48 protein-coding genes and 1 riboswitch (1 of these 49 running past the window's edge) are annotated in these 57,671 nt (G+C 65.0%); of the genes, 17 read left to right on the top strand and 31 right to left on the bottom strand.

Translation table 11 applies throughout. From position 1 onward, the window contains the following. Positions 1 to 197: 197 nt before the first annotated feature. Positions 198 to 437, top strand: coding sequence for a DUF1127 domain-containing protein (locus KVT37_RS24945; RefSeq protein ID WP_254634241.1), 240 nt, complete (start codon positions 198 to 200; stop codon positions 435 to 437). A gap of 78 nt (positions 438 to 515) precedes the next feature. Here KVT37_RS24945 and KVT37_RS24950 read toward each other — a convergent pair whose 3' ends face one another. The 3 genes from KVT37_RS24950 to KVT37_RS24960 all read right to left on the bottom strand — a co-directional run bounded on the left by KVT37_RS24950 (position 516) and on the right by KVT37_RS24960 (position 4,182). Next, on the bottom strand, positions 516 to 1,568 hold the full coding sequence (locus tag KVT37_RS24950; RefSeq protein WP_217577673.1) for a substrate-binding domain-containing protein: 1,053 nt from the start codon (positions 1,566 to 1,568) through the stop codon (positions 516 to 518). A gap of 39 nt (positions 1,569 to 1,607) precedes the next feature. Beyond that, positions 1,608 to 2,600, bottom strand: coding sequence for an ABC transporter permease (locus KVT37_RS24955; protein ID WP_217577674.1), 993 nt, complete (start codon positions 2,598 to 2,600; stop codon positions 1,608 to 1,610). A gap of 70 nt (positions 2,601 to 2,670) precedes the next feature. Further along, on the bottom strand, positions 2,671 to 4,182 hold the full coding sequence (locus KVT37_RS24960; RefSeq protein WP_217577675.1) for a sugar ABC transporter ATP-binding protein: 1,512 nt from the start codon (positions 4,180 to 4,182) through the stop codon (positions 2,671 to 2,673). A gap of 137 nt (positions 4,183 to 4,319) precedes the next feature. Here KVT37_RS24960 and mtnK point away from each other — a divergent pair, with 137 nt between their 5' ends. The 3 genes from mtnK (at position 4,320) to KVT37_RS24975 (ending at position 7,700) form a co-directional block, all read left to right on the top strand. Beyond that, complete coding sequence (mtnK, locus tag KVT37_RS24965; protein WP_217577676.1) at positions 4,320 to 5,588, top strand: S-methyl-5-thioribose kinase; 1,269 nt, start codon at positions 4,320 to 4,322, stop codon at positions 5,586 to 5,588. Next, positions 5,585 to 6,679 (top strand): S-methyl-5-thioribose-1-phosphate isomerase, encoded by a 1,095-nt coding sequence (mtnA, locus tag KVT37_RS24970; protein WP_217577677.1) that lies wholly within the window; start codon positions 5,585 to 5,587, stop codon positions 6,677 to 6,679. Before mtnK ends, mtnA begins: the two co-directional genes overlap by 4 nt. 329 nt (positions 6,680 to 7,008) lie before the next feature. Continuing rightward, positions 7,009 to 7,153: riboswitch (FMN riboswitch) on the top strand. Between the two features lie 79 nt (positions 7,154 to 7,232). Next, positions 7,233 to 7,700: a 6,7-dimethyl-8-ribityllumazine synthase gene (locus KVT37_RS24975; protein ID WP_217577678.1), complete on the top strand. Its 468-nt coding sequence runs from the start codon at positions 7,233 to 7,235 to the stop codon at positions 7,698 to 7,700. Positions 7,701 to 7,745: 45 nt separating this feature from the next. Here KVT37_RS24975 and KVT37_RS24980 read toward each other — a convergent pair whose 3' ends face one another. Then, the gene (locus KVT37_RS24980; protein ID WP_217577679.1) at positions 7,746 to 9,557 is read right to left on the bottom strand and encodes an autotransporter domain-containing protein; all 1,812 of its coding nucleotides are present in this window, start codon (positions 9,555 to 9,557) and stop codon (positions 7,746 to 7,748) included. A 46-nt stretch (positions 9,558 to 9,603) separates the two neighbouring features. Here KVT37_RS24980 and KVT37_RS24985 point away from each other — a divergent pair, with 46 nt between their 5' ends. The 3 genes from KVT37_RS24985 (at position 9,604) to fba (ending at position 11,870) form a co-directional block, all read left to right on the top strand. Further along, on the top strand, positions 9,604 to 9,855 hold the full coding sequence (locus KVT37_RS24985; protein ID WP_217577680.1) for a hypothetical protein: 252 nt from the start codon (positions 9,604 to 9,606) through the stop codon (positions 9,853 to 9,855). Positions 9,856 to 9,916: 61 nt separating this feature from the next. Beyond that, on the top strand, positions 9,917 to 10,651 hold the full coding sequence (locus KVT37_RS24990; protein ID WP_254634242.1) for a FadR/GntR family transcriptional regulator: 735 nt from the start codon (positions 9,917 to 9,919) through the stop codon (positions 10,649 to 10,651). Between the two features lie 154 nt (positions 10,652 to 10,805). Beyond that, on the top strand, positions 10,806 to 11,870 hold the full coding sequence (gene fba, locus KVT37_RS24995; RefSeq protein WP_140816912.1) for a class II fructose-bisphosphate aldolase: 1,065 nt from the start codon (positions 10,806 to 10,808) through the stop codon (positions 11,868 to 11,870). Between the two features lie 42 nt (positions 11,871 to 11,912). Here fba and KVT37_RS25000 read toward each other — a convergent pair whose 3' ends face one another. The 14 genes from KVT37_RS25000 to KVT37_RS25065 all read right to left on the bottom strand — a co-directional run bounded on the left by KVT37_RS25000 (position 11,913) and on the right by KVT37_RS25065 (position 29,913). Beyond that, positions 11,913 to 13,148 (bottom strand): VWA domain-containing protein, encoded by a 1,236-nt coding sequence (locus KVT37_RS25000; protein ID WP_217577682.1) that lies wholly within the window; start codon positions 13,146 to 13,148, stop codon positions 11,913 to 11,915. After that, the gene (locus tag KVT37_RS25005; RefSeq protein WP_217577683.1) at positions 13,141 to 15,399 is read right to left on the bottom strand and encodes a DUF5682 family protein; all 2,259 of its coding nucleotides are present in this window, start codon (positions 15,397 to 15,399) and stop codon (positions 13,141 to 13,143) included. Before KVT37_RS25005 ends, KVT37_RS25000 begins: the two co-directional genes overlap by 8 nt. Before the next feature lie 3 nt (positions 15,400 to 15,402). After that, positions 15,403 to 16,482, bottom strand: coding sequence for an AAA family ATPase (locus KVT37_RS25010; RefSeq protein ID WP_217577684.1), 1,080 nt, complete (start codon positions 16,480 to 16,482; stop codon positions 15,403 to 15,405). Positions 16,483 to 16,501: 19 nt separating this feature from the next. Further along, entirely contained in the window at positions 16,502 to 17,938 is a 1,437-nt protein-coding gene (locus KVT37_RS25015) for a DUF5691 domain-containing protein (RefSeq protein WP_217577685.1), read from the bottom strand. Next, positions 17,935 to 19,335, bottom strand: coding sequence for an SWIM zinc finger family protein (locus tag KVT37_RS25020; protein ID WP_217577686.1), 1,401 nt, complete (start codon positions 19,333 to 19,335; stop codon positions 17,935 to 17,937). Before KVT37_RS25020 ends, KVT37_RS25015 begins: the two co-directional genes overlap by 4 nt. A gap of 154 nt (positions 19,336 to 19,489) precedes the next feature. Then, the gene (locus KVT37_RS25025) at positions 19,490 to 20,203 is read right to left on the bottom strand and encodes an ABC transporter ATP-binding protein (protein ID WP_217577687.1); all 714 of its coding nucleotides are present in this window, start codon (positions 20,201 to 20,203) and stop codon (positions 19,490 to 19,492) included. Continuing rightward, positions 20,200 to 21,918, bottom strand: a complete 1,719-nt coding sequence (locus KVT37_RS25030) for an ATP-binding cassette domain-containing protein (RefSeq protein WP_217577688.1) — start codon at positions 21,916 to 21,918, stop codon at positions 20,200 to 20,202. Before KVT37_RS25030 ends, KVT37_RS25025 begins: the two co-directional genes overlap by 4 nt. Further along, positions 21,905 to 22,774 carry a branched-chain amino acid ABC transporter permease gene (locus KVT37_RS25035; protein WP_217577689.1) on the bottom strand — a complete coding sequence of 290 codons (870 nt, stop codon included), beginning with the start codon at positions 22,772 to 22,774 and terminating at the stop codon, positions 21,905 to 21,907. The genes KVT37_RS25030 and KVT37_RS25035 overlap by 14 nt, the downstream gene beginning before the upstream one ends. A 145-nt stretch (positions 22,775 to 22,919) precedes the next feature. Further along, complete coding sequence (locus tag KVT37_RS25040) at positions 22,920 to 24,104, bottom strand: ABC transporter substrate-binding protein (RefSeq protein ID WP_217577690.1); 1,185 nt, start codon at positions 24,102 to 24,104, stop codon at positions 22,920 to 22,922. Between the two features lie 36 nt (positions 24,105 to 24,140). After that, a complete protein-coding gene (locus KVT37_RS25045) occupies positions 24,141 to 25,229 on the bottom strand; it encodes a GTP-binding protein (RefSeq protein ID WP_217577691.1) in 1,089 nt (362 codons plus the stop codon). Next, positions 25,216 to 26,880 carry an amidohydrolase gene (locus tag KVT37_RS25050; protein WP_217577692.1) on the bottom strand — a complete coding sequence of 555 codons (1,665 nt, stop codon included), beginning with the start codon at positions 26,878 to 26,880 and terminating at the stop codon, positions 25,216 to 25,218. The genes KVT37_RS25045 and KVT37_RS25050 overlap by 14 nt, the downstream gene beginning before the upstream one ends. Positions 26,881 to 26,947: 67 nt before the next feature. Beyond that, positions 26,948 to 27,721: an SDR family NAD(P)-dependent oxidoreductase gene (locus KVT37_RS25055; RefSeq protein ID WP_217577693.1), complete on the bottom strand. Its 774-nt coding sequence runs from the start codon at positions 27,719 to 27,721 to the stop codon at positions 26,948 to 26,950. After that, positions 27,718 to 28,515, bottom strand: coding sequence for an SDR family oxidoreductase (locus tag KVT37_RS25060; protein WP_217577694.1), 798 nt, complete (start codon positions 28,513 to 28,515; stop codon positions 27,718 to 27,720). Before KVT37_RS25060 ends, KVT37_RS25055 begins: the two co-directional genes overlap by 4 nt. A gap of 3 nt (positions 28,516 to 28,518) precedes the next feature. Beyond that, the gene (locus KVT37_RS25065; RefSeq protein ID WP_217577695.1) at positions 28,519 to 29,913 is read right to left on the bottom strand and encodes a transaminase; all 1,395 of its coding nucleotides are present in this window, start codon (positions 29,911 to 29,913) and stop codon (positions 28,519 to 28,521) included. Positions 29,914 to 30,071: 158 nt separating this feature from the next. Between KVT37_RS25065 and KVT37_RS25070 the strand changes: the two genes are divergently transcribed. From KVT37_RS25070 to KVT37_RS25080, 3 genes are all read left to right on the top strand, one after another. Then, positions 30,072 to 30,818 carry an IclR family transcriptional regulator gene (locus KVT37_RS25070; protein WP_217577696.1) on the top strand — a complete coding sequence of 249 codons (747 nt, stop codon included), beginning with the start codon at positions 30,072 to 30,074 and terminating at the stop codon, positions 30,816 to 30,818. Between the two features lie 426 nt (positions 30,819 to 31,244). Continuing rightward, entirely contained in the window at positions 31,245 to 34,649 is a 3,405-nt protein-coding gene (locus tag KVT37_RS25075; protein ID WP_217577697.1) for an acyl-[ACP]--phospholipid O-acyltransferase, read from the top strand. A 166-nt stretch (positions 34,650 to 34,815) separates the two neighbouring features. Continuing rightward, complete coding sequence (locus KVT37_RS25080; protein ID WP_217577698.1) at positions 34,816 to 35,763, top strand: helix-turn-helix domain-containing protein; 948 nt, start codon at positions 34,816 to 34,818, stop codon at positions 35,761 to 35,763. A gap of 96 nt (positions 35,764 to 35,859) precedes the next feature. On the opposite strand, the gene KVT37_RS25085 is transcribed toward KVT37_RS25080, so the two are convergent. After that, complete coding sequence (locus KVT37_RS25085; protein WP_217577699.1) at positions 35,860 to 36,585, bottom strand: SDR family oxidoreductase; 726 nt, start codon at positions 36,583 to 36,585, stop codon at positions 35,860 to 35,862. 150 nt (positions 36,586 to 36,735) lie between these two features. Here KVT37_RS25085 and KVT37_RS25090 point away from each other — a divergent pair, with 150 nt between their 5' ends. Continuing rightward, positions 36,736 to 37,632, top strand: coding sequence for an AraC family transcriptional regulator (locus KVT37_RS25090; RefSeq protein WP_217577700.1), 897 nt, complete (start codon positions 36,736 to 36,738; stop codon positions 37,630 to 37,632). Positions 37,633 to 37,653: 21 nt separating this feature from the next. Here KVT37_RS25090 and KVT37_RS25095 read toward each other — a convergent pair whose 3' ends face one another. Next, on the bottom strand, positions 37,654 to 39,627 hold the full coding sequence (locus KVT37_RS25095; RefSeq protein WP_217577771.1) for a bifunctional diguanylate cyclase/phosphodiesterase: 1,974 nt from the start codon (positions 39,625 to 39,627) through the stop codon (positions 37,654 to 37,656). 315 nt (positions 39,628 to 39,942) lie between these two features. On the opposite strand from KVT37_RS25095, the gene KVT37_RS25100 reads away from it, so the two are divergent. From KVT37_RS25100 to tssC, 5 genes are all read left to right on the top strand, one after another. After that, a complete protein-coding gene (locus KVT37_RS25100; protein ID WP_217577701.1) occupies positions 39,943 to 40,977 on the top strand; it encodes a class I SAM-dependent methyltransferase in 1,035 nt (344 codons plus the stop codon). A gap of 579 nt (positions 40,978 to 41,556) precedes the next feature. Further along, positions 41,557 to 42,825 (top strand): toll/interleukin-1 receptor domain-containing protein, encoded by a 1,269-nt coding sequence (locus KVT37_RS25105; RefSeq protein ID WP_217577702.1) that lies wholly within the window; start codon positions 41,557 to 41,559, stop codon positions 42,823 to 42,825. Between the two features lie 5 nt (positions 42,826 to 42,830). Beyond that, positions 42,831 to 43,760, top strand: coding sequence for a MoxR family ATPase (locus tag KVT37_RS25110; RefSeq protein WP_217577703.1), 930 nt, complete (start codon positions 42,831 to 42,833; stop codon positions 43,758 to 43,760). A gap of 4 nt (positions 43,761 to 43,764) precedes the next feature. Beyond that, complete coding sequence (locus KVT37_RS25115; protein WP_217577704.1) at positions 43,765 to 44,781, top strand: hypothetical protein; 1,017 nt, start codon at positions 43,765 to 43,767, stop codon at positions 44,779 to 44,781. A gap of 2 nt (positions 44,782 to 44,783) precedes the next feature. Beyond that, the gene (gene tssC / locus KVT37_RS25120; RefSeq protein ID WP_217577705.1) at positions 44,784 to 47,615 is read left to right on the top strand and encodes a type VI secretion system contractile sheath large subunit; all 2,832 of its coding nucleotides are present in this window, start codon (positions 44,784 to 44,786) and stop codon (positions 47,613 to 47,615) included. A 94-nt stretch (positions 47,616 to 47,709) separates the two neighbouring features. On the opposite strand, the gene KVT37_RS25125 is transcribed toward tssC, so the two are convergent. Continuing rightward, positions 47,710 to 48,696, bottom strand: coding sequence for a zinc-dependent alcohol dehydrogenase family protein (locus KVT37_RS25125; protein ID WP_217577706.1), 987 nt, complete (start codon positions 48,694 to 48,696; stop codon positions 47,710 to 47,712). Between the two features lie 102 nt (positions 48,697 to 48,798). Here KVT37_RS25125 and KVT37_RS25130 point away from each other — a divergent pair, with 102 nt between their 5' ends. Continuing rightward, a complete protein-coding gene (locus tag KVT37_RS25130; protein WP_217577707.1) occupies positions 48,799 to 49,701 on the top strand; it encodes a LysR family transcriptional regulator in 903 nt (300 codons plus the stop codon). 10 nt (positions 49,702 to 49,711) lie between these two features. Here the strand turns inward: KVT37_RS25130 and KVT37_RS25135 are convergent, their stop codons facing one another. The 10 genes from KVT37_RS25135 to KVT37_RS25180 form a co-directional block, all read right to left on the bottom strand. After that, a complete protein-coding gene (locus tag KVT37_RS25135) occupies positions 49,712 to 50,671 on the bottom strand; it encodes a branched-chain amino acid ABC transporter permease (protein ID WP_217577708.1) in 960 nt (319 codons plus the stop codon). A 17-nt stretch (positions 50,672 to 50,688) separates the two neighbouring features. After that, on the bottom strand, positions 50,689 to 51,582 hold the full coding sequence (locus KVT37_RS25140; protein WP_217577709.1) for a branched-chain amino acid ABC transporter permease: 894 nt from the start codon (positions 51,580 to 51,582) through the stop codon (positions 50,689 to 50,691). 3 nt (positions 51,583 to 51,585) lie between these two features. After that, the gene (locus KVT37_RS25145) at positions 51,586 to 52,296 is read right to left on the bottom strand and encodes an ABC transporter ATP-binding protein (protein WP_368860637.1); all 711 of its coding nucleotides are present in this window, start codon (positions 52,294 to 52,296) and stop codon (positions 51,586 to 51,588) included. Further along, positions 52,289 to 53,026, bottom strand: coding sequence for an ABC transporter ATP-binding protein (locus KVT37_RS25150; protein WP_217577711.1), 738 nt, complete (start codon positions 53,024 to 53,026; stop codon positions 52,289 to 52,291). The genes KVT37_RS25145 and KVT37_RS25150 overlap by 8 nt, the downstream gene beginning before the upstream one ends. Positions 53,027 to 53,172: 146 nt before the next feature. Next, complete coding sequence (locus KVT37_RS25155; RefSeq protein ID WP_217577712.1) at positions 53,173 to 54,381, bottom strand: amino acid ABC transporter substrate-binding protein; 1,209 nt, start codon at positions 54,379 to 54,381, stop codon at positions 53,173 to 53,175. A 70-nt stretch (positions 54,382 to 54,451) separates the two neighbouring features. Then, positions 54,452 to 54,844, bottom strand: a complete 393-nt coding sequence (locus KVT37_RS25160; protein ID WP_217577713.1) for a nuclear transport factor 2 family protein — start codon at positions 54,842 to 54,844, stop codon at positions 54,452 to 54,454. Positions 54,845 to 54,861: 17 nt separating this feature from the next. Continuing rightward, positions 54,862 to 55,656, bottom strand: a complete 795-nt coding sequence (locus KVT37_RS25165; protein WP_217577714.1) for a MoaF C-terminal domain-containing protein — start codon at positions 55,654 to 55,656, stop codon at positions 54,862 to 54,864. A 13-nt stretch (positions 55,657 to 55,669) separates the two neighbouring features. After that, positions 55,670 to 56,458 carry an SDR family NAD(P)-dependent oxidoreductase gene (locus KVT37_RS25170; RefSeq protein ID WP_217577715.1) on the bottom strand — a complete coding sequence of 263 codons (789 nt, stop codon included), beginning with the start codon at positions 56,456 to 56,458 and terminating at the stop codon, positions 55,670 to 55,672. 183 nt (positions 56,459 to 56,641) lie between these two features. Further along, positions 56,642 to 57,229: a YceI family protein gene (locus KVT37_RS25175; RefSeq protein WP_308642759.1), complete on the bottom strand. Its 588-nt coding sequence runs from the start codon at positions 57,227 to 57,229 to the stop codon at positions 56,642 to 56,644. A 37-nt stretch (positions 57,230 to 57,266) separates the two neighbouring features. Next, on the bottom strand, positions 57,267 to 57,671 hold the 3' end of the coding sequence (locus KVT37_RS25180; protein ID WP_217577716.1) for a hypothetical protein. 489 nt of this gene lie beyond the right edge of the window; 405 of the gene's 894 nt are visible here — the last part of the coding sequence; its start codon lies off the right edge, out of view; it ends in the stop codon at positions 57,267 to 57,269.

Below are 57,671 nucleotides of genomic sequence, written 5' to 3' on the forward strand. Positions count from 1 at the left end.
ACCTCCAAAAGTCAGCCTTGAATCTGATTTGCCTCGCGATGGGAATCCCAAGCCGTTAAATTGTCACTACAGCCTAGCCGATTTGGAAGTTTTGAGAACTATTTGGGAGGGCTTAATTACGCCGCCGGCCGCCTGCGGCACACTGCAATCTCAATCAGGTCGAGGGTTTCGGAACCCTCATTTCGATGGAGGTTGCCATGAACAACAGCTTTGCGCCTTCCACGTGTCTGGCGGTGGCACCGGCAATGCACACGGGCCGCCGGCGCTACAGCCTGGCGGCCTTGCGCAGCCTCATCGCGGAGCACCGCAAGCAGACCTATTTCCGCTTCGAGCTCAAGCGCATGGCGAGGGACAATCCGCATCTGATCGACGATATCGGGCTGACAAGGAAAGAGGTCGAGGCGGAGATCGCCAAACTGCCCTTCTGGCAGCGATGACGCCGCAACCGATAGGCTGGAAAAGACAGGGAGCGGCCCATTGGACCGCTCCCTCTTCATTCGCGACTGTCCGGAACCTCACTTGGCGTTGGGGTTCGGCATCCAGGCGGGCATCGCGACATCGGCATGGGCGAATTGCGGCAGCTTGGCCGACAGGTCTTCCATGTTCTTGATGTCCTTGTCGATCAGCTCCTTCTGGGTGATCAGCGTCGGCGGCACGATGACGTTGTGGCCCGGGTCCTCGCCGGCAAGCAGCTGCGCCAATGCGCGCACCGAGACCTGGCCGACGACGGCCGGGTTGGTGGCGGCGGTCGCCGCCCAGGCGCTGTCCGGCTCGCGCATGGCGGCGATATCCGAGGTCGAGATGTCGGCCGAATAGATCTTGATGCCCTTGTTCAGGCCCGCTTCGTCGACGGCGATCTTCACGCCCTTGGCGAATTCGTCATAGGGCGCGAACATCACCTTGATGTCGGGATGCGCCTGCAGCACCGAGCGCGCCTGGTTGGCGACGGAGTTGGCGATCGGGTTGTCGAGCGTGCCGAACATGGCGACCTCGCTGATGCCCGAATATTTCTTCTTCACGTCGACCCAGGTCTCGTTGCGGCGGTCGAGCGGAGCGATGCCGGCGACATAGACGTAGCCGGCCTTCCAGCTCTCGCCATTGTCCTTGACCGCCTGCTCGAGCGCGAGCTTGGCGAGGTCTTTGTCCGACTGTTCGATCTGCGGGATCTTCGGGTTCTCGACATTGACGTCGAAGGCGACGACCTTGATGCCGGCATCGACGGCGCGCTGGGCGGCGTCCTTCATCGATTCGGTCAGGCCGTGCTGGATGATGATCCCCTGCACGCCGAGCGCGATGGCCTGGTCGACCATGTCGGCCTGGAGCGCCGCATCCTGGCGGCTGTCCAGCACGCGCAGGTCGACGCCGAGCGCCTTGGCCTGCGCCTCGACGCCGGACAGATAGGCCTGGAAGAAGTCACCGGTCGACAGATAGCGCACCAGCGCGATCTTGACGCCGGGCTTGTCGAACGGCGCCGGCTTGTCTGCCGCCAATGCCGTGCCCTGCATCAGCAGCGCCGCGCCGGCGAGGCCGAGCGCCGCCTTCCCCAAAAGTCTTCTTGTGATGCTCACTTCGTTTTCCTCCGTTTTGTCTCAATACCCCGGTCGAAACTATCTCTTGCCCCTGCCGGAAAGGGCGAAGGTGAAGACAAGGGCGACGACAAGCACCGCGCCCTTGACGAAATCCTGCGTGTAGTAAGGAGCGTTCATCATCGTCAGGCCCTGCAGCAGGACGCCGACGAACACCGCGCCGACGGCCGTACCGAAGGCGTTGGGCTTGGCAGCGCCGAGCACCGCGTAGCCGATGAGCGCCGCCGCCACCGCGTCGAGCAGCAGATTATTACCCGAGGCGATGTCGCCGCGTCCAAGCCGGGCGGCGAGCAAAATCCCGCCGATCGAGGCAAAAACTCCCGAAATGACATAGGCCCAGATTTTGTATGCCTTGACAGGCGCGCCGGCGAGTTCGGCGGCCCGCTCGTTGGAGCCGACGGCATACATCATGCGGCCGAAGCGGGTGTATTCGAGGAAGAACCAGATCAGCACCGCAAGCACCACCAGCACCACCACCGAGACCGGGATCAGGTTCGGGATGAAGAAGTCGATGCGATGGCGGCCGAGCGCCAGGAAAGCCTCGGAGAACTTGCCGTTGGCGACCGAGCTGTCGGGCATGGTCATGCCGGTGGCGATCGAGCGCCCTTCCGTCGGGATGCGCTGCAGGCCGAGCAGCAGGAACATCATGCCAAGCGTCGCCAGCAGGTCGGGCACGCGCATATAGACGATCAGCCAGCCATTGATCAGGCCGACGATGACGCCGATGGCAAGGCAGCCGATGACCGCGACGATGGCGTTCTGCTCCAGCACCACCATGGCGTAGGAGGCCGCCATCATGGCGCTGGTCGCGACCGAGCCGATCGACAGATCGAAGCCGCCGACGACCAGCGTCGCGGTGACGCCGAGCGCCAACACGCCGGTGATCGCCACCGACTGGAAGATGAAGACCGCGCTTTGCGGCGAAACGAAACCGTCGGCAGCGCTCGCGAAATAGGCGATCAGCCCGACCAGCAGGACGATGAAGCCGTAGCGGATGGCGTAGTCGCGCATCATTCAGCGCCCCGCCGCGCGGCATTCAAACTCAAACGCATTCCCAGTTCCACTCCCTGCACTTTTCAAAACCTCATGCCGCGCTATGAAGCGGTCCGCCGGCCACTTCCGCCAGCAGCCGGTCGAGGTCGATATCGGCGTTCCTGTGCTCGCCGACGATCGTGTGTTCCGACATCACCAGGATGCGGTCGGCGGTCTCCAGCGCCTCGTCGATCTCGGTGACGAAAATCAGCGTGGCGCGGCCGTCGGCGCTTGCCCTCAGCTTAGCGGCGATGTCGCGCCGGGCCGAAATGTCGACACCCTGGAACGGCTCGTCGAGGATGAAGAGGCGCGAGGCCTGCGACATCCAGCGCGCCACCATCACCTTCTGCTGGTTGCCGCCTGACAGGGCCGACAATTCGTCCTTCTCCGAACGGCAGACGATGCCGAGCTCGTCGATCTGCCGGCGTGCGACAGCGCGCTCGGCGCGTTTCTTCATGACGCCGAGGCCCGACATGCGCTTGAGGAACGGCAGGCTGATGTTGCGCTCGATGTTGAAGTCGCCGACGATGCCGCTTGCCGCGCGATCCTTGGCGACGAGGAAGACGCCGGCGGCGATCGCCTCGCGCGCCGATCCCGGCGCGTAGGGCTTGCCGTCCATATGCATGGCGCCGGCGAGCGGCCTACGCACGCCGAACAGCGTCTCGGCAAGTGCGGTCTTGCCGACGCCGACCAGGCCGGTGATCGCCACCACCTCGCCGGTGCCGAGCGTCATCGACATCGGTTTTGCGCCATGCGCGATCTGCAAGCTTTCCGCCGTGAAGACGGCGCGGGCCGAGCTTCTGGCGACGACCCTGTCGAGGTGGATCTTGCGGCCGAGCATGGCGTTGACGGCGCCCTCGTAATCAAGCGGTTTTTGATCGAAGGCGCCGGAGATGACCCCGTCACGCATCGACACGATGCGGTCGGCGAGCCGCCTGATGTCGGACATGCGATGCGAGATATAGAGGATGGCGACGCCATGACCGCGCAGCCGGTCGATCAGCGAAAACAGCCGGTCGGCCTCGGCGCTCGATAGCGACGAGGTCGGTTCGTCGAGGATCAGCACTTTGGGCTCGTGCGCCATGGCGCGGGCGATGGCCACCATCTGCCGGTCGGCCAATGACAGATCGCTGACGCGCGCCTTGAGGTCGATGGCCAGCCCCATGCGATCGGCGACGGCCTTGGCTTCGGCACGGACATTGGCAGGCTTGAAGAGCAGGGATGCGCCCTTGCCGCTCAACCGGTCGAGCGTCAGATTGGTGGCGACGTCGAGATCGGCGACCACGCCGTCATTGATGTTCTGATGCACGGTGACGACACCGGCGCGGATGGCTTCGGCGGGGGTCTGCGGGTCGAAGGCCTTGCCGGCGAGCTGCATGGAGCCGGCGCCGTGCGAATAGACGCCGCTGACGATCTTGACCAGGGTGGATTTGCCGGCGCCGTTGGCGCCCATCAGCACCGTGACCTCGCCCGAATGCAGTTCGAGCGAGATGCCGCCAAGCACCTCGTTCTGGCCGAAGGATTTCCTCAGGCCCTCCACACGGAACACGGCATCTGCGCCCATTCGTTCCTCCCTGATCCGTGACGCTATGGGCTCATTCGGCAATTGTCAACACGATTGACATTTGCCAGAGCGCTTCCTAGCTTGGCCTCGCCGCCGTGGCTCCGCTATCGTCGGAAACCACGCGCAGGAGGGAGAGAATGACCGGAAAGTTCGAAGCATTGTCGGTGGAGACGCTGCCGACGCGCCTTGGCGAGACCGCGGCGCTGACCGAGCGCATCGGCAAGGATGCCAGCCGCTGGAAGGTACGCGAGGTCGGCGACGGCAATCTGAACCTCGTCTTCATCGTCGAGGGCGACCAGGGCGCGGCGGTGGTGAAGCAAGCGCTGCCCTATGTGCGGCTGGTCGGCGACAGCTGGCCGCTGCCCCTGAAACGCTCGTTCTTCGAATATCATGCGCTGACCAGGCAGGAGCGCCGAGCGCCCGGGTCGGTGCCGGCGATCTACCATTTCGACGAGACCCAGGCGCTGATCGTCATGGAGTATCTGGCGCCGCCGCACGTCATTCTCAGGCGCGCGCTGATCGACGGCCGCGAATTGCCGAACATCGCGCGCGACATCGGCCTGTTCATGGCCCGCACGCTGTTCCGCGGTTCCGACCTGTCGATGGCGGCCAAGGATCGCAAGGCGGACCTGGCGCTGTTCGCCGACAATGTCGAGCTCTGCGACATCACCGAGAACCTGGTGTTCTCCGATCCCTATTTCGACGCCAAGATGAACCGGCACACCAGCCCGCAATTGGACGGCCTGGTGGCCGAACTGCGCGCCGACCGCGACCTCAAGGTCGAGGCGCAGCGGCTGAAGCATCTGTTCGCCGCCAATGCCGAGACGCTGCTGCATGGCGACCTGCATTCCGGCTCGATCATGGTGACCGACACAGAGACACGGATGATCGATCCGGAGTTCGCCTTCTACGGCCCGATCGCCTTCGACGTCGGCATGCTGCTCGCCAATTTCTGGATGGCCTTCTTCTCGCAGCGCGGCCATGAGGAAAAAGGCAGCCGGGATTCGATGCGCGCCTACCTGCTCGGTGTCACGGCCGAGACCTGGGCGACCTTCCGCGCCGAGTTCTCGCATCTGTGGCGCACCGAGCGCACTGGCATGCTCTACCAGCGGAGCCTGTTCGAGGATCAGGGCGATCTGCTCGGCTCCGAACAGGCGCTCGATCACATGCTTGATTCCATCTGGGCCGACCTGCTCGGCTTTGCCGGCATCGAGGTGCACCGGCGCATCCTGGGCCTCGCCCACAACGCCGATTTCGAGACCATTGCCGATCAAGACCTGCGCGCCACATGTGAGGCCAAGGCTTTGCGCTTCGGCCGCCACATCGCCGTCAACCGGCGCCAGATCCACAGCATCGACGAGGTCAACAAGCTGGCCGCGCTGATCGAACAGGAGAAGAGCCTTTGAACGTCGGCGAACGCCACTACCGGACCATCTGGCTCAGCGACGACAAGCGCTCGGTCGAGATCATCGACCAGCGCTGGCTGCCGCATGAGTTCCGCGTCGAGACGATCGGAACCGTCGCCGGCATCGCCACCGCGATCCGCGACATGTGGGTGCGCGGCGCGCCGCTGATCGGCGTCACCGCGGCTTATGGCGTCGCCATCCAGATGAAGGACGATCCGTCGGACGAGGCACTCGATACGGTGTGGGAAACGCTCAACAGGACGCGGCCGACCGCGATCAACCTGCGCTGGGCGCTGGACGAGATGCGGCGCTTTCTCAAGCCGCTGGCACCGAAGGAGCGCGCGGAGGCTGCCTACAGGCGGGCCGCCGAGATCGCCAACGAGGATGTGGGGCTGAACCGCGCCATCGGCGAGAACGGGCTTGAGATCATCAAGAAAATCGCGGCCAAGAAGCGGCCGGGCGAGACCGTCAACATCCTGACCCATTGCAATGCCGGCTGGCTGGCGACCGTCGACTACGGCACCGCCACCGCGCCGATCTATCTGGCGGCCGAAGCCGGCATCCCCGTGCATGTCTATGTCGACGAGACCAGGCCGCGCAATCAGGGCGCCCAGCTGACCGCCTGGGAGATGGCCGGCCACGGCGTGCCGCATACACTGATCGTCGACAATGCCGGCGGCCATCTGATGCAGCATGGCGAGATCGACATGGTCATCGTCGGCACCGACCGCACCACCGCCAACGGCGACGTCTGCAACAAGATCGGCACCTATCTGAAAGCGCTCGCCGCCGCTGACAACGACGTGCCCTTCTATGTAGCTCTCCCCTCGCCCACCATCGACTGGACGGTTGCCGACGGGCTGGCAGAAATCCCCATCGAGGAGCGTTCGGGCGACGAGGTGTCCTTGGTGTGGGGCAAGACGGCAGACGGCAAGATCGCGCAGGTGCGGGTTTCGCCGGACGCCACGCCGGCGGCCAATCCGGCCTTCGACGTGACGCCGGCAAGGCTGGTGACGGGACTGATCACCGAGCGCGGCGTGGCGAAGGCCTCGCGCGAGGGGCTGAAGGCGCTGTTTCCGGAACGTGGTTAGCGATCTCCCGCTCGTGGGGGAGATGGCCGGCAGGCCAGAGGGGGGCGCTGTCCCGCCGGCATAGAAACGCTTGGGTTCCTCGCCCCGCCATAGGCGGGGAGAGGTGTCCGCGAAGCGGACGGAGAGGGGGCCTTCGTAGGGCGCTCCCCTCTCCGTCTCGGCTTCGCCGAGCCACCTCTCCCCACATTCGTGGGGCGAGGAACCTTAATCCTGCAGCGCCGCGATCCTTTGCGCCTCCCTCTGCCCTGCCGGGGCATATCCCCCACGAGGGGGGAGATTGGCTAATCGCCGATTGACAGCGCCACCCTGCTCTCCCATAAAACGCGCGTTAATGTTCTCAGGGCGGGGTGAAAGTCCCCACCGGCGGTAAGGGCCTCGGCTCAAGCCCGCGAGCGCTTCCCGGCGACGGGAGGGTCAGCAGATCCGGTGCAATTCCGGGGCCGACGGTTACAGTCCGGATGGAAGAGAACGATCGCTAGAAGACGGTCCGCTCGCGCGGGCCGCATTTTGCGTCGTGCGTCCTGATTCTGGTTCGAAACGGAAGGAAGGACCCATGAATCAGCATTCCCCTAAAGACTATGAGACTCGCCGCGTTGCCGTCATTCGCGCGCGCTGGCACGCCGATATCGTCGACCAGTGCGTGACGGCGTTCGAGGCGGAGCTTGCCGCCCCCGGCGGCTTTGCCGTCGACATCTTCGACGTGCCGGGAGCCTATGAGATCCCGCTGCACGCCAAGACGCTCGCCGAGACCGGCCGCTATGCCGCGATCCTCGGCACCGCCTTCGTCGTCAATGGCGGCATCTATCGCCACGACTTCGTGGCGAGCGCGGTCATCGACGGCATGATGAACGTGCAGCTTGCGACCGGCGTGCCGGTGCTGTCCGCGGTCCTGACGCCGCACAATTTTCACGGCAGCGCCGAGCATCACCGCTTCTTCCACGAGCATTTCACCGTGAAGGGTAAGGAGGCGGCGAAGGCCTGCGTCGATATCCTCGCCGCGCGCGCACGGATCGCCGCCTGAGACAGAGGAAGCCGGGCAGGACTCCAGCCCGGCTTCCTGCCTGGCTTACAGCTTCAGGTCGAAGTTGATCTTGAAGGTGTGTGCCTGCGCGTCCTTGGCGATCTGGCCGGAATAAGAGGCGCCGAGGGTTGCCGTGGGCGACAGGAGAACATCGAACCCGGCTTCCACCGCCAGCGCGTCCCTCGCAATCGGCACGCCGGCGCTGGCGAAGGACGCTCCGGTGTTGAAGGTGAGCGTCGTCGCCGGTTGGACGTCGCCATAGGCGTGCTGCCAGCCCAGCATGCCATGCAAGGCCGTCATGCCCGTTCCGAGCCGTGTCGAGGCGCGCAGGCCCAGCGTCGAGAAGGTGTTTTCGGTCGACGCGCCCTGACTGGTCAAGGCCGACGTGGTGCCGCCGGTCTCAGCAAAGCCGTCCGTGTCGAGATGGACATAGGCCAGATTGGCGAAGGGTTCGAACGCGCCCAGGCTCGTGTCGAACTTGTAGGCGAGCTCGCTGAAAGCCTGCGCCGTCTCGGCCTTGTAACTCGCCGACAACGACTCGCTGAAGGCCGGGAAGACGACATTGCGCCGGACATCGATGTCGTGCCAGCCATAGATGGCGCCGGCCCGGAAACCGAGATCTCCCCATTGCGTGCCGGCATAGAGGCCGAGATCGTAATTGTCGCTGGAGCCTGAGGACGCGCGATCGGTGACGTCGAAATTGGTGCGGCTGTAGCCGGCAAGCACGCCAAGCCGCCAGCTTGCGACCGGAATGTCGGCGCCGCTGACGAAACCGGCGGTGGTGCGGTCGAAGCCGGCGGCATCGCCCGAGCCGCTCGCATTGCCAGTCATGGCGAGCGCCTCGCTCCAGATCACTATACCATCGGCCGTGGCGGGGGCCGCATGCAGGCCCGTGGCGTCGATGGCCGCGGTGGTCAAGGACACGTCGTCCGCATCGAACGCCGAACGGAGTCGGCGGTTTGCCGAATCCCGGGCGAAACGGCTGTCGTCGACAAGCGCGCCCATGATGTCGGCATGGACCTCGCCCGACAGCGCGTTTCCGTAGGGGCGCAGATAGCGGTAGAAGCCGACGGCCTCCTCGTTCGGATTCCCCTCCAGCGCTTCCCGGTTGAGGATGTACATCGACCAGCCGTCCTTGGTCATGTTGAAGGACAGACCTTCGATCTCCTGCTCGCGGCCGATCTTCAGGTTGCCCAGATTCTCGACTTCACCGGTCTTGAGGTTCGCCCGGTAGATGATCTTGTCGTCATTGTCGGTGGAAAAATACATCCAGCCGTCCAGCAGCTTGCCGCCCTGCGCCTGGTCGATGGTGTGCGACAGCGGGATGTATTCCTTGAAACTCCAGTCGGCGAGGTTGTAGACCGCGATTTCGGTCGCGTTCTCATAGGCCATGCCATAGCCGAGGCCATTCTTGGCATCGACGGCCACCCAGCTGGCGATGTCGTGGGTGCCGTGCGGCGGATTGAGCGCAAAGGCCTGGCCGGTGAAGCTCAAATCGCTCGCACGATAGACCGCGAACACCGGATTCTCATACTTGCCGCCGGTGACCGGATCGCGATTGCTGGAATCGAGCGAGATGTAGAGATAGCCGTCCGCGTAATCGATATCGCCGATATGGTTGAGCCCGATATCGGAATATTGCGACGGCAGCTTGAGGACATCCGGGATCGCCGGAGAGACATGCAGGCTGGGGTTATAGTTCTTGTCGGTGCGCTCCAGCACATTGGTGCCGGAGAAATACCAGTTCGTTCCGTCTGTCGTAACACCCTGCTGCTTGGAGACGATCGCGTCGCCCGTGAAGGTCGTCTTCTCGACCATGATCCACGGTTCCACGGCAAAGGCCGGCGCCGACGCCATTGCGAGAGCTCCGGACACCAAGAGGCAGGAGGCCGTGACTTTGGGGATGCAAGCCATCGCCGTTCGCTTCGCGGCGGCCTGGCTGGCGCAGTTAATCATCAAGGAAGACATTCTGTCGCGTTCCTGTTGTATGGCTCGTCGACAAAATTGCGCGCACGACATCGAGCGACGACGGGAGGCGCCGCCGGCGATGTCAGAAGCCCAGATTTTTGTGGTTCTTCAGGTGCGGTTGCGCGGAATTTTGTCGATCGGCTCTGGCTGCTTGTTCAACGGTGTGCTTACTAGGGAGCGCACGTGACAATCGTATGAATAATGGGAATAGTATGAAGATTAATCCCAGCCGCCCCCGGATGCTCCGGATGGCGCCGTTCATGGCCGGCTCGTCGCATACCGGCTTGCATGGCAGGCTTCTCAACGAGATCGGCCAAAGCATCGTCAGCGGCGAATTCACGCCCGGCGACCAGCTGCCGAACGGCGATGACTGGAGCGCCTCCTACGGCGCCAGCCGCACCGGCCTGCGCGAAGTCATCAAGGTTCTCGCCGGCAAGGGCATGGTGGAGATGCGCCCGCGAACCGGAACGCGGGTGCGCCCGCGCCGGGACTGGAATTTCCTTGATCCGGACGTGCTGATGTGGCGGTTCGGACCGCGAGCGACGGTCGAGGATGCGCGCTCGCTATTCGAGCTGCGCCGCGCGATCGAGCCCATGGCCGGGGCGTTGGCGGCCGAACGCGCCGCGCCTGAGCAGATAGCGGAGCTGTGGGCAATTCTGGACGAGATGGAAAATGCCGGCGACGACGGGGAACGCTTCGCTGTCCCCGACCTCGCCTTCCATCAGTCCATCCTCCACATGTCCGGGAACGAGCTGATCGGCTCGCTGGCGGCGCTGATCGAGACGGCGCTGGTGATCAGTTTCCGGCTTTCGGACGACAATCCGGCTGGACAGAGCCATTCCTTGAGGCTGCATCGGGAGATCGCCGAGAACATCGAGAAGCGCGATCCGGCAGCCACCAGCAAGGCCCTGATCGTTCTGCTGGACGGAGCCGAGGAGGATGTGCGGCTTTCGCTCGCAGCCAGGCAGGGCAGCCGGAAATAGCGCCAACGCGCCTCCTACAGGCTGTAACAAGAATTGCGCCGGACAGGTCTGCGGACTGTTGCGATCCGGCCGGATTCCGGCCAGAAGCAACGGGGCCGCCCGACCGAGCGGCCTTTTCAAACACGGGCTCGAACCAGATACGGGAGACTACTCGTTGGCTCGCATCACACTGAGACAATTGCTCGACCACGCCGCCGAACATGGCTATGGCGTGCCTGCCTTCAACATGAACAATATGGAACAGGGCCTCGCCATCATGGAGGCTGCCGAGGAGACCAAGTCGCCGGTCATCCTGCAGGCCAGCCGCGGCGCCCGAGCCTATGCCAATGACGTGGTGCTGGCCAAGCTGATCGACGCGCTGGTCGAGATCCATCCCGACATCCCGGTCTGCATGCATCTCGACCACGGCAACAACGAAGCGACCTGCGTCACCGCGATCCAGTACGGCTTCACCTCGGTGATGATGGACGGCTCGCTCAAGGAGGACGGCAAGTCGCCGGCCGACTACGCCTATAATTCCGGCATCACGCGGCGCGTCGTCGACATGGCGCATTGGGGCGGCGTGTCGGTGGAAGGCGAGATCGGCGTGCTCGGTTCGCTGGAGAGCGGCGGCGGCGAGCAGGAAGACGGCCACGGCGTCGAAGGCGCGATCAGCCACGACCAGCTTTTGACCGATCCCGAACAGGCTGTGCAGTTCGTCAAGGACACGCATGTCGACGCGCTGGCGGTTGCCATGGGCACCAGCCACGGCGCCTATAAATTCTCGCGCAAGCCTGACGGCGCGGTGCTGGCGATGAACGTCATCGAGGAGATCCACCGCCGCTTGCCCAATATGCATCTGGTCATGCATGGCTCGTCCTCGGTGCCGGAGGACCTGCAGGAGATCATCAACAAATATGGCGGCCAGATGAAGCCGACCTGGGGCGTGCCGGTGGAAGAGATCCAGCGCGGCATCAAGCATGGCGTGCGCAAGATCAATATCGACACCGACAACCGCATGGCGCTGACCGGCGCGATCCGCAAGGTGCTGACCGAGAACCCGTCGGAGTTCGATCCGCGCAAATACCTGACGCCGGCGATGGCGGCGATGCGGAAGCTCTGCAAACAGCGCTTCGAGGAGTTCGGCACCGCCGGCAACGCCCAGAAGATCAAGCCGCTGCCGGTCTCGGAAATGGCCAAGCGCTACAAGTCGGGCAGCCTCGACCCGAAATTCGGCTGAGCCATCCATTCGCGCGACTTGTCGCGGAAACGCCGCCGAAAGCTATTCGGCGGCGTTCGGCGTTTCAGCGTCGGCGCGGATGAGCTTGATGTCGGCGCCTGCCGCCCAGGCGCCTATGTCCTCGCGGCGCAGCGCCGCCGCCATCATGTCCGGAAAATGGTCCGGCGTGCAGGCAAAGACCGGAATGCCCAATGCGGCGACCGACCCGGCCATCGACGGATCGTAGCCCGGACGGCCCTGGTCGGTGAGCGCCAGGAGCACGATCACGTTGACGCCCGACCGCACGAGCGTGGCCAGCCTTTGCAGCAGCTCCTTGCCGTTGCCGCCTTCGTAGAGGTCGGTGATCAGCACGAAATGCGCCTTGGTCGGCCGCTCGATGCGCTCGGCGCAATAGGCGACCGCCTGGTTGATGTCGGTGCCACCGCCGAGTTGCACGCCGAACAGCACTTCGACCGGATCGCTGAGCTCTTCCGTCAGGTCGACGATGGCGGTGTCGAAGCAAACTAGTTTTGTCCGCACCACAGGCAGCGAGGCCATCACCGCGGCGAAGATCGAAGCGTAGATGACCGAGCTTGCCATCGAGCCGGACTGGTCGACGCAGAGCGTCACCTCGTCGAGGTCGACAAGCCGGCGCTGGCGGCGCATGAAGCCGACCAGCTTTTCCGGCACGACGGTCTTGTGGTCCGGCTGGTAGTGGCGAAGGTTCGCCGTGATGGTGCGCGGCCAGTCGATGTCGCGCTGGCGCGGCCGGTTGGTGCGCCGCGACTTATCGAGCGCGCCGCGGATCGCCTCGGCGGTCTTCTGCTCCAGGCGCTGCATCAGCTTGGCGACGATCTCGGCAATGATCGAGCGGGCGATGTCCTTGGTCTTGTCCGGCATCGCCGAACGCAGCGAGATCAGGTCGGCCACGAGATTGACGTCGGCCTCGATCGCCTTGAGGAATTCCGGCTCCATCAGCATCTGCTTCAGGTTCAGTCGCTCGAAGGCGTCCTTCTGCACGACCTGGACGACCTGCTCGGGGAAGAAGGAGCGGATGTCGCCCATCCATTGCGCGACGCGCGGCGCCGAACGGCCAAGCCCGCCACGCCGCTTGCGCGGGTCGCCGGCGGTGTCGCCGCTGCCGTCGCCATAGAGCGCGTCGAGCGCCGCCGACAGTTTTCGGTCCTCGGCCGACAGCGCCGACGATGTCTCGTCATCGGCGCCGATCGCCAGACGCCAGCGGCGCTCGCGATTATCGGTGGTCGGATCGAGGTCCGGATCGGTCACGTCGTCAGTCATGGTTGGCCTCTCCCGCGAGCAACTTGCCGAGGAGGCCAAAATGCCTGCGCCATGCCGCGCCGCCATCCGGCGCCGGCGTGAGCCCGGCGGGTAGTCTGGCTCCTTTGCCAAGCACGGCCTCGATCAGGCGGCGGCGCTCCATGCTGTCGAGGTTGGAGAAGACGCGGCGCAGCAGCGGCAGATGCGCCACGAATGCCTCCTCGTCGAGCGAGGCCAGCCAGGCATCGACGGCGCCGCGCAAACCCTCGTCATAGATCAGCCGCTGGCCGGCGCCGCTGAAGAAACCTTCGAAGAAGGCAGCGGCATCGAGAACGGGCGTTCCAGGCGACAGGCGCTTTGCCAGAAGGTCGGCGGTCTCATCCGCCGAGAGCCGGCCTGCTTCGTAAAGAAGATGCGCTGCGCAGCCGGCGACGAGCGCCGTGGAACGCGACGAATCCAGCACGGCCGCCAACCCGTTGCGCCATGCCTCCAGAACATGCTCGTCGGCTTCCACCAGCTTGATCGCCGCGTCGGCCTTGCGCAGTGCTGTCATCAGTGCCGCGGCGGCCTGGGCGTCGAGGTCGCGCGCGGCGTAAGGCAGCGCGATAGAGCCTTCGATGATCAGCCGTTCCAGCAGGCCGGCAAGCCGCTCGGTTTCGGTTTTGCGGGCTTCGCCGTAGCGGATGATGTCGGCCAGCGGCGGCACCGAGGCCAGCAGTTCCAGGCACTCGCTGCTGTGCGCCGCCTTTTCCTCGAGTGCCGCAAGGCCGGCCGCGGATGCCTCGCTCAATGCCGCGGTGATCGCGCTCTGGACCAGCGCGGCAAGCGCATCGAGTGTAGCCGCAGCGCCGATCATCTGGATCAGCCGGCCATTGGCGGCCTTCTCGATGGTCGGCCCATAAACCAGGTTCTCCACAAGGCGGACGGCATATTCCGGCTGCCAGGCCAGCATCCAGCGCTCGCGGAACGTGCCGCGGCTGCGCCCGACATCGGTCAGCCTGCCCCAGTTCACGCCGAGCACATTCAGCCGGTGCAGCAATGTCGAGCGGAAGAGCCCGCTCTCGCTGCGCAGGTCGACGGAAAGTTCCCGCTCGAGCGCTTCCGGCTTCAGCCGCGCGGCCTTCTGGTTGCGCTGCAAATCGTCGATCAGCGGCGCGAGCGGCGTGTCAGGTGGAATCTCGCCGACATCTGCGCCGAGCAGCAGCTCGGCCTCGACCATCTTCCACAGCAAGGCCTCGCCGTTGAAAAGCGCCGAGATCGAGGCATCGCGCAATTCCTCGAAGCCCGGCTTCGGCCGCTCGCGGATGGCGGCGAGCGCGCGCGCCAGACGTTCCGCCTCGATCAGAGAGGCGGTCGAGATCATGTGGCCCTTCGCCCGCAGCACCGTGGCGATCCGCGCCAGCCACAGGATAGAGGCGTCGTCCTGCCCGCGCGTTTGCCACAGATGCTTGCACCAGCCGGGCGCGACAACGCCGGCGCCATAGCCATAGCCCAGCGCCAGGCGCGGCCCGGTCCATGGCGCAAAGGTCATCGTGGTCTTGCGACGGCCGATGCCCTTGAGCAGCGCCTGGTCGCTCTTTTGCGTATGCGTCGCCTGCAAGGCCGGCACATGCCAAGCGCCGCAGACGACGGCCAGCGGGCCGTCGAATTCTTTCCGAGCGGCGGCGATCTCGAGCCGCATATGCGCCTCGCGCATGCCCTCGAATTTGGCGATCGCGCCTTCGCCCTCGCGCAGCGTCGTCATCGCGTCGGCGATGGCCGCGAAAATCGGGCCGGGTTCGGGATTCTGCTCGATGATGTCCGACCACCAGCTCTCGCCATCCTCATAGCCCGCGGCCCGCGCCAGGGTGCCGATCGGATCCTGGATGCGCGTGGGTTCGTCGCCTTGCTCTTCCGTTACTTCCGCCTCGGCCGCTTCAATGTCCGCTGCCCCTTCAGCCGCCTTCTCGGCCAGCCGCGCGGCCGACGGCAGATCGATGAAGCGCAGCGCCGCCTTGTTGGCGACGGCCCAGAGTGCGGCCTGATATTCCGGTGAGAATTCGGCGAACGGCCAGAAGCTGGTCGCCGCGGGATCGTCCTCCGGATAGCAAAGCAGCGCCACCGGCGGCCTCATATCGGGGCTGGCGAGCAGAGGCAGCAGCGGCGAGGCATCGACCGGCCCCTCGATCAGCACGGCGACGGGCTGCAATTCCCGCAACGCCCTGACCAGGCTCTCGGCGGAGCCCGGGCCGTGATGGCGAATGCCGAAATAGCTGATGCCGCTCTGCGCCATGGCTCAGATGGCCGCGTTGAGCGCCGCGTAGTAGCCGGCATAGTCCGGCCGCTTCTTCAGCACCGTCTCCAGATATTCCTCCAGCACGACCTTGTCCTGCACCGGGTCCTTGACGATGGCGCCGACGAGGCTTGGTGCCAGGCCTTCGGCATGCAGCTTGCCATCGTCGAACCATGCCGCCTGGCTGAGGCCGCTGACCATGGTGGCGATGGCCTCGGCGGTGGAGAGCGAGCCCGACGGCGTCTTCAGTGTCACCTTGCCGTCGGCGGTGGCACCGGAGCGCAGTTCGCGGAAAATGGTGAGCACGCGGGCGATCTCCTCGCCGACATTCTTCGGCACCGGCAGGTCCAGCCCGCCGGCCATCTCGCCGACACGGCGGGAGACGATCGAGACCTCTTCCGCCATATCGTCCGGCAAAGGCAGCACCACGACATTGAAGCGCCGCTTCAGCGCCGAGGAGAGCTCGTTGACGCCCTTGTCACGGTTGTTGGCGGTGGCGATGATGTTGAACCCGCGCTGCGCATAGATCGAGGTGTTCAGTTCCGGCACCGGCATCATCTTTTCCGACAACACGGTGATCAGCGTGTCCTGCACGTCCGAGCCCATGCGCGTCAGCTCTTCCAGACGGCAGAGCTTGCCGTCCTGCATGGCGCGGTAGAGCGGCGTCGGCACCAGTGCCTCCTGGCTCGGCCCCTTTGCCAGAAGCTGCGCATAGTTCCAGCCATAGCGGATCTGGTTCTCGTCGGTGCCGGCGGTGCATTGCACGACCAGCGTCGAATTGCCCATGATGGCGCCGGCGAGATGTTCCGACACCCAGGATTTCGCCGTTCCGGGAACGCCGAGCAGAAGCAGCGCCCGGTCGGTCGCCAGCGTGGCGACCGCCGTTTCCATCAATTGCCGGCGGCCGACATATTTCGGTGAGATCACCGTGCCGTCGCTGGCCTTGCCACCCATCAGATAGGTGAGCACGGCCCTGGGCGACAGACTCCAGCCGGCTGGCTTCTGGCGGTCGTCGCCGCGCGCCAGCGCCTGCAGTTCGGCGGCATAGACCTGTTCGGCCGGAAGGCGGATGGCTGCGTTCATGCGATCTTCTCCGGGTTGATCACTTGGTTGGATTTTCGGTCAGTGCCGCGTTGAGCCGCAGCAGGCCGAGCGATGGGGATGCGGGCGGCAGGCCGGCGGCGACGACCTCGCCGATCAATTTTTCCGCCGCCACAGGATTGGCCAGAAAGCCCAGGGTTTCGAGATGTTGCTCGGCGTTTCGTTTGATGACGTCGTTGTCACCCGAGAAGGCGGACCGCAGCGCTAAAAGCGTCTTGCCTTTCGCGAGGTCGCCCCACTCCAGCCAGCCTGCCTCAGCGCCCTCGACCATGTTGAGAGCGGCCAGGTTTTGCGCATCATTCAGGATCTGCCTGATCAGATCTCGCTTCCTGCCGCTGTCCAAACGCAGCATGAGCTGGAGGGCGAGATGCGCCAGCCTGCCGCCAGCGGCGACAAGCAGATCCGCCAAACTGGCCACCGCCGCATCGCCGCCGGACACCGAGACCATTCGGACCAGAAAGAGATCGGCACCGTCATCAACGCCGAACTGCCATGCGCCGATGAAATCGGGCTCCGTCTTGCCGAAGCGGGCGACGAGATCGCCGAAGTAACAGGTGGCGAACAAGTCGGCGCGACGTGCCTGTTGCGCCTGTGACTTGGGTTTTATCGGCGAATAGGTGGTGCGGCGGCGGATGAAACCGGATTTGCCTTCCTCGATGAAAGCGGCGAGCTCGGCTACGGGGTCTTCCGACCCGCCGCTAGCCGGATTGCCGTGCTCCCCCAACCTTGCCAGCAGCCTGCCCGCCATTTCGCGCACTTTCCCCGAGCGGTCGGCGGAGAGGCTTTTCAGGAACGGAACGTCGTCGGCCCCCAGGCCGATGCGCATGAGCTCGATAAGCGCAAGCCTGACCTCGGCGGATTCGCTTGCTCCTTTTGTCTCGATAAGGGTCCGCGCCAATGCGGGCGCGGAGCGCCGCAAACCGATCAGCGCGCCACGGCGCGCGGCTGGATAGAAATCGTCCCAGCTTTCCGCCGTCAGGTGCTCGCGTCGGGATTGTTTGCCGCTGTCCGCGCCTGCCTGCCAGTCGACCCAGGGAGCATAGACCTCCGGACTTTCCTGAGATGACGCGGTGGGCATCCAATCCATCGGGTGCAGCACGAAGCCCCGGCTGGCGACGAGCGTGGCCACGCGAGTCTTGAGCCTTGCATCGGCTGCATATTTCAATGCGGCGCGCAGCGACGGCCGCAGCCGTTCGGGGAGCACCGGCCAAGCCAGCACCGGCAGCGGCGGGCGCTGCTTCAAGGTTTTCGGCGCCGCGGGGCGAAGCGCGACATCCAGCGCCTGCGCGGCGATGGCCAAAAGCCGCCGCTCCTGTTCGTCCGGGCTGGCAGCCGCGGCGACTTCCTTCCATTCGGCGGGAGCCAGTTCGAATGCGGCGCCCCCCGAAATCCAGCCGTCGCGCAGTCTCGCCAGCCCTGCCTGATCGAGCTCGTTCATGACAGATCGAGCCTCCCCATGCTGCTTTGCGACGCCAGAAGCTCGAGCCTGGCGCCGTTCCAGAGTGCTGCCGTCGCCGCGAGATCGAGGCCGAGCAAAGTCTGGTTGACGGAGCCCGCGACAGGCAGGGCAATGCCATGCGGATCGCTTGCCGCCTGCCACCAGGCGCTATCCTTTTCGTCCAGCGCGATCGCGCCGGCCGGCAGGATGACCGGACAGTCGGACAGCCATGGCGCATCATCCTGGAAGGCGGCATAGGCGGCCAGCGGATCGCCGGCCGCGTCCGCAGCGAAATCGGGCCAATTGCCCGGCGACGCGTCGCCCAGCCGTTCCGCGACCAGCGCGCGCAGCGGATTGCGCGACGGATAGAATACCAGCTTCGCCTTGAAACGGTCGCCCGGCGCAAAGGCGCCGGAGCGCCGCCCTGCCGAAGCCGGGAAGAAGTCGAGCAGCACCGCAAATCGCGGCGCCGTGCTTTTCAGGTCGAGCAGCCAGGTCGCGTGGCTGACGAGGCCGTCGCGGCGGGTCTCGATCTTTTCGCCGAGCACTTCCCAATCGCTCTCGACCTGGAGGGCATCCGGATTGGCGAGAATCTGGTCGCGCGTCTCGGATGTCGAGACCAGACGCTTCAGCTCGGCATCGTCGGGCGCGGCGCGCCAGGCCTTGGCGAGCAGCACCAGCTTGCCCAGCTCGCGGATCGCGGCGTCCGGCCGCTCCTCGCTGCGCAGCGCCATCAGCTTCGCGGGCAATTCGTCGATGCGGCCGGCCAGCGCCGTCGCCTTCAGGTCGACAAGCCGTGCCGCGATGCGGCGGCAGCGCTCGCTCGAGGCATCGACGAAGCCGGCCAGGCCGAGCCGAAGCTGGTCGGCGATCCACTGGTCGAGCTCGTCGAGCGCTGCCGAAACTGCACTGCGCGTGTCCTCGGCCCGCTTGCGTTGCGCCGCCTCGCGGCGTTCGGCGGCCCCGGCGTCCTCGACCGGCGCGCTTTCCGCGGGCCGCGACGCCTCGTCGATGCTTTTGCCTTCGGAGTTGGCTGCCGCCGGTGTTGGAGATTGGCCAGGCTTGCGGCGCCGGCCGAGCCAATCATTGACCCAGTCCGGCGTCTGGTCGACGCGCACGAAGCTGTCGGCTGCCGTGGCGCCGATCCAGGCCAGCGCCAATATGTGCTTGCAGGGAAATTTTCGCGACGGACATGTGCATTTGTAGCCGTGATCGGAGGTATCGAACGCGACGCGGTAGGGATTCGAGCCCGAGCCCTGGCATTCGCCCCAGATCAGCGGCAGCTGCTCATGCGCTTCGAGCCGGGGCCAGTTCGACCGCTTGGTCAGCTTGGCGGCAGCGCCAAGCGAGGCCTGATCGGGGGCCAAAGCCTCGATTGTTTTCAAATCCAGCTGCAAGCCGCGCGCCTCTCACCACCCCGAAGCATGATGTCGCGACGATTGATAGCCGTTTGCGGCGCGCTGGTGTAGCTCCAGCCGCGGCAAAATGAAGGCCTTGTCTAACGTTCCGTTATCCTCCTGACAAAGCAGCGTCAGCTGCTTCTTCGGGCCGTCAGGCCGGCACAGCGCTTTCCGCCCCACCGAGATAGAGCCGATGCAGCTCGTCCGGCGATTGCCTGAGCTTCGCGCAGTCGCCGTCATAGACGGCGCGGCCGCGGCGCATGACATAGGCGCGGTTGCCGATCGACAGCGCAAGCGCCGCGAACTGCTCGACCAGCACCACGGCCAGGCCGCCATCGGCGAGCTTGCGCACCGCCGTCATCAACCGCGTGACGATGACCGGGGCGAGACCGGCGGACATCTCGTCGATCAAAAGCACCTTCGGGCGGGTGAGAAGCGCACGCGCAATCACCAGCATCTGCTGCTCGCCGCCGGAAAGCAGGCTCGCCTTCACCGCGCGGCGCTGCACCAGCTCGGGAAACAGCGCATAGGCTTCCGCGATGTCGGCACCGGGATGCAGGCTGACGCGCAAATTCTCTTCGGTCGTGAGCTGGCGGAAGACGGTGCGGCCCTGCTCGACATGGGCAAGGCCCTCGCGCGAGCGGGCGCCAGGACGCGCCTTCTGCAATTCACGGCCATCGATGGCGATGGTGCCGCCGGCAACCGGGATGATGCCCGACAGGCCTTCGAGCAGCGTCGTCTTGCCGGCGCCGTTGGCGCCCAACACGACGCTGATCGCGCCGCTCTCCGCGACGAGATCGACCGCGGTGACGACGGGCAGCTCGGCGCGGTTGATCGACATGTTGGAAACGACGAGCCTGCTCATGCCGCCACGCTCTCTTCCTCGATGCCGAGATAGGCCTTCTTCACCGCGCGCTCGCTGAGCACCTTGGCCGGCGGGCCGGAAGCGATGACCTGGCCGAAGTCGAGCACGGTGACCTCCGAGCAGACCGCCCGTACCAGATCCATATCGTGCTCGACCAGAAGCACCGCCGAGCCGAACAGTTTCGGGATTTCGGCGATCCGCCGTCCAAGCCGCAGCGTCTCCTCATGCGACTGACCGGCAGCCGGCTCGTCGAGCAGCACCACGGCCGGGCGAGCGGCGACGACGCCGGCGACATCGAGCAGCCGCCTGGTGCCGGCATCGACCGAAGCAACCAGCGTGTCGGGATGCGGACAGTCGAGCCAGTCGAGGATCGCCCTGGTCTCGCCCGCCGACAGGCCCCTGGCCGCCAAAGCCAGATAGCCGCCGACAGTCAGCTCCGGCGCGATGCGGTTGGTCTGCCAAGTGCGGCGCACGCCTTCGCGGGCACGCAGATGCGCCGGCACGCCTTCGAGCGGCTTGCCGCCCAGTCGCACGCTGCCCTGATAGGAAGGCAGGAAGCCAGCGACCGCATCGATGAAGGTCGACTTGCCGGCGCCGTTGGGGCCGATCAGCCCGGCCACGGTGCCGGCGGCAACGCTCAGGCTGACATTGTTCAGCGCGACCACGCTGCCATAGCGCACCGTCAAACCCTCTATGGTAAGCGCCGGCCCGGCGACACGCTCGATTGCCGCCGGCAGACCCGCGACAGACGCGGCAGCTGCTTTCGGCGCTCGCGCCGGCAGCAGCTTGCGGAACTGGCGACGGAAGGTCTCGCTCATCGTCTCGCCGGTCGACAGAGCCTGGGTGGCGCCGATGGCGAAGAGCACGTTGCCGATGTCCTGCGGCCAGTCGAGCCGGCGCAGGATTTCCGGGAACATGACGACGAGCAGGCCGCCGATGATCGCGCCCTCGGCGAAATGCGCGCCGGTCATCACCGACACCGCATAGAGCGAGAGCGACTGCATCATGCTGAAATTCTCGGCGACCAGCGTACCGAGATAGCCGGCAAGCAGGCCGCCGGAAATGCCGGCGACAAAGGCGCTCAGCGCGAAGGCCGAGAGCTTGGCGGTGGCGATGCTGACGCCATGCGCGGCGGCGGCACGTTCCGAGTGGCGCACGGCCAGCCAGGACGCGCCGAGCCGCGAGCGGCTGATGAATTCCAGCGCCGCGGCGATCGCCACGTAGAACAGCAGCACGAAGACGAAATAGCCCTCGTCGCTGTCGAACAGTTCCGGCCTCGGCACCTGCAGGAAATCGGTCTGGCCGGGATAGGTCATGGTGGCGAGAATGGTGTCGAAGGCGGTGGCGAAGGAGAGCGTGACGATGGCGAGGTTGATGCCGCGCAGCCTGAGCGCCGGCAGACCGATGGCAACGCCGAACGGCACAGCCGCCAAGCCGCCGACCAGGATCCACGCCGCAAGGCCGCCAGGCGCCTCGGCGAGGTTGAGATAGCCGACGGTCCATGCGCCGACGCCGGCGAAGGACATCTGGCAGAGCGCGATCATGCCGGTGCGGCCGGCGACGAGGCCGAGGCTCTGCAAGGCGACGCCGGTGATCAGCACCGAGGTTGCCAGGAACACCCAATAGGAGGGCAGCAGGCCGGCATAGGCGACGCCGCCGGCGACCAGCGCCAAGACGGTAAGGGTCAACGAGGCTCGAAGACTAGCGCGCTTCATCCCAACGGGCCTCCCGCTGCGACCAGAGGAGAACGGCGAGCACCACCAGGAAGGGAATGGCGCTGCGGTACTGGCTGACAGAGTCGATAGAGCTTGCCAGCCCTTCGACGATGCCGAGCGCGATGCCGCCGGCAAGCGTCCACCAGAAGCTGCGGAAGACGCCGATGAGCGCCGCGGCAAGCGCCGGCACCACGAGCAGGCTGAGCGTCATGAAGTTCGGCGAGCGCTGCGGCGCGATGATCATCAATGCGAAAGTGGTGAAGGCGCCGGTCATGCCCCAGACCAGCAGCGACAGGAGCTGCACGCGCACGCCGAGCAGCTCCGCTGCCATCGGCCGGTCGGCCAGCGCGCGCAGGTTGAGACCAATTTTGGTGCGGTTGAGGAAGAGGTCGGAGAGGATGGTGAACAGCACTGCCAGGCCGATGGTGAGCACCGAGGCGATGGTCACCTCGACGCCGGCGAGACGAAAGGCGGAGCCCGGAAACAGATCCGGCATGTTATGCGGATGCTGGCCGCCGGTGAGACGAAGACCTACGGCGATCAGGCCGACGAGCAGCGCCACCGTCACCGCCGCCTTGGTCGAGGCGCTCGCCTCGCCGAACCACCTGGTCATGATGTAGCCGATGGCGACGCCGGTCAGCGTGCCGGCCGCGATGCCCGCCAGCACCGAGGGCCAGATGGGGAAGCCCGCCTCGAACAGCGCGATCAGCACGAAGGTGCCGGCGGTACCGATCGCGGCTCCAGTGAAGTTCACCACGGCGACGAGCCGGTAGGTGAAGACGGCGCAGACGCCGAGCAGGGCGTAGGTGCCCCCGGCCGTCAGTCCCGCCACGGCGGATGTGAGTAGAGCGTTCATTTTTTCCCAATCCGGAAGCGAGCCGGCATCGGCCCTGATATCTGTCGAGGTCGGCGCCGCCCCTCATTGTCCTGCCGGACATTTCTCCCCGTGAACGGGGAGAAAGGGCTGGTTACAAGGGGCAGCGCCGACGCCCGGGAGGACCTCACTTGGCCTGCGGCAGCACGATCCAGTCCGGCGTCTCGACCTTCCAGGCGCCAGACTCGAGCTTCATCACCTTGGTGGCCTGCATCGGCGAATGCGTCTTGGCCTTGCCGAAGACGTAAGGCGAGCCGGCGAGCGGATTGCTGAGCGGCTGCATGTCGTGCAGCGCCTTCGCGACGCTTTCGCGCGTCACCTCGCCGTCGATCGAGGCGACCACCTTGAGGAACAATTCCGCAGCGAGGTAGCCGCCCTGCGAGAAGGCGGTGAGCGGCCGGTTTGCCTTCTGCATGTCGGCAATCCACTGCGCGTTCGCGGCCGAGTTCTTCTCGGTATAGGGCTCCCATTCGGTGCCGACATAGATCGGCTGCTTGGTGTCGGCCAGCGCCTTGGCGACCTGCTCGGTGTAGCCGGGCGCCAGGAACAGCCAGTTGATGCCGGTGATCTTCTGCGCATCGACAGTCTTGATCAGCTGCACCACCTGCGGCTCGACCTGGTTGGTCAGCACCGCGTCGCAGCCGGCGTCGCGCGCCTTGATGACATAGGGCGTCAGATCGCCCTGGAAGGGCAGCGTCAGGTCGATCAGGTGGATTTTCTGGCCGCTGATCTTCTCCCAGTTCTCGATCGCCTTCTTATATGCCTCCTGGGTACCGCCGATGATGATGAAGAAGGCGCAGAGCTTTTTCGTCTTCAGCTCGTTGGTGGCGTAGTAGGCCATCGCCGTCGACAGCGTGTATGGCCCGACATTGACGGGCGAGACGTTGGGCGAGGAGAAGCAGGCGGCGTCGACGCCGAGACCCTGTACCGAAAGGATCTTCTTGCGGCTGTAGGTGGCGGAGTTGACCGCGCAATCGAGCAGGCTCGCCGAGCCGACCAGCGCCACGGCCTCCTTGTTGTCGATCAGGTCGCGCGCGGCTTGCGCGGCCACCGCCGGATCGGCCTTGTCGTCGGCGATGGTGTAGTCGATCTTGCAGCCATTGATGCCGCCCGCCGCATTGACGGCATCGAAGGCGGCCTGCGTTGCCTTGGGCACTTCGCTGAAATCAGCCGGGCCTGTAACCGTCGACACAGCGCCGACCTTGATGGCGCCGTCCTTGCAGGTCGGGCCGGCGGCGGACGCCGTGCCGGCTACGGCGGCAAGCCCGATGGAGGCCAATGCCGCCGCGAGCAGTCTCGATTTCCAATGCATGTTCACTCTCCCATTTTTGTCATGCGTTGTTTGGTTTCAGGCGGCGGCGAGCGTCGGCGGCGCGATGCTCGCGGCGTCGATCGCCGCGAACTTCACCAGCGTGCGCGCGATGGTCTCGCGCTCGATGTCGCGGACGATGAACACCAGGCGGGTGCGGCGGTCCGCTGACGGCCAGCGATCGAGCCGCGCCGGCGGATGAAAGACATGCTGGACGCCGTGCAGCACCAGCGGCCGCTCCGGCTCGTCCGTGACATGCACGAGGCCCTTGAAACGCAGCAGGTCCTCGCCCTTCAGCGCAGCGACATAGTCGAGCCAGCGGGCGAAGGCGCGCCACTCGACCGGCTTGTCGATGATGAAGCTGAATGATTGGATGCCGTGATGGGTGTCGTGATGATGAACGTGACCATGATGACAATCCGGTCCGCAGTCATGGTCGTGATGCGCGGCGGCTTCCAGCCGCATGGCGATGTGGTTCACATCCGCCGCAGCATCGGCGGACAGACTCGCCAGCAGATCGAGTTCGACTTCGCCGTTTCGAGCAATGGTTTGCTCGACGGCTGGCGCTAGATGCTCCAGTCGGTGCCCGAGATCGCGGAGCACTTCATCAGAGGCGAGATCGGTCTTGGTGATCAGCAGTCGGTCGGCGACCGCCACCTGCTTCGCCGCTTCGGAATGGCGGTCAAGCGTCGCCGCGCCATTCACCGCATCGACGGTGGTGACGACGCTTCCGATGCGAAAGCGAGTCATGAGCTCGGTTTCGGCCATCAGCGTATGCAGGATCGGCGCCGGGTCGGCGAGCCCGGTCGTTTCGATGATCACCTGCGAGAGCGGCGGCGTTTCGCCGACACTGCTCCTACGGGAGAGTTCCTTCAGCGTGGTGATGAGATCGCCGCGCACCGTGCAGCAGACGCAGCCATTGTCGAGCAGCGTGAACTGCTCTTCGCTGGCCTCGATCAGCAGATGGTCGAGCCCGACGGCGCCGAACTCGTTGACGATGACGGCGGCACCTGCCAGCGACGGCTGGCGCAGCAGGCGGTTGAGCACCGTCGTCTTGCCACTGCCCAGGAAGCCGGTGAGGACCGTCACCGGGATCCTGGCGCCGCTCGCGGGATCAGGCGCGCTCATAGACCACCCTCCCCTCGAAATACGTCGTCAGCACTTTCGTGTCGGCGAGGTCTTCGGCCGGCGTCTCCAGCACGTTGCGGTCGAGCACGATGGGGTCGGCGGATTTGCCGACCTCGATCGAGCCGACGGTGTCGGCAAGGCCGATGGCGCGGGCGGAGTTGATGGTGAAGATCTCGAGCGCCGTGGCGACATCGATCGCCTGCTCCGGCCAGAGTGCGGCGCCGGGGAACTCGCCGCTCGGGTTGCGTCGCGTCACCAGGCCTTCGATGCCGTCCCACGGATCGGGGTTCGGCATCACCGGCCAGTCGGAACCGCCGGCCAGCAGCGCGCCGGCGGCGAGCAGGTCCCTGTTCGGCCAAAAGCGCAGCGCGCGCGCCTCGCCCATGGTCTGCTTGTGGCCTTCGAGGAAGCTCGTTGGATACCACAGGAAGGGCGAGAGATCGGCGACGACGCCGAGCTCGGCGAAACGGGCGATGTCGTCCGGCGCGATGTAGCTCGCATGCGCGATGTGGTGCATTGCCTTCGTCGGGCCGTTGAAGGAGCGCACGACGTCGATCGCATCCAGCGCCTGGCTGACGGCGGCATCGCCGGCGCAATGGATTTTGACGCCGAGGCCGAGCTTTTCGCATTTGCCGACCCAGCGGATCAGCTCCGGTACGGTGACGATGGTCGAGCCGCGGAAGCAGCAGCCGAGCACCGGATCCTTGGTGTAAGGCTCGTGGAAGGCGGCAGTGCGGGCGCCCGGCACGCCGTCGAGGAAAATCTTGACGAAATCCGGCTTGGCGTGGACGCCGCGATATTGCTCGCGCAGCGCGATCAGCGCGTCGCCGGCGATGCCGAACATGAAGGACGGCTCGACGGCGGGCATCGCAGAGACCGACCAGGCGGTGAGCTCGCCGCGATCGTCTAGGCCTTTCAGGGCCGCCAGGATCGGCTGCATGGCGGCGGCGTCGAGGAATGCGGTGACGCCGTAGGAGTTGAGCGTCGCGATCGAGCGCGCCATCGCGGCGCGGTCCATCTCCTCGGTGTAATGGCCGGCTTGCGCGATGGTGCGCTCGACGATGCCGGCGGCGGATTCGATCATCATGCCGGTCAGCGCGCCGGTCGCCGGATCGCGGCCGATCGAGCCCTTCTCCGGATCGGGCGACGAAGCGGACAGGCCGGCGAGAACGAGCGCTTGCGAGTTGACCCAGCGGTTGTGATAGGTGTCGTCGCGCAGCATCACCGGCCGGCCCTGGCTGACGCGGTCGAGCGCCGCCAGCGCCTCCAGCCGGTTGAGCTTCGGCAAGAGATCGCTGCCCCATTGGCCGCCGATGATCCAGGAACCTTCCGGCGCCTTGCCGGCCGCCTCGCCGACGCGCGCGATCAGCGTCTCGAAGCTCGCGGTCGGCGGGAAGCGCAATTCGAAAAGCTCGGCCTGGCCGCCCATCATCAGATGCGCATGCACGTCGACGATGCCCGGCATCGTCGTCGCGCCCTTGAGGTCGACGACGCGCGTGGCCGCGCCTGTCAGTGCGGCGACATCAGCGCCCTCGCCGACCGCGACGATCCGGCCCCCCTTGACGGCAACGGCCGAAGCCCAGGGCCGCTTGCGGTCGAGCGTGTAGATGCGGCCATTGGTGAGAACCAGGTCGGCACTTCTGTCGGGCATTCTTATCTCCTCCTCTCCCGTACGTCGGCGCCTCCACGCCGGCCGGACAGGCCAATTTCAGGTCACGTCACACCGCCCTGTTCTGTGTCGGCGCGCGGCCGCCGCCATCCGCCACCAGCACCGCGCCGGTGACGAAGGACGCTTCGTCCGACGCAAGGAACAGGCAGCAGGAGGCGATCTCTTCAGGCTCGGCGACGCGCCGCAGCGCGATGCGGTTGGTAAGTGCCGCGAACTCGTCCTCCGGCGTCGAGCCATTGGCGCTTGCGGCGACCTTCATCTCGTAGACGCTCATCGGCGTACGCACCCAGCCGGGCGCCACCGCGTTGGCGCGGATGCCGTCCGGGCCATGCGCGAAGGCGAGCGAGCGCGTGTAGGAGACGAGCGCCGCCTTGCTCGCCGAATAGGCGGCGTTCTGGCCGCTGGCGTTGAAGGCGCCGACCGAGGCGATGTTGACGATCGCGCCGCCGCGTTCCTTGAGCAGCGGCAGCGCCGCGCGGCACACCATCATCGAGCCGGTGACGTTGACGGCAAAGCTCTTCGCCCAGGTTTCGTCGCTCAGCGTCTCCGGCTCGTCGAGGATCATGACGCCGGCGGCGTTGACGACGATGTCGAGGCGGCTGCCGCAGGCATCGATGGCGCGGGCGATGTCGCCGGCATTGGTGATGTCGCCACGCACGGCAATGCCGCCGCTTGCCTTGGCGGCTTCCTCCAGCACGGCCTCGCCGTGACCGAAGGCGATGACCTTGGCCCCGTGGCGACCGAACAGTTCAGCCGTGGCGCGGCCCATGCCGGTGGCGGCGCCGGTCACCAGGGCCGTGCGGCCTTCGAGGCGGCGGCTCACGCGAGCCCCCAATGCCGCTCGACGGCGTAGCCGGTCTCGGGCAAGGTCGAGCCGCCGTCGACGACGATGGTCTGGCCTGTGGTGTATCTTGCCTGCTCCGAGGCGAGGTAGAGCATGGCGTAGGCGATGTCGTCGGCCTCGCCGAGGCGGCCCATCGGGATGAACCGCCCGAGTCGGTCCGCCACTTCCGGCTTGCTCATCGTGCCCCTGCCCGGCTTGGCGATGAAGCCCGGCTCGACGCCGTTGACGGTGATGCCGTCGCGGGCGAGCTCGAACGCGGCGCCACGGATGAAGGCGTTGACGCCTGCCTTGGCCGCCGAATAATGCGCGCCGCCGGCCATGGCCACCCGCGCCGATACCGATGAGGTGACAAGGATGCGGCCAAAGCCATTGGCGCGCATCGCCGGAGCCGCCGCCTGCGCCAGCCAGAAGCAGGCTTTCAGATTGACAGCCAGCGCCTCTTCGAGCTTGTCCTCGTCGAGCTCCTCGACCGAGGCCCAGGGGCAGCCGCCGGCATTGTGGACGACAATGTCGAGCCGGCTGGATTTGCGCACGATATCGCCGACGAGTGCGTGCAACGCTGCGCGGTCCAGCCCGGCAAGCGCGACGGCGCGGACGGAGAGGCCGCGCGTGGACAGCTCGGCGGCAAGCGCCTCCGCGATGTCGAGCGAGCGGTTGGCGATAACGACCGAGGCGCCGGCCTCGGCGAAGCGCGTGACGATTGCCGCACCGATGCCGCGCCCGCCACCGGTTACCAGCGCTGTCCTGTCCGTGAGGTCGAACGGGTTCGCCATGGCTCAGACGACGCCCGCGCCGCGGACGAGATCGACGAAACGGCCGAAGACTTCGGTGTGACGGTCGACATCGGCCGGCGACGTCGCCGGGCACATCAGGAACATGGTGTGGAACGGCGTCACCAATATGCCTTCGTTCATGTAGAAGGCGTGCAAAAGCGTCTCGAGATCGCCGCGCCGGCCGGCAATGACGTCGGCGCCGTTGCGGGGCGGATGCGGCATGAACATGATCTCGGCGCGGGCGCCGGTCTGCGTCACATGCCACGGCAAATCATTGGCGCGGATGATGCCCCACGCTGCGTCGGCAAGGCTCGTGGCGTTGGCGATCATCAGGTCGAAATTCGCCGGCGTCAGCACCTCTTCCAGCACCGCGCGCATGGTGGCGACGGTGAGCGCGTTGCCTGCCAGCGTGCCGCCGATGCCGAGATGCGCCGACTGGCGCACGCGCGGATTGACCATCGGCACGATCTTCCAGAGCCGCTCGGCGATCTCTTGGGAGACGCCGAAGATGCCGGCCGGAATGCCGCCGGCGATCGCCTTGCCGGCGACCAGAATGTCCGGCTCCAGACCATGCAGCGCGGTGTAGCCGCCAGGGCCGCTGGAGATGGTGTGCGTTTCGTCGATGATCAGCACCGTGCCGGTGCGGCGGGTGATCTCGCGCAGTGCGGTGTGGAAACCCTCGGCGACCGGGATCATGCCGAAATTGGTCATCAGCGGCTCGGTCAAAACGCAGGCGACGTCGCCATGCGACAGCGCTTCCTCGAGCGCCGCGACATCGTTGAACTCGACGACCCGGGAGACCGCGGAATGATCGACGCCGTTCGGGTGGATCATGTTGCGCAGGCCGACGCGCCCGTCGCGGATCTCGACATGCGCCTCCTCGACGCCGCCGTGATAGCAGCCGGAAAAGACCAGCACTTTCGGGCGACCGGTGATCATGCGGGCGATGCGGATGGCGCCGCGATTGGCGTCCGTGGCCGAGGTGGTCAGCGTCCAGTAAGGCAGGCCGAAGCGGCGCGCGAGCTCTGCGCCGACCCAGAGGCTGTCCTCGGTGGGCAGCATCATCGTGGTGCCGTTCTGCAACTGGTGGAGCGCCGCGCGCGTCACCGCCTCGGGCGCGTGGCCGCACATGCCGCCGGTGTCGCCCAGCGCGAAGTCGACATAGTCGTGGCCGTCGATGTCGCGGATATGCGCGCCGCGCGCCGAAGCGGCATAGACCGGGAAGCCGCCGGCCCAGCGGCGCATCCAGTGCGACGGTCCGCCATAGAGGAAATGCGTCTTGCCCTCCTCCCAGGCCGCCGCCGAGCGCGGATGCGTGGCGAGGAACCGCGCCTGCTCGCGGTCGAGCAGGCTGTCGATCGTTGCGGGTTGCGAAGCAGTCTTGCTGGCGGCCGTCACGGCGCTGAACTCTCCCTGGCGCGCAAAATTCCGGAGCGCATATCCGTTCCCAATCGGTTCACTATTTGAACCAGTGTTTTGTATGTTATAGACACACTGAAGGCAGGACGGGCGCCTGTCAAGTTAATTCACATGCGAAGTATCTCGGAGAATGGACGATGAGCACGGTGAGCAAGGCGGTGTCGCTGCTGGAGCTGTTCACACTGCATGAGCCTGAGATCGGGCTCTCCGATCTCGCCCGCCGCGCCGGGCTCGACAAGGCGACCGCCAGGCGCCTGTTGATGGCGCTTGCCGGTCACCGGCTGATCGAGCAGGAACCGAAGAGCCGCCGCTACCGGCTGGGCGCCGGTCTGTCGCGGCTCGCCCGTATCCGCGACGCGCATTTCCCCTTCGTGCGCCTCGCAGCACCTGTCATCCGCGAGTTGTCGCTCGAAACCGGCGAGACGGTGCATCTATCGGAATTCAGCGCCGGCGCGCTGCTGACGCTCCATGTCGAGCTGTCGGCCAAGGCCAACCGCGTCAATGTCGATGTCGGCCAGGTGCTGCCGCTGCATGGCACCGCCTCGGGGATCGCCTTCCTCGCCGCCTCGCGCCTGGAGGTGGTCAGCGCCTATCTCGAAAAGCCCCTGCAAGCCTTCACCGCGCATACAATGACTGGACCGGAGACTCTGGCCAAAGCCATCGCGTTTGCGGCAGCAAGCGGCTATTCGCGCAGTTCGCAGGGCTATGAGGAAGGCGTGCACAGCATCGGCGCCGCGATCCTTGGCGCCGACGGCCAGCCGGTCGGCACGCTGTCGGTCGCCTCGCCCGTCTCGCGCATCGACGATGCGATCGCGGCCAGCCAGGGCGAAGCGGCCGTCAGAGCGGCAAGGATGATCTCCGCGCGACTGACCGGCGAGGGGTGAGGCGCCCCAAGCGCCGGAAGCCGCCGGCCCCTGCCTTTCGTCATTTTTAACCTACCGGTCCAGTTTGTGAACATCGTTCATTTTTCTCTTGAACGCCGTTCACGATGTGCTATGGTGCGCTTGTGAACAACGTTCAAGAGAATGTATCCGGTCTGAAACAAGCCTGCGCCGACGCAGCCTAAGCCTGAAACGAAAGGACCATATCGATGCTGACCGACAGCCATGCCCGCAAATATTCGAGCGCCTGCAAGCCCTGGAGACCGATCGCGGACGACAGATGCGGGGCGCCGAGGGCAAGAAACAAATGGATTGGAATAAATCGCAGTAACGAAGTTTAACCGCTTCCCGATAAACAAGGCTCAAACCGCGCAAGTGCACGCTCAGTCCGCTCGGATTGCCAGGCGGCCTTGCCCAATGGAAATTGCCATGAACACCCATCTGATGATGTCGCGGCGCTTCGCGCCTCTCTTCTGGACGCAATTCCTCTCGGCCTTCAACGACAACTTCCTGAAGAACACGCTGGTGTTCCTCATTCTCTTCACGCTGGCGAAGGACCAGGCCGCTTCGCTGGTGACGCTGGCCGGCGCCATTTTCATGGCCCCCTTCCTGCTGCTTTCGGCGCTGGGCGGCGAGATCGCCGACCGCTTCGACAAGGCGCTGATCGCACGCCGGCTGAAATTCACCGAGATCGCCGCGGCCGCCGTCTCGGTCGCCGGCATCGCGCTGTCGTCGATCCCGGTGCTGATGACGGCGCTCTTGATGTTCGGCATCATCTCGGCGCTGTTCGGGCCGATCAAATACGGCATCCTGCCGGATCACCTGGAGCGCAAGGAACTGCCCAAGGCCAATGCCTGGATCGAGTCGGCGACCTTCGCCGCGATCCTGGGCGGCACCATCGCCGGCGGCGTCGTCTCCGCCGACGGCATCGGCGTCACGGTGTTCGGGCCGATCATGATGGCTTTGGCCGTCGCCTGCTGGCTTGCCAGCCGCTACATCCCTTCCACCGGCTCGGCCGCCCCCAACCTCGTCATCGACAAGAACATCTTCCGTTCGACGTGGCGGCAGGTCGCCGACTTGCGAACCGACACGCGCATCTGGCGCGCCGGCCTGATGACCTCGTGGTTCTGGCTGGTCGGCGCCATCGTGCTGTCGATCCTGCCGACGATGATCAAGGATTCGCTCGGCGGCAACGAGATCGCGGTCACCGCCTATCTCGCCGTGTTCGCCGTCTCCATCGCCATCGGCTCGGCCATCGCCGCCTGGATGTCGCAGGGCCGTATGGTGCTGCTGCCGGCGCCCGTCGGCACGGCGCTGCTCGCGCTGTTCGGCCTGCATCTGGCCTGGACCATCTGGAGCATGCAGCCTTCGCCCAAGACCGAGACGCTTGCCGCTTTCTTCGCCGGCCCGAACACCATCCGTGTCGCCATCGACCTCGCCGGCATGGCGATTGCCGCCGCCTTCCTGGTGGTGCCGACCTTCGCCGCCGTGCAGGCCTGGTCGCCGGAGGCGCGCCGCGCCCGTGTCGTCGCCGCGGTCAGCATCGTCAATGCCGGCTTCATGACGGTTGGCAGCATCCTCGTCGCGGCCATCCAGGCCGCGGGCGTCTCGATCGCGGGCATCCTGTTCGGCCTCGTCGTGGCCAACGCCATCGCGGCCTGGCTGATGCTGAAATTCCTGCCGACCAATCCGTTCCGCGACTTCGTCTCGATCCTGTTCCGCGCCTTCCTGCGGCTGGAGGTCGAGGGGCTGGACAACCTCAAGGCGGCCGGCAAGGCGCCGATCCTGGCGCTCAACCATGTCAGCTTCCTCGACGGCCCGCTGGCGCTGACGCTGACCGACGAGGAGCCGGTCTTCGCCATCGACTACACGATCGCGCAGGCATGGTGGATGAAGCCGTTCATGAAGCTCGCCCGCGCGCTGCCGCTCAATCCGGCCAAGCCGATGTCGACCCGCACGCTGATCAAGATCGTGCAGGGCGGCGATCCGCTGGTCATCTTCCCGGAGGGACGCATCACCGTCACCGGCGGCCTGATGAAGGTCTATGACGGCGCCGCCATGGTTGCCGACAAGACCGGCTCGATGGTGGTGCCGGTGCGCATCGACGGGCTGGAGAAGAGCTACTTCTCGCGGCTCTCCTCGCAGCATGTGCGTCGTCGCCTGTTCCCGAAGGTCAAGGTGACCATCCTGGAGCCGGTGAAGCTCGAAGTTCAGCAGGAGCTGAAGGGCCGCCAGCGCCGTGCAGCCGCGGGCTCCGCGCTCTACCAGGTGATGTCGGACCTCGTCTTCCGCACCCAGGACATCGACAAGACGGTGCTGGAGAAGATCATCGAGACGGCGCATGAGCGCGGCATGAAGGAGCTCGCCGTCCAGGATCCGGTCACCGGTTCGCTGAGCTACGGCAAGCTGCTGACGGCCGCCGCGGTGCTCGGCGAGAAGTTCGAGCACCTCTATGCCGGGCAGCAGACGCTGGGCATCATGCTGCCCAACGCCAACGGCGCCTGCGCTGCGCTGCTCGGCGTCATGTCGGCCGGCAAGGTTCCGGCGATGATCAACTTCACCGCCGGCGCCGCCAACATCCTCTCGGCCTGCAAGGCGGCCGAAGTGCGCACCGTGCTCACCTCGCGCGCCTTCGTCGAACAGGCAAAGCTCGGTCCGGTAGTCGAGGAGATCGGCCGTTCGGTCGACATCGTCTGGCTCGACGATTTACGCGCCACCATCGGCCTCAAGGACAAGCTGCTCGGCCTGTTGCGCAAGTCGACGCCGCGGGTGGCGCGCAAGGCGGACGATCCGGCCGCGATCCTGTTCACCTCGGGCTCGGAAGGCACGCCGAAGGGCGTGGTGCTCACCCACCGCAACATCCTGGCCAATGCCGCCCAGGCCGCCTCGCGCATCGACTTCCATTCGGGCGACAAGGTGTTCAACGTGTTGCCGATCTTCCACTCCTTCGGCATGACGGCGGGCACGATGCTGCCGCTGATCTCGGGCGTGCCTGTCTATTTCTACCCCTCGCCGCTGCACTACCGCATCGTGCCGGAACTGATCTACGCCTCGAACGCCACGATCATCTTCGGCACCGACACCTTCCTGTCGGGCTATGCTCGCACGGCGCATCCTTACGACTTCCGTTCGGTGCGTTACTGTTTCGCCGGCGCCGAGCCGGTGAAGGCGGCGACGCGCACGATCTATATGGAGAAGTTCGGCCTGCGCATCCTGGAAGGCTACGGCGTGACCGAAACCGCGCCGGTGATCGCCATCAACACGCCGATGTACAACAAGTCGGGCAGCGTCGGCAAAATCATGCCCGGCATGGAGTACCGGCTGGAGCCGGTGCCAGGCGTCGACGAAGGCGGGCGGCTGTTCGTGCGTGGACCGAACGTCATGGCAGGCTATCTGCGGGCCGAAAATCCCGGCGTGATCGAGCCGCTGGCCGATGGCTGGCATGACACAGGCGATGTCGTCACCGTCGACGATGCCGGCTTCATCTCGATCCGCGGCCGCGCCAAGCGCTTTGCCAAGATCGCCGGCGAGATGGTGTCGCTGGCCGCGGTCGAGGCGCTGGCCGGCGAGCTCTGGAAAGGCTCGCTGTCGGCGGTCGCCACCTTGCCCGATGCGCGTAAGGGCGAGAAGCTGATCCTCATCACCGAAGCGCCGAAAGCCACGCGCGCGGAGTTCCTCGCCTTCGCCAAGGTAAACGGCGCCATGGATCTGATGGTGCCGGCCGAAGTGCGCGTGGTGCCGAAAGTGCCGGTACTCGGTTCCGGCAAGCTCGACTTCGCCGGCGTCACCCGCATGGTGCGCGGCCCCGAAGAGCTGAAGGTCAAGGCCGCCTGACGAGGACAAGCGAACGGGCCGGCGCGAAACGCCAGCCTGTTCATTGCTCATCTCCACCGTTGCGGTGGAGATGATTAGCATGTTAACTTCCTTTTCGGTTGCAGCGGCTCCGCCGTTGCGTCTCAATCCCGCGAAGACGGGAATTCATGAACCGGAGGAGGAAACGATGCACGGCCATCATGTGAGCGTCGCCGACGGCGAAGCCTTCCTGTCAGCCTCGCGGATGCTGTTCGGCCCGATCACCCAGCGTTTCTCGCGCGGCGAGGCGCCGTCGCTGCCGAAACTGGTCTCGGTCAATCTCGGCGCCTGCCGCCTGTCGGAGATCCGGGCCAAGTCGCATCTGGTCCTCAACGACCGCGCCTTCTGGCGCAGCTTCGATCCGGACGCGATCAAGATCCTGATGCAGTTGAAGGGCCGCAGCCGCTTCGAGCAGCGTGAGACGGCGATCGATCTCGGCCCGCGCGCGGCGATCATCTATGATCCGGTGCGCAGCTATTCGCTGCAGAACCTTTCCGATGTCGACCAGCTCATCCTGCAGGTGCCGCGCTCGACCTTCGGCGACGAGACGCTGGCGCGGCTTTCAGCGCCGGTGCCGCTGCCGGGCGAGGACGACAGCCTGACCCATATCGTGTCCGGCCTGATGCAGATGGCGATCGGCGAGGCGCACAAGCTCGACGAAGCCGGCTGCCGCCGCGTTGGCGAAAGCCTGATCCAGCTCGTCAACGGGCTGATCCAGGCCAAGCCGATGGCGCCGGAATTCCGCCGCTCGCCGCTGGAGGCGCTGCGCGAACGCATCGTCGCCTATATCGATGCCAACCTCGCGCGCAGCAGTCTCTCGGCCGAGGACATCGCCCGCCACATGGGCTGCTCGCGCCGCTATTTGCACCGCGCCTTCGAAGGCGAAGGCATGACGCTGGAGCGCTTCGTCTGGGACAGGCGGCTGGAGCGCAGCAAGGAGGAACTGCTCTCGCCGGCACGGGCCTCGGCCTCGATCTCCGAAATCGCCTTTGCCTGCGGCTTCAATTCGAGCGCGCATTTCTCACGGGCGTTCAAGAGCAAGTATGATGTGGCGCCGAGGGAGTTAAGGGAGCGGGTGAGGTTGGTGGTGCATTGAGGGCGAGGTGATGCCCACCGGCAGCAGGCACGCTCCTCCTGCCTGACTCGCGGGGAGCTCACTCACTCGCCCGCAAGCCGCTTGGCAGCAAAGCCCCTACATATTCGCCGCAGTCGGGCGCACGATCACTTCGTTGACATCGACGCCGTCGGGTTGCTCGAGGGCGAAGCGGATCGCGCGGGCTATGGCTACCGGCGACAGCGACTTCTGGCGCCACTCCTTCAGCGCCGACGCCACCTGGGGATCGCTGATGTCGTCGCCCAGTTCGGTCGCGGTCACGCCGGGGGAGATGATCGTGGCGCGGATGTCGTCGTGCTCCTGGCGCAGGCCTTCGGTGATCGCCCACACCGCATATTTGGTGCCACAATAGACCGCCGCGGTTGGGAGCACGAGATGCGCACCGACGGACGCGACGTTGACGATATGCCCGTTCTTCTGCGCCACGAAGCGGGGCAGCACCGAGGCGATCCCGTTCAGGACGCCGAAGATGTTGACGTTTATCATGCGCGCCCACTCATCGCGCTTCAGCGCGGCAAGCGGGGACAGCGGCATGACGCCGGCATTGTTGACCAGCACGTCGATCCGCCCGAATTGCGCATGAGCGGCATCGGCGAAAGCGTCGAAGCTCGCCGCATCCGTCACGTCGAGCTCGCGCCAGGCGACCCCTTCGCCGATTTCCCGCGCCAGCGCCGCCAGGCGCTCGGTGCGGCGGGCGCCGATGAACAGCCTGGCGCCGGCCGCGGCGAGCTCGCGAACCGTCGCTTCGCCGATGCCGCTCGAGGCGCCGGTGATGAGCACAATCTTGTCTTTCAGTCCCGTCATGGTCGTTTCCTTCTTCGTCTGCGGTGACGGGACGCAAGATGGTGGCTCGAAGCCGGATGGCGGTAGCGTGATCGTCCAAAGAGTTTGCACGATCCTCCAAATGAGCCGACCAAGCCTTGCAACATGGCGCGCGATGCAGATTTATGCGGCATGGACAAAATTGCCGACCTGGCTCAGATAATCTCGCGGTTCGCGCCGGTTTCCGGCATGACCGGCACCGCGGTGCCGCGGTTGACGCTCTTTCGTGCCGACCATCCCAGCGCGCCGCTGCCGGCGGTCTATGACGCCTCGCTTTGCATAATCGCCCAAGGGTCGAAACGTGTCTCGCTGGCCGGCCAGAGCGTGGTCTATGACGCTTCGAGCTATCTTCTCGTCTCGGTCGACCTGCATCTGGTCGGCCATGTGCTGGAGGCCAGTCCCGACGCGCCGTATCTTTGCTGCAAGATCGATCTCAATTCCGCGGCCCTTGCCGACCTGCTATTGACGGAAGGTAGCGTTCCTCCCGGCGGTGACCCGCCCGTACTTGCCGTCTATCCGGGCGAGCCTGACCTGATCGATGCCGCCTGCCGGCTTGTCAGGTTGCTCGATCGCCCCGAGAGCATCGGGGCCCTGGCGCCGCTGATCGAGCGCGAGATCCTCTACCGGCTGCTCACCGGGCCGCACGGCGCGACGCTTCGCCAGATGGCGTCCGTGGGCAGTCACCTGAACCAGATCAGCCGCGCCATCGCCACGATCCGCGGCGGCTTCCACACGCAGTTGCGGATCGACGAGATTGCCGCCGCGTCGGGCATGAGCCCATCGTCGCTTCACGCCCACTTCAAGGCGATCACCCGCATGACCCCGCTCGAATACCAAAAGCAATTACGACTGCAGGAAGCGCGAAGGCTGATGCTGGCGGACGGGGCGAGCGCGGGCACGGCCGGCTTCGCGGTCGGCTATGACAGCCCCTCGCAGTTCAGCCGCGAATATCGCCGCCTGTTCGGCGCTCCGCCGCGCCGGGACATTGATCGCCTGCAGGCGATGCCGGGCTCCGCCACGGCCTACTGAGCCTTACGGCCAACGCCGCCCTCAGGCCGACTTCAGCACCGTGAACGGCCGCTTCTGCACCGGCCGCTTGGTCTGGAAACTTGCCGCCGGCAGCGGGCGGCCGACATGGTAGCCTTGCACCTTGTCGATGCCGAATTCGCGCATCAGCGCCATCTGCTCGTCGGTTTCCACGCCCTCGACCAGGATCTTGTGGCCGCGGTTGCGGACCAGCGCGATGATGTCCTGGAGCATCGCCATGCCCTTGGGCGTGCCGCAGTCGTGCAGGAACGAACGATCGATCTTGACCGTGTCGAAATCGATCAGGCGCAACCACGACAGGCCGGCGAAGCCGGTGCCGAAATCGTCGAGCCAGATCCTGATGCCGAGGAGCTTCAGGTCGCTGATACAGCGCAGGATGTCGGAGTCCATCTCCAGCTCGCGCCCCTCGGTGATCTCGAAGGCCAGCCGGCTGCCGGCGACGCCGGTCTCGCCGAGGATGCCGGCGACGGACGTCGCGAAGCCGGGCGTCTTGAGCTGGATCGGCGATACGTTGACGCTGACGAGACGGATATGGTCGTGCGCCAACAGATCGGTGCACACCGTCCTGATTGCCCAGCGCCCGAGCTCGAGGATGGCGCCGGTGCGTTCGGCGACGGGAATGAACAGGCTTGGCGGAACCAGTATGCCGTCGAGCATTTTCAGGCGCATCAGCGCCTCGACGGCGTCGAACCGGCCGGACGCGACATCCTGGATCGGCTGATAGACCAGCGAAACGAGATCCCGTTCGACGGCGATCTTCAGCAGGGCCGCGATGTTCTCGCTCTCATCGCTCGATTGCGGATCGGTCGGATCGAACAATCGCGCGCAATTGCGGCCGCCGGCCTTCGCCAGGTAAAGCGCGCGGTCGGCCTCGTGGATGATCTTCTCCAGCTTGCCGCCGGCTTGCGTCCGGGTGAACGCGGCGCCGACGCTCACCGTCACGATGGAGGTGCCGTCCCGCCGCAGCTCATGCGTCAGCGCCAGGTCCTCCACCGTGCGGCAAATGGCTTGCGCGAGGTCCGAGACCTGATCCTTGTCGTTCATACGCGCCAGCACGATGAATTCCTCGCCGCCATAGCGCCCGATCGAGGCATTGTGTTGCCGGACGAGATCGCTCAGCGCGTTGGCGACATGGATCAGGCAGCGATCGCCTTCCTGATGGCCGTAGCAGTCGTTGAACTTCTTGAAGAAATCGACGTCGATGAGGATCGCCGCGAAACGAACGCCGAGCTTCTGCCAGTCACTCCAGCAGTCCCTGAGTTTCTCGTCGATCGCGCGCCGGTTCTCCAGGCCCGTCAGCGGATCGGTGCGCGACAGCCGCAACAGCGCCTTGCCGCGTTCGGTGGCCTCGTTGTGCTGGATCTTGGCTTCCAGCGCATTGAGGAAGACGTTGTAGCGCTCCTCGTTCAGCTTCCAGTTCACATAAGAGGTGAAGGTAAAGCACGAGACGTAGAACGTGCCGAACACCAGCTTGTATGTGAACGAGGCGGGTACAAAATAATTCACCACGTACAATATGCACAGGATTATGGTCGACGTGATGATCGACGTTTTGAAACTGAACGTGAAGAAGAGGTTGGCACTCATCATGAAGATCGTGCCGAACACCATATAATAGGCGACTGCTTCCCGTTCCGCGCCCAAGGATGTCGGCCACAGCCAGCCGATATAGCCAAAGATGATGGCGGCGGCGCAGGTCATATCCAGCCATTGCGTGGCAACGCCGCGGCGAAGCTGCCCCTCAAGCGTCAGCAGCGCCGTGAGGCCGACGGCAAAGCGCGCCGTGATCGTGTAGAGCGCCACATCCGGTATCAGCAGCAGATCCGTCGCCGAGAACAGCACATAGATGGCAACGGCCATCCAAAGACCGGGCCTGGCTTCCTTGCGGCGCTTGGCCTGCGATTCCTCACGGTAAAGGACGCGCAGTTCGTTCGGCCCCGGGCCGGGGCGCGGCTCGTAGGGCTCGACATGCGCCATATCGGCCAATCTCGATGCGACGCGTTCGTTGGCAATGAAACCCTGTTCAAGGGGTTTTTGCGCTTCGAACTCTTTTCTCGCTTCTGCCCCCACGCGGGCCCGCTCCTAGGGAAACAACGATTTGCCGAGCAATAAAATGCCACGGCGGGAGACAAGTTTGCGTTAACTCGAACCCGGATTCCGACCCGCAAAATATCCAATGAAGCGAGATGGTTAGCGGGAAATTAATCATATTGGCAAAATGCTACCGATCACCGTTGGCAAATCCGACATTCTACGCAATAAATTAATGGACTGTTAACCACGGAGTATCCGGTGCAGACCGTTTTTGATGGCAAGAGCCTGATTACTGCCAAGACGATTGCCGCCGGCCTGCATCGAGGAAAACCCGAGCACCATGGCGAAGCGTTCGAAACCGCTCGCGCGGAGCTGGCGCTGATCCTGTTGACGACACAGCAGCAGATCGAGCAGCAGAAGAACCCTGCCGAGATTGTCCGCCGGCTGCTGTCAGTGCTCAATGCGTTGCGCTCCAGGGTCCATCCAGACGTCTGGCAGGCCCTGATACCGGTGGCGCAGAACCACGCGATCCTGCAATATTTCCTCCAGGACCCGCTCACGCACTGGTCCTTCACCAAGCCCAGGGGCTATTCCGGCGACGCGCAGCTGCTCGACTACATCTACTGCGACCCGCACGTGGCCGACGACGTGGCAAACGCCTCGGAGATCGGCAAAGCGCTCTACAGCCATACGCAAAATGTACCGTCCTGCGTCGCGGCGCGGGAACGGCGCGACCTGTTGACCCGCTATGTCGACGAGACCGCGGCAATGAACGGACCGGACGCCGAGGTGCTGGCGATCGCGGCCGGCCATTTGCGCGAGGCCAATCGTTCGACCGCGCTCGCCGAGCGCAGGCTCAAGCGCTGGGTTGCGCTCGACCAGGATCCGCAGAGCGTCGGGCTGATCGCGCGCGACTTCCAGGGCACCGCGATCGAGGCCGTCGATGGTTCGGTGCGGACGGTGCTGACCAGGAGCCACAAGCTCGGCAAGTTCGATCTGATCTATGCCTCGGGCCTTTACGACTACCTCCAGCACAACGTCGCCGTGAAGCTCACCAAGACCTGCCTGCAGATGCTGAAGCCGAACGGCAGGTTCCTGTTTGCGAACTATGCCGACGGCACGCCCGATGCCGGTTACCGCGAAACCTTCATGGACTGGGTGCTGCTGCTGCGCTCGGAGGCCAACATGTGGAACATCATCAACGCCAGCGTCGACCGCAACACCGTCGACGCGCAGGTGTTTTACGGCGAGAACCGCAACGTGCTCTACGCGGTGATCGAAAAGCGTGGGTAGGCGGCAGCGCCGACATCCGGCGAGCGCCCGGCATGAATTGTCGACTGAATTTGGCCAAAGGTGACTTCATCTGCCGCTTGGCGAATGACCGCCTCGCGCTTCATGTCGTCCCTAGCTATGCTCGATGCCTAAAGCGGACATCGTCGGCGACTTGGAGCAGTTCAGCGTTTCATAAAATCGCTGAACTCATCTAACTGTTTGATTTTACGCAATTCCGGACGGAAGGCTACGGCGAAGTCGCCGAGCCTGACCGCAGCGCAATTTTCCTGAAATTGCTCAAGGCCGCTGTCCTGACAAAGACGAGCGGCGGGAGGCGATCCTCGCAAGATCGCTCTTGTCTTGTCGCGTGGCTGCTACAACCGAATGGCTAGCTTTGAACGTAAAGCTTTCAAGAGAGCTTCATCGGCTGTCAGAGACGACAATGGCCGACAGCATAGATGGCGAAAAAAGTTCGTCGAAGAGTGATCTCTTTCGCATCGCTGCCGAGATAGTTGGACTCGACTTGCAGCAAGGTGTTAGCTTTTCTAGTAAAAGCCCGGCGACCGACGCTTGTGCTTGGAGGGGAGTGCCTCGTCACCGATGAGCCGCATCTTTGTCAGCCATATCAACCAGGACGAAGTGTCCGATCGATTTCTGGGAGACCTCTGCAGTTCGCTGCGGGCGCGCCACATGGAGGTGCTGATCGATATTGAACGGTTGAAGCCCGGTTCGCTCTGGCGCAAAGAGATCTATACTTGGCTCAGCATCTGCCATGCCGCGGTGGTGCTCATCTCGCCGAAGGCCCTCAGCGACGACAGCATCTGGGTGCCGCGCGAGACGTCATTGCTCATGTGGCGGCGTGCGCTCGACCCGAAACTCACGATTATCCCGGTGCTGTGCCCGGGCGTCACGCTGGAAGCCGTCGAAGCGAGCAATCGCTTCCGCGACCTTCAGATCCGTGAAATGCAGGTCGTCAATCTGGACGCCGTGAAGAATCCCGTCGAGGCCATTCTTGGCAGTCTCGACGGGATCGGCACGAGGGGCGCGACGCCGTTCGACGAGCTGGTCGACGTCATCGTGCCGCTTTTGCGCGGTCTCGAGCCCGAGCATATCGAGCAGGCCGCGCAACTGGCCAAAAACGAGCCAACTGGAATTGGCTCGATCGCCGATCCGCGCCGCAACCTGGCGTTCCGAATGCTCTCATCGGACCTGGAAGACCTGCGGCCGATGCTTGACCATCTCTTCGCCCGATCGCAGGCGTCGGCGCGCGCGGATCTCGGGGACGTGTTGTCGATTGTCGGCGCGAACTGGGTCGACCTGGAGGCGGCGCAGTGGATCGCCAAGGAGAGTGCCGAGCGAATGGCGGGAAGGCCGGCACGCGCGATCGCGCTCAATGCCTCGTCGCTGTTCGCGGCAGAAATGTATCTCCAGCGAGCGAGCTATCGCCCGCCGGCGGCGCGATGGCCGTTCATCGCCGTGACCGGCGTGTCGGGAAACGAAACGTCCGTTGAAGTGCTCGACGAGATCGACCATGCGCTGGCCGCGCAAATGCCGTTGGCGCCTGACCCATTTCAGCCGGACATGTCGGCCCGCCGCAAGAGGCAGCTTCAGCACATGCAGAAAACGGGTATCCGGCTTTTCTTCGTCATGCGCCTCCCCCCTAGCGCGACCCAGCTCATTCCGATGCTGCAGGACCGCTACAGGGAGGCGAATTTCTTCTTCCTCACGGGAGAGAACGAACCGGACATGGATCTCTATCCGGCCGACAAGCTGCGGCTGCTCAGTCCGCCACTTGCAGCGGACGTGGAAGACAACGCGCTCGCCACTTTCGATACCTACAGATCCGCCTATCAGATACCGGCACGGTGACAGGCATGAGCCCGACCTACAAAAAGATTTTCGATCCCGCCTCCCAGCCGCTCGCGCGGATGCACGTCGGCGAAGGCGTCGGCGACAGGTCCGACCCGAGCAGCTATGTGTTCTCCGACAAGATCGTCCTGGCAATCAATGTCGCTCTCGCGGCGGGCAGACCGCTTCTGGTCCGTGGTCCCAGCGGCACGGGCAAATCCTCGCTGGCGCGCAGCGTCGCGCGCCACCTTGGATGGTCCTATTTCGAGATGGTGGTGACGTCGCGGACCGAAGCGCGCGACTTCCTCTGGCGAACGGATCATCTGAAACGCCTGCGCGACGCGCAGGTCGGCGATCCGGTTCAGGACCATGCGGCCTACACCACGCCCGGTGCGCTGTTCTGGGGTTTCGACCCGAAGATGGCGATCAATCTGCTGAAAAGAACGGGGCGCGCCGGCATGACTCCGACAGGTTATCTCGCCAACGCGACAGGCGCGGTGGTGCTGATCGACGAGAACGACAAGGCGGAGCCCGATGTCCCCAACAGCCTGCTGGAGCCGTTCGGTACGCTCTCCTTCGATCTCGAGGATCTGGGCCAACGCGTCAGCGCGCGCAACGCCCCGTTCGTCATGGTCACGACCAACGAGGAACGCGACCTGCCCCAGGCCTTCCTGCGCCGCTGCGTGGAACTGGAGATCGACCCGCCGGGCGTCGACCAGCTGGTCGTGATAGCCCAGTCGCATTTTCCGGAAAGCGACCACGATTTTCTCAAGGCAATCGCCCAAAGCATGGTCTCGCAGTCGAAAGACGGCAACGGGTTCGTCAGTACGGCGGAGTATCTGGACACGATCCGCGCATGCGTAAGGCTTGGGGTCAATCCTTCCGACGAAACCTTCCGGGCCGTTTCAGAGGCGACGGGACGCAAGCGCGGGCGCATGAGCGCCGACACCAGATAACAACATGCCCACGCAAGCGCGCGACGACACAGCGGAGATATCTCCAGGCCTGCAGCCCGGGCCAGCGGTCAGTTCGTTCGCCGATGTGCTTGCGGTCGTCCAGCGCCTGCAGCCCTCCTCCCCCCTCATGCTCGATGCGATCTTGCGCTGCCTGGGCTATGTCGATCGCGATCTGGAGACAGCTGCGACGGCATCTCGCAGTGCGCGGTCGTCAGTGAGCGGGTCGTCAGCCACAATGGCCGCGGGTCAAGCGACACCGTTGCGGCGGCGGGAACATGACCAGACCTCCCAATCCGCCTCCCGCAAGCCGGTCCCGTCTTTGTTCGCGATGGAGGGAGGCAGTTCGGAGCCGCCCCAATGGCTCTACGAGACGGTCGCCTTCCACGCACCTGAGATTTTCCGCCCGGCCTATCGACAGAAGATCGAGCCTCTCCTCGATCCGCGACGCTCGCGGGCGATCCTCCAGATGATATCGTCACGGCGGATGCGGGTAGGCCCGCTCGATATCCGCGACATCACACGGCACGCGGCTCAGCAGAAGCCGCTTGCCAGACTGCCGAGACTGCCGGCCGAGACGCTGCGAAGCGGCGTTCAGCTGCTTATCGATATCGGCCCCTCGATGGAGCCGTTTTCGCAGGACACCAATGCCCTTGTCATCGACGTCATGTCGATCGTCGGAGCCGGCGCGGAGATACGCTACTTTCGCGCCTGTCCTCTGCGCGGGGTGTTGGATGCGGAGACCGGCCTGACCGTCCGCTACGATCCGCCTCCGCAAGGCCGGCCTGTACTTGTGGCGACAGATCTCGGCATCGGCGGCGCCTTGGGCGGACTTCCGCGATCGCGTCCGGCCGAATGGCGCATGTTCGGCGATACGCTGAGGCGCCGCGGTTCGGCCGTGACCGTGCTCGTTCCCTATCCGCAACGGCGGTTGCCGACGTGGTCGCCGGCCACTTTGCGCGTGCTTGGCTGGGATCGGTCGCTCAGCGTGCGTGCCGTGCGCCATCCCTCACGCGGGCGGTGACGATGAGCCAGGCTGGTACGCTCGCAGTCGACCTTGAGGCTTTCGCCGCTGCGCAGCCGGGCGCCTACCGGCTGGCTGCGCTGTCCTCCCTCGCCTCGCGCGTTGAACCGCAACTGCTTCGCAGCCTGCGCCTGCGGTTGGCGGGCGACGTCGATCCAGGGGCCGAAGCGGATCTGTGGTTTTCCAGCCTCGTCGAGATGCGGGCAGCCACGGGAATCGTCCTGAAGAAGGAAGTTCTACCAAGGCTGCGGCATGCCCTGCAGAACGAATTCCTTCTGCTGGAACGCGCATGGGACGTGACAAGCGAGGCGCATCGGCACGGTTCGCCGGCTTTGCTTGCCGAAGAGGAACTCGCCTATCTTTCGCTGCGCGGCATCGAAGCTCCCGATATCCGCTGGCGCGCCACGGAAATCCTGCGCCGTCTGGTCGCCGGCATCGCCGACGATTCACGCTCCGAAATCGTCAACTGGGCCGCCAGGGCGATGGTGCGGCTGCCGTCGGCGCTGTTCGACATCGAGGAAGCCCGGATGCTGGCGCTCGGAGCAGCCTATCGCGGCGCCCGGCTTCCGGAAGCGATGCAACGCAGCGCGGCCGATGGCTGGGACAATTCGAGCTGGCTGCGACCGTCCGGCCGGGCCGGCATCAAGATCGGCGTCAGGCTGGTCGAGGGCGGCGTCGAATTCGGGCCGCCGGCGATGGCCGAGGCTCATGTCATCGACATCCCCGCCATCAAGGACTGCACCGTCGAGCTTCTCTGGGACGAGGGCGATCACCACTACACGCATAGCTTCGTGCCCGATCCGGCGCGCACGCAGTTTGCCGAAATGAACGCCGACGAATGCGAGATCTCGGTGAGCGGCGGTGAGCGCTACCGGCTGAGCAACGCCCTTCAAAGGGCCAAGCAACTCCTTCGGCCGCCGCGGGTGCAGATCACCTACGAAGTTTTGACCTATAACCAGCCCACGCAGATAGAGCTGCCTTTTGTCACTGGTGTGATTGCGGATCTATCCGGCAATGTCACGCCGAACAGACCGCCACTCGCGGACCGCAAGTTCGTGCCAGTCAACCTCGACAATCTCGACGCGGTCATGGCGCGACTAGCGCCGGCACTGCAGTTTATTATCGCGGATAGTGTCGATGGCAGCGAGGACGGGCGTCTGGCAATTGCTCTGTCATTTTCGCGAATGACCGATTTTGAACCGGGCATGATCGCCCGGAACGTGCCGGCCTTGGCCGAGATCCTGGAATCTCGAAGCAATCTGGCGCTTCTTGCATCTGTCTTGGACGCGAAGCAGCCGCGAATGGGCCTTTTCACATGGGACGAGGCAACGAGGACGGCGATCGCCACGGACGACAGCGCGGCCCTTTCGATAATCGAAGGGTCGAGCAGGGCCCGCGATGATTTCGGCGACGACGCTCCAAAGCTCGTCAGCGCGCTGCGCCTGTTGGTTGCAAGGATGCCGGCTGAAACGACCGGCAACCCCGTCGCATCGATACAGCCGCTCATCGGAGAGCTCGATCGGCAGCTTTCGGTTCTGGTCGACAAGATCCTGAAGGCGCCGGAATTCCAACAGCTCGAACGGGCCTGGCGCGGCCTTGCCTATCTCGTCAACAACACCGAAACGGATGCGTTCACGAAGATCAGGGTTTTCGACGCCACCAAGCGTGAGGTCGCCGAGGATCTGGCCAATCCGGAATGGGACCAGTGCGTCCTGTTCAAGAACATCTACGAGAGCGAATTCGGCCAACTGGGCGGGGAGCCGTTTGGACTGATCGTCGCCGATTTTGCATTCAGTCATAGTTCTGGCGGCGGCATGCCCTCGGACCGGGCTGACAGGGGATGGTCGGACGACGTAGCGATCCTGCGTGCCCTCGGCAGAATCGGAGCTGCTGCGAGTTGTCCGATCCTCGCCGCCGCCGATCCTCGGCTTGGCGGCATGGAGACATGGTCTCAGCTTGCCGACGCACGCGACATCGAAGAACACTTCGACTCTGCGGACCACACGCCATGGAAGGCAATGCGCGACGAGGAGAATTCGCGCTATCTCGGCCTCTGCATGCCGCGTGTTCTTGCGCGCCTTCCTTACGGATCACACAGCGTTCGGGTTGCCGACTTCGATTTCGACGAGACGGTGGACCCATCGGATCCGGAGGGCTTATGCTGGATGAACGCAGCCTACGCGATGGCCGTGAACGTCAACCGCGCCTACAAGAAATTTGGCTGGAGCGTCCAGATCGAAGGGCCGGCATCGGGCGGCGGCGTCATCAACGTGCCCGTCTGGTCTATGGCGCCCGACCGGGGCGCTATCGAACTCAGGTCGTGTACGGAACTGGCGCTAGGTGAAGGGGCCTCGGCCAAGCTTGCCGGCCTGGGCTTGACACCCGTGACCCATAAGAGGGGCCAAGGCGGATATTTCGCGACGGCGCTGTCGCTTTATCGCCCCAAGCTCTACGATCAATCCAAGGCAACCGCGTCGGACAGGCTATCAGCTCGGCTGCGTTATATCTTCGCAGCGAGCCGTTTCGTCCATTATGTGAAATGCATTGCCCGCGACAAAGTCGGTTCGTTCAAGGAGAAAAGTGACGTTGAAATCTGGATGCAGGAATGGCTGAACCGGTATGTCGATGGCGATCCGCAGAATTCCACGCAGGTACAGAAGGCCAGGCGTCCGCTCGCGGGCGCGAAAATCGAGGTTTTCGACGGCGACAGCAACTCCAGCTATCTCGAAGCGCGAATTCATTTGCGTCCGCATTTTCAACTGGAGGGCGCGGATATCGAAGTGTCAGCGGTGACGCGCCTGCCCGGGCTGCCGCCGTCTGGGCCACCGGCGTAGACTCGCGCCTTACGGTATCATCGAAACGCGCGGATAGCGGCTCTCAACTGCATCATGCGCCTATGTCCCGCGCGCTGATCACTTGAAGTCCGGCTCAAACAGTCACGACGATCTTGCCGAACTGCTCGCCCGATTCCAGAAAGCGGTGCGCCTCGACGATCTCCTCGAACGGAAACGTCCTGGCGATGATCGGCTTCAGCGCGCCCGAGGCGAGGCCGTCGAGGATGAAGGCCTTGGCGGCTTCAAGCCGGGCCGGGTCACCGGTGATTTCGTGGACGAGATAGCCGCGCAGCGTCAGCGTCTTGGCCAGCACATCGAACAGCGGGAATGGCGTCGGCTCCGGGCTGAGGCCGCCATATTCGATGAGGACGCCGCCACGCGCCATTGCCGCCGTCAGCGGTGTGAAGATCGGTCCGCCGATGGCGTCGAGGACAACGCGCACGCCCTGCGGCGCGATCGCCTTCAGCCGCGCTTCGAGGTTCTCCTCCTCGGTGGCCACGACATAGGCGGCGCCGGCATCGAGCAGCGCCTTCGTCTTGGCCGATGTCCGGGTGACGGCAATCGGCACGGCGCCAATCCTGTTGGCGATCTGGATGGCGGCGAGCCCGACACTGCTCGACGCGGCGGTGATGACGACCGGCTCGTCGCGACCGAGACCGGCGATGTCGACCAGCGCGCCATAGGCGGTGAGATATTGCATCCACGTCGCGGCGGCGGCTTCGAAGCCAACCGAGGGCGGATGCTTGACGACGAGCTCGGCCGGAAAGGTGACGAGCTCGCCATAGGCCGGCCAGCGCGCCATCAAGCGCGGCGGGATGATGCTGACCGCATCGCCCGGCGCAAAGCCGTCCACGCCGTCGCCGACCGCCTCGACGACGCCGGCCGCTTCGAGGCCGAGGCCCGACGGCAACGACGGCGTCTCGATGTAAGTGCCCTTGCGCATCGAGGCTTCGGCGCGGTTCAGACCCAGCGCCTTGACGCTGATCCGCACCTCGCCGGGACCAGGCGGAAGCACCTCGACATCCTCGACGCGCAGCACGTCCGGACCGCCGTGACTGTGAAAGCGAACAACCTTTGCCATTCATGCAACTCCAAATCCCGTTGATGGAATTGACTATGAAGAGGCATTGGGAAGGGATAAATCGCTCGAATGACAGAACAGTAGAAACTATGGGTTTTGAATATGGATCGCCTCGAAAGCATGGCAGTGTTCGTCAAAGCGGTCGATCTCGGCTCGTTCGCAGCCGCCGCGGCAGCACTCGACCTGTCGGGGCCGATGGTCGGCAAGCATGTCCGCTTCCTCGAGGAGCGGCTGGGCATGCGCCTCCTCAACCGCACCACGCGCCGGCAAAGCCTGACCGATTTCGGGCGCGCCTATTACGAGCGCTGCAGGATCGTGCTGGCCGAAGCGGAAGCAGCCGACGCGCTGGCCGCCGACCAGCTGTCAGAGCCGCGCGGCAGGTTACGCGTGACGATGCCGGCGCATTTCGGCCGCCATTGCGTCACGCCTATCCTGCTCGAGCTGGCGCGACGCCACCCAACGCTGGAGCTGGACCTGTCGCTCAGCGACCGTTTCGCCGATCTCGTCGAGGACGGTTTTGACCTTGCGATCCGCACGGGAACGCTCGACGACAGGGCCGGCATCATCGCGCGCCGCGTCGCACGCCAGCGCATGGTCGTCTGCGCATCACCGTCCTACCTCGACAGGTTCGGCCAGCCGGCCGGCCTGGAAGATATCGCCGGCCACCAGACGATCGTCTATCGCCGGCTCGGCCATGTGCTGCAGCCATGGCTATTCCCGCGCGATGATAGCTCCGTCACCGAAATCGTCCCGACAGGCAGGCTGCGGCTCGACGATCTCGATGCCATCGCCGATGCGGCGAGCGAAGGCATGGGGCTGGCCTGGCTGCCCTACTGGCTGGTGCGCGAGCGTATCGAGGCAGGCCGTCTGGTGCGGGTGCTGGCTGAGCAGCCCGATTATCTCTACGATTGCCACGCGCTCTGGCTGCAGACACCGCATCTGCCGCTGAAAGTACGGCTGGCCGTCGACGCGCTGGCGGCGGGATTGCCGAAGCTGATGAGCTAGTTGCTTCCGCTCAGGCGAGCTTTCGGCGGCGCCCAAACCCCAGCCGCATCATCCCCTTGGGCAGGAACAGCATCGCCAGGATGATCGTCAACCCCGAGATCACCGGGTGGTAGTCCGGCACGACGATGCGGGCGAGATCGAAGACGGCGTACATCACCAACGCGCCGAGGATCGGCCCCAGGATCGTGCCGGTGCCGCCGACCACGGTCATCATCAGCGGCAAGAGCATCCAGTCGAGGTCGAACACCGAGTCCGGCCCGACATGGAAGATGTAGAAGGTGTAGAGGCTGCCGGCGACGCCGGCGATGAAGGCGCTGCCGGCAAACGCCGCGACCTTGACCTTGAGCGTGTCGATGCCGTTGGCGGAAGCCGCCATCTCGTCGTCGCGCACGGCGATCAGCGCCAGGCCGTAGCGCGAGCGCATCAGCGCGCGGATGGCCAAGGCGGTGGCGACCATCAGGCCGAGCCCGACCCAGTAATGCGGCCGCAGCGTGTCGAAGCTGCTTGCCGGCGCGACGATGCCGAAGGCGCCGCCGGTGAAGTCGCCGCCATTGACGAAGAGTACCTTGACGATCTCGCCGAAGCCGAGCGTACCGAGCGCGAAATAATCGCCATGCAGTTTCGACAGCAGCGGCAGGCCGATGAGGACCGCGGCAATCGCCGCGACAATGCCACCGAGCAGCATCGTCACCGGATCGAAATAGTAGATGTTTGGATGGCTGTCATAGAGCGAGCCCCAGAGATAATTGCCGCTCCAAAGAATCGCGGTGGTGTAGGCGCCGAGACCGAAGAAGGCGTGGCTGCCGAGGCTGATCTGACCGCCATAGCCGGCGACCAGGTTCCAGCTCTGCGCCATGATGGCGTAAAGAAAGACGAAGAACAGGAAGGAGAAGTAATAGGCGTCGACGGCGCCGGGCAGGAACGGCAGCAGCGCGAGCGCCGCAACGACGACGATTGCGATCCATTGCAAGGCTCGGCTCATTGCTCTCAAGCCTTCTTGTAGGGCCGGCTGAACAGGCCTTCCGGCTTGAACATCAGCACCAGGAGGAACACGCCGTAGGCGATGGCGTTCGTCCAGCCGCCCGAGATGAAGAACTGGACATAGGCCTCGATCAGGCCGAGCAGGATACCGCCGGCCAAAGCGCCGGTGACGTTGCCGATGCCGCCAAGCGCCAGCGCCACCAGCGCCTTGAGGCTGAAGATGAAGCCGGCGAAGGGGTTGAACGGAAAGGTCGTCGCCACCGCGACACCGGCCGCGCCCGCCAGCGAAATGCCGATGGCAAAGGCAATCGCATTGACGCGGTGCGGGCTGATGCCCATCAAGGTCGCGGCGTCCATGTCTTCCGAGGCGGCGCGCACCGCCTTGCCGACAATCGTCTTGCGCAGGAAGAGCATCACGAGGCCGGTGCCGGCAAGCGCGATCAAAAAACCCATCGAGCGGGTGAAGGAGGTGCGCACGCCGAGCAACTCGATGCCGCTTGCCGTGTAGGACGTCACCACGCCGGCGGTGTTGCCGCCCCAGATCACCGTCATCAGGTTCTGGACCAGGAACATCAGGCCGACGGCGATGAGCAGCGAGACGTTGCGGTCTTCCTCGGCCGCCGCCTTGCGGAACAGGCCCTGATAGATCAGCCAGCCGACGACGAGCCCGACCGGCACGACGATCAACAGCGACAGGAACGGATCGATGCCGAGGCCGTAGAACAGGGCGCGGACGAAGTAGGCGGCCAGGATGATCATAGCGCCCTGGGCCAGGAAGATCAGCCGCATGGTGCCGAAGATCAGACTCAAGCCCACCGCGGCGACGCCATACATGGCGCCACCGAGCGCGCCGTTGAGCGAGAGCTGCAGCAGGATCTCGGGTGGCGGGAGATTGACCATCTTCTACTCCAACACGCCCATATAGGCCTTCTGGATTTCGGGATCGGCGATGAGTTCCGCGCCGGTGCCCTGCATGGCGAGCGAACCCGTCTGCAGCACGAAGGCATAGTCGGCCACTTTAAGCGCCTGATGGATGTTCTGCTCGACGAGCAGGATGGTGACGCCCTGTCCGTGCAAGGTCTGGATGAGCGCAAACATCTGCTGCACGACGAGCGGGCTCAGCCCCAGCGACGGCTCGTCGAGGATGAGCAGCGACGGCTCCGACATGGTGGCCCGCGCGATCGCCAGCATCTGCTGCTCGCCGCCGGAGAGCGAACCGGCCTTCTGGTGCGCACGTTCCTTCAGGCGCGGGAAGAGCGTGTAGGCTTTCTCCAAGAGCTCCTTCGTGCGCGGCCGCGCCTTGGGCTGGAAAGCGCCGAGCTCCAGATTCTCCAGCACCGTCATCTGGCGGAACAGGCCGCGCCCTTCCGGCACATGGGCGATGCCCAGGCGGGCAATCTCCTGCGGCGCTTTGCCGACCAGCGACTGGCCCGACAAGCGGATGTCGCCAGCCTTCGGCTTGAGCAGGCCGGAGACGGTGCGGAGCAGCGTCGTCTTGCCGGCGCCGTTGGCGCCGACCAGCGCGACGATCGTGCCGGGATCGACATGGAGCGACACGCCCCACAGCGCGCCGACATCGCCATAGGCGACTTCGAGATCGCTTATTTCAAGCAGCCGGTTCGCCAAGATAGGCCTCGATGACTTTGCGGTTTTGCGTGACGTCGCGCGGCGTGCCGTCGGCGATCTTCTCGCCATGGTCGAGCACGATCACGCGGCTGCACACTTTCATGATGGCGTCGACCTTGTGCTCGACCCACAGCATCGAGATGCCTTTCTCGCCGCGAACCCGGCGGATGACATCGACCATGCGCTGGATCTCGGTCGGGTTGAGGCCGGCCATCGGCTCGTCGAGCAAGAGCAGCGAAGGGTCGGAGGCGACGGCGCGCGCAATCTCAAGCATGCGGCGGTCCGACAGCGTCATATGCGCGGTGCGCATGTCGCGCCTGGCGCTGAGGCCAACCAGTTCGAGCGCGGCGTTCGCCGCCTCGGTCGCATGCCTGACGCGGCCCCCTGCCCCATAGACGGCGCCGACCATGACATTCTCGAAAGCGGTCATGGTGAGGAAGGTGCGCACCAACTGAAAGGTGCGGGCGATGCCGAGCCTCGCTATCCGATGCGGCGCGATGCCGGTGATGTCCTTGCCGCGAAAGGACACCCTCCCCTCGGTCGGCGCGTAGATGGCGGTGATGACGTTGAAGAGCGTCGACTTGCCGGCGCCGTTCGGCCCGATCAGGCCGATCAGCTCGTTGCCGCCAACCTCGATGTCGATGTTGTTGAGAACGACAAGCCCGCCGAAGCGCTTCTTGACCGCCTCGAGGCGCAGCAAGGTTTCGTCCGCCTGCATCGTGTTTTCGTTTCCTTCCAGCGGAAGCACAGAGGATTAGGCACGCAAACTGTCCTGTTGCCAAGCGATGCAAATGGGCTGGCGGGAAGCGAACGGGCGCCTGGCTTCGCAATCAGGCGCCCGCCGCTTCCGCCGCCTCTGTTCGGTCAGCGCTTGTCCCAGGCCGGGGCCGGCTTGTAGGTCCAGTTGCCGTCCGGGTAGATCAGCTGGTGCTTACCCTGCCACCATTGCGTGGCGACGCTCGGGATCAGCGCGAAGCCGGTCTCATCGAACTTCAGGTCGCCGACCACCGTGTCCTTGAACTCCTGGCCGAAGATGGCGTCATGGATGGCGGATGCATCGGTGCTACCAGCCTTCTCGATCGCCTGCGCCAGCACCTGCGCGTTGGCGTAGAAGGCGCCGACGGTGACGGAGTCCTTCTTGAACTCGGCCTCGTAGCGGTCGCCGAGATCCTTGGCGCCCTTGTAGGGATAGCTCGCCGACCAGAAACCGTCGGTCAGGATGTAGTCGGAGTCAGGCCCGAGCGCCTCATGGAACTCGCCCGTCCAGGTGCCCTTCCAGCCATGCAGGTAGGGAACGGAGAAGCCGAGCTCCTTCATTTGCCGCAGAAGCGTGATTGTGTCGGCCGGCGAGCCGAAGACCAGCATGGCGTCGACATCCGCCGCCTTGAGTTTGGTGATCAGCGCCGAATAGTCGGTGGCGCCGATCGCCCAGGGGTCGTCGACGGCGAAGCTGTAGCCGTATTTCTTGGCCGCCGCCTCGAAGGCGCCGCCAAAGCCCTTGCCGTCGGGCGAGTCTTCCGAGACCAGCGCCGGATGCTTCGGCTTCTCACCGGCCGGTAGCTTGTCCCAGATCTGGAACGGCACTTCCGCGCCGGGCCCCGGATGGAAGAAGAACAGCGCCGAGTATTTCAGCTTCAATGGCTGCCACTCGAAGGGGAAGGCCGTCGTGATCATGTAGAACTTTTTGTATTTCTCCGCGACGATGGCGCCGGCGATGTTCATCGGGCCGGAATGGGTCGACAGCAGCGCGTCGACCTTCTGCACCTTGATCAGGTTTTCGAGCGCAGAAGCGACCTTGCCTTCGGAGCTTTCGTCGTCGGCGACGACCAGCCTGACCGGCAGCTTCTTGCCGGCCGATTTTACCATGATGCCGCCTGATTTGTTGATGTCGGCGACGGCCTGCTCATAGGCCCATTTCTGCTCCTTGCCGTCGCCGGCCAGCGGCCCGGTCAAGGAGATAGGCGCGCCGATGACGATCTCGTCGCCGGCGGCATTGGCGACAAGCGTGCCGCCGAACCCAAGTGCCGAAGACAGCAACAGGCCGGCCAGCATTCCCTTCAGACTGATTTCCATTTCCATCCTCCCAGGTTTTCGTCGGGCCGATCCTCCCAAGGCGAGGCCCGCATTCACTCACGCCGATGCCTTAGCCCATCGCGGCCGCGACCAGCCTGGTGTCGGTGAACTGCTCGAAACTCACGGCCTTGCCGTCGCGCATTTCCCAGACGTGGACGACCCGCGCCGTCATCGGTTTGCCAGTCTTCCTGTAGGTGCCGGAATAGGTGCCGATGCCGATGATGGTGGCGCCGCCGTCGACCAATTTTTCCAGCGCGAAGGTGTAGCCGTCCCAGTCTTCGCCGATGCGCTTGAAGACGCCCGATATGACGGCGTCGGGGCCGACATAAGTGCCGGCATAGGGAAAGCCGGCCATCTCGGTCCAGGCCGTGCTTTCGGTGATCGGCGCCATCATCGCGGGCAGGTCCTTGGCGTCGGAGCCGGCATAGTGGGCCTTGATGGCGTCGTAGTTCCTGTTGCTCATGATGCTGATCCCAACGCTCACACCGGCTCCTGGCCCTGGTCGTAGACGGCCCTGGATTTCTTCTCGATGAAGGCGCCGGCGGGCTTGTTCTCGACCTTGCCCTGGCTGGTGACGCCGAGGAATTTGCCGGTCGAGCGCATGGTGTCCCAGTTGTAGAAGAACAGCGACGCGACCGGGATGATGAACTCGCGGAAACCGAAGACATAAAGGTTCTCGGCGAACTTCCAGGTGGTGGCGAGATCGACGTCGCCATGGCCGCGCTGGACGCCGACGAGGTTCTGCCAGGCATAGCGCTGCGAGCTCAGATAAATGTGCTCGTAAACATGGTTTGGGCTGTAGGTGTAGTGCGCGGTCAGGCCGATCAGGTCGCGCGTCGGCCCCGGCTCGCGGCCGGTCGGCGGCACGGCGGGATCGCCCAGCACGCCGGCGGAATAGACCTGCGCCACGCGCGGCTCGCCGGGCGCTTCACCCGGCTCGCGCACCCGCTCGCGCACCGACAGCACGCGCCGCGTCTTGATATCGATGATGAAGGCTTCGTCCTCCGCCGGCCTGGCGGCGAAAGTCATGTTGATGAAGAAGACTTGCGGCGCGACTTCCAGCGCCTCGTACCAGTCGGCGCCGGCCTCTGCGCCTTCGCTCCAGGCCACTGTGTCGGTGGCGGTAAAGGCGAGATCGATGGTGCGGCCGGTTTTCAGGGTGATCTTGAACGTCTGGCCGCGCAATGCGCCGGTCGTCGGCAGCCGGTTGGTGGCAATGCCGGCGGCGAAGTCGTCAAAATGCTTCCAGTCGGCGGGTCTGTTCTGGTCGTTCATCGCCATCTCCAAATCAATCGACAAAAGCGAGCGTCGGCAGGTCGACCACGGTGGCGCCGCCATCGACGGTCAGGATCGAACCGTTCATCATCGCCGCCTCTTCCGACGCGACGAAGCAGATGACATTGGACACTTCCTCCGGCGTCGCCGGCCGGCCGAGCGGCACGTCCTTGGTGACGAGCCTGTAGGCTTCCTCGATCGAGCCAAGCCCATGCTTGTCGACGACCACCTGCATCTGCTCGTCGGCCATAGCGGTTGCCACCCAGCCTGGGCAGATGATGTTGGTGCGCACACCCTGGCGGCCATAGTCGCGCGCCAGCGATTTGCCGAAGCCGACGCAGGCATGCTTCATAGTGACGTAGCCCGCCGCCGCCGGCCCGGCGAACAGGCCGGCAATCGAGGCCACGACGACGATGTTGCCCCTCCGCGCAATCAGATCGGGCAGGCATTCGCGGGCGCAGACGAAAGCGGTGTCGAGATTCGTGCGCGTCGCCAGCGCCCAGGTCTCGTCGCTCATCGTCACCGTCGGGCCGACGCCGTGACCGCCGGCATTGGCGACAAGGATATCGACCGCGCCGATCTTTTCGTGGACCTCGGCAAGGGCGGCGCGCACCGCCTTGGCATCTGCGGCATCGCCCTGCACGACCAGCCCGCCAATATCCCTGGTCACGGCCTCGAGCGGCTCGCGCCGCCGGCCCATCAGCACCACCTGGGCGCCGTCGGCGGCCATGCGCCGTGCGACCGCGGCACCGATACCGGTGCCGCCACCGGTGATGAAGGCCGTCTTGCCGGAAAATCTCATATTGCGGTCCTCAAGGGCACGAGGCCCAAATGCTGCCGATCGTTGAGTTGGAGTGTGCGACGGGAGCTGCTCGCCGTCTTGTCCGAGCGGGAACTTTGTTTTGACTGAGCGCGCACTGCACAGCTCCTTTGCGATGTGCCGCGCAACCTTTGCCGCGCGGCACGCGAGATCAACTGCGGCGGCCTATTTCTTCACCGCCTCGAGGTCGATGGCGATCTCGACCTCGGGCCCAAGGCCGAACCCGTCGGCGGCCTTGGCCATCGGGAAATCGGCGGTGCTGACCTTGCCGGTGGCGCTGAAAGCCGCCTTGGTCAGCGTCGCGTCCCACGGCGCCTGGGCCTCGTTGAGCAGCTTGACGTCGAGGGTGATCTCCTTGCTGACGCCGCTGATGGTGAGATTGCCGGTGACCTTGCCGGTCTTGTCGTCGACCTTCTCGACCTTGGTGCTCTCGAAGCTGATCGTCGGGAACTCGGCGGCGTTGAAGAAGTCGGGGCCTTTCAGGTCGCTGTCGCGCTGGTCGAAAGCGGTATGGATCGAACCGACATCGAGCTCGGCCTTGACGCTGCTTTTTGTGACATCCGCCTTGTCGATGACGATCGCGCCTTTGACAGCGTCGAACTGGCCATGGGCGATGCCGTAGATACCGTGCTTGATGGTGAAGGTGACCCAGGCGTGTTGGCCGTCGATCTCGTAGTTGTCGGCATGCGCCGCCGCGGCCAGCATGGATGCGCCGGCAAAGCCAAGCGCTGCAATCAGTTTTCTCGTCCTCACATGTTTCTCCCTGTTGTTGGTTGTTGTTGGACCCGGCTCAAAAGCCGAGGGCGGCCCCATGCGGCGCCCAAACGATCGCCGTCACGATGGCCAGAATCGCCGGAGCGGCGATCAGGATGCCGGCGACCAGCGGCCGCATGGGCCGTGTGCCGGGAAGCATGCCTTGCAGGCGGCCGCGCATTGACACGGCAACGATCGGCGGCAGGGATGACAGGATGAGCGCGACGGGATTGGCCTTGGGCGCGAGCAGCGCCACCTGGATCAGCACCGTGGCGGCGGCGAAGAGCAGCAGGAACTCAACGCCTTTGCTCCATGAAGCGGCCGCGCCGCCGCGTAGCATCACAACGTATTGCACGAGGCACCAGCCGCCGATCAACGCGGCGAGCGAGCCGAGCAATTGCCCGGTGACGATCGAGGCGCCGAGCACCGAGACGATGGCGCC

It is taken from the genome of Mesorhizobium sp. GbtcB19, from assembly GCF_019091085.1.
GTDB lineage: Bacteria > Pseudomonadota > Alphaproteobacteria > Rhizobiales > Rhizobiaceae > Mesorhizobium.

Excerpts from the sequence above, each read along its gene's own strand:
- KVT37_RS25160 (WP_217577713.1), bottom strand. The coding sequence starts at position 54,844 with ATGAGCAACAGGAACTACGACGCCATCAAGGCCCACTATGCCGGCTCC.
- KVT37_RS25030 (WP_217577688.1), bottom strand. The coding sequence starts at position 21,918 with ATGAAGCGCGCTAGTCTTCGAGCCTCGTTGACCCTTACCGTCTTGGCG.
- KVT37_RS25095 (WP_217577771.1), bottom strand. The coding sequence starts at position 39,627 with ATGGCGCATGTCGAGCCCTACGAGCCGCGCCCCGGCCCGGGGCCGAAC.
- KVT37_RS25000 (WP_217577682.1), bottom strand. The coding sequence starts at position 13,148 with ATGACTGACGACGTGACCGATCCGGACCTCGATCCGACCACCGATAAT.
- KVT37_RS25105 (WP_217577702.1), top strand. The coding sequence starts at position 41,557 with ATGAGCCGCATCTTTGTCAGCCATATCAACCAGGACGAAGTGTCCGAT.
- KVT37_RS25150 (WP_217577711.1), bottom strand. The coding sequence starts at position 53,026 with ATGCAGGCGGACGAAACCTTGCTGCGCCTCGAGGCGGTCAAGAAGCGC.
- KVT37_RS25010 (WP_217577684.1), bottom strand. The coding sequence starts at position 16,482 with ATGAACGCAGCCATCCGCCTTCCGGCCGAACAGGTCTATGCCGCCGAA.
- KVT37_RS25090 (WP_217577700.1), top strand. The coding sequence starts at position 36,736 with ATGGACAAAATTGCCGACCTGGCTCAGATAATCTCGCGGTTCGCGCCG.
- KVT37_RS25070 (WP_217577696.1), top strand. The coding sequence starts at position 30,072 with ATGAGCACGGTGAGCAAGGCGGTGTCGCTGCTGGAGCTGTTCACACTG.
- KVT37_RS24945 (WP_254634241.1), top strand. The coding sequence starts at position 198 with ATGAACAACAGCTTTGCGCCTTCCACGTGTCTGGCGGTGGCACCGGCA.
- KVT37_RS25125 (WP_217577706.1), bottom strand. The coding sequence starts at position 48,696 with ATGGCAAAGGTTGTTCGCTTTCACAGTCACGGCGGTCCGGACGTGCTG.
- KVT37_RS25050 (WP_217577692.1), bottom strand. The coding sequence starts at position 26,880 with ATGCCCGACAGAAGTGCCGACCTGGTTCTCACCAATGGCCGCATCTAC.
- KVT37_RS25040 (WP_217577690.1), bottom strand. The coding sequence starts at position 24,104 with ATGCATTGGAAATCGAGACTGCTCGCGGCGGCATTGGCCTCCATCGGG.
- KVT37_RS25170 (WP_217577715.1), bottom strand. The coding sequence starts at position 56,458 with ATGAGATTTTCCGGCAAGACGGCCTTCATCACCGGTGGCGGCACCGGT.
- KVT37_RS24980 (WP_217577679.1), bottom strand. The coding sequence starts at position 9,557 with ATGGCGTCGGCGCCGGCCTTTGCCGTGGAACCGTGGATCATGGTCGAG.
- mtnK (WP_217577676.1), top strand. The coding sequence starts at position 4,320 with ATGACCGGAAAGTTCGAAGCATTGTCGGTGGAGACGCTGCCGACGCGC.
- KVT37_RS25015 (WP_217577685.1), bottom strand. The coding sequence starts at position 17,938 with ATGAACGAGCTCGATCAGGCAGGGCTGGCGAGACTGCGCGACGGCTGG.
- KVT37_RS25110 (WP_217577703.1), top strand. The coding sequence starts at position 42,831 with ATGAGCCCGACCTACAAAAAGATTTTCGATCCCGCCTCCCAGCCGCTC.
- tssC (WP_217577705.1), top strand. The coding sequence starts at position 44,784 with ATGAGCCAGGCTGGTACGCTCGCAGTCGACCTTGAGGCTTTCGCCGCT.
- KVT37_RS25075 (WP_217577697.1), top strand. The coding sequence starts at position 31,245 with ATGAACACCCATCTGATGATGTCGCGGCGCTTCGCGCCTCTCTTCTGG.
- KVT37_RS25005 (WP_217577683.1), bottom strand. The coding sequence starts at position 15,399 with ATGGCGCAGAGCGGCATCAGCTATTTCGGCATTCGCCATCACGGCCCG.
- KVT37_RS25060 (WP_217577694.1), bottom strand. The coding sequence starts at position 28,515 with ATGGCGAACCCGTTCGACCTCACGGACAGGACAGCGCTGGTAACCGGT.
- KVT37_RS25115 (WP_217577704.1), top strand. The coding sequence starts at position 43,765 with ATGCCCACGCAAGCGCGCGACGACACAGCGGAGATATCTCCAGGCCTG.
- KVT37_RS24960 (WP_217577675.1), bottom strand. The coding sequence starts at position 4,182 with ATGGGCGCAGATGCCGTGTTCCGTGTGGAGGGCCTGAGGAAATCCTTC.
- KVT37_RS24985 (WP_217577680.1), top strand. The coding sequence starts at position 9,604 with ATGCAAGCCATCGCCGTTCGCTTCGCGGCGGCCTGGCTGGCGCAGTTA.
- KVT37_RS25165 (WP_217577714.1), bottom strand. The coding sequence starts at position 55,656 with ATGAACGACCAGAACAGACCCGCCGACTGGAAGCATTTTGACGACTTC.
- KVT37_RS24955 (WP_217577674.1), bottom strand. The coding sequence starts at position 2,600 with ATGATGCGCGACTACGCCATCCGCTACGGCTTCATCGTCCTGCTGGTC.
- KVT37_RS24975 (WP_217577678.1), top strand. The coding sequence starts at position 7,233 with ATGAATCAGCATTCCCCTAAAGACTATGAGACTCGCCGCGTTGCCGTC.
- KVT37_RS25045 (WP_217577691.1), bottom strand. The coding sequence starts at position 25,229 with ATGAGCGCGCCTGATCCCGCGAGCGGCGCCAGGATCCCGGTGACGGTC.
- KVT37_RS25130 (WP_217577707.1), top strand. The coding sequence starts at position 48,799 with ATGGATCGCCTCGAAAGCATGGCAGTGTTCGTCAAAGCGGTCGATCTC.
- KVT37_RS25025 (WP_217577687.1), bottom strand. The coding sequence starts at position 20,203 with ATGAGCAGGCTCGTCGTTTCCAACATGTCGATCAACCGCGCCGAGCTG.
- KVT37_RS24990 (WP_254634242.1), top strand. The coding sequence starts at position 9,917 with ATGGCGCCGTTCATGGCCGGCTCGTCGCATACCGGCTTGCATGGCAGG.
- KVT37_RS25085 (WP_217577699.1), bottom strand. The coding sequence starts at position 36,585 with ATGACGGGACTGAAAGACAAGATTGTGCTCATCACCGGCGCCTCGAGC.
- KVT37_RS25155 (WP_217577712.1), bottom strand. The coding sequence starts at position 54,381 with ATGGAAATCAGTCTGAAGGGAATGCTGGCCGGCCTGTTGCTGTCTTCG.
- KVT37_RS25140 (WP_217577709.1), bottom strand. The coding sequence starts at position 51,582 with ATGGTCAATCTCCCGCCACCCGAGATCCTGCTGCAGCTCTCGCTCAAC.
- KVT37_RS25080 (WP_217577698.1), top strand. The coding sequence starts at position 34,816 with ATGCACGGCCATCATGTGAGCGTCGCCGACGGCGAAGCCTTCCTGTCA.
- KVT37_RS25035 (WP_217577689.1), bottom strand. The coding sequence starts at position 22,774 with ATGAACGCTCTACTCACATCCGCCGTGGCGGGACTGACGGCCGGGGGC.